The sequence below is a fragment of the Paenibacillus sp. OK003 genome (genome assembly GCF_900109515.1).
GTDB classification, from domain to species: Bacteria; Bacillota; Bacilli; order Paenibacillales; family Paenibacillaceae; genus Paenibacillus; species Paenibacillus marchantiae.
In genome coordinates this window covers 288,358-346,028 of record NZ_FOBD01000007.1, presented here as the reverse complement: position 1 = coordinate 346,028, position 57,671 = coordinate 288,358, and the positions used below count along the sequence as shown (strand labels likewise).

The 57,671-nt window shown below is 45.2% G+C and carries 58 protein-coding genes and 3 pseudogenes (2 of these 61 only partly in view); 20 read left to right on the top strand and 41 right to left on the bottom strand.

Translation table 11 applies throughout. The features are described 5' to 3' along the window. The 6 genes and pseudogenes from BMW94_RS13490 to BMW94_RS13465 form a co-directional block, all read right to left on the bottom strand. Positions 1–300, bottom strand: a pseudogene (locus BMW94_RS13490) (phosphotransferase) (its annotated part extends 477 nt beyond the left edge of the window); the annotation flags it as partial. Between the two features lie 156 nt (positions 301–456). Continuing rightward, positions 457–990: pseudogene (locus BMW94_RS13485) on the bottom strand (HAD-IIIA family hydrolase); the annotation flags it as partial. A 175-nt stretch (positions 991–1,165) separates the two neighbouring features. Beyond that, a complete protein-coding gene (locus tag BMW94_RS13480) occupies positions 1,166–2,035 on the bottom strand; it encodes a DUF4085 family protein (protein WP_254790229.1) in 870 nt (289 codons plus the stop codon). Between the two features lie 153 nt (positions 2,036–2,188). Beyond that, positions 2,189–2,578, bottom strand: coding sequence for a hypothetical protein (locus tag BMW94_RS13475; RefSeq protein ID WP_090999023.1), 390 nt, complete (start codon positions 2,576–2,578; stop codon positions 2,189–2,191). A 60-nt stretch (positions 2,579–2,638) separates the two neighbouring features. Then, entirely contained in the window at positions 2,639–2,836 is a 198-nt protein-coding gene (locus BMW94_RS13470) for a hypothetical protein (RefSeq protein WP_175480679.1), read from the bottom strand. Next, the gene (locus BMW94_RS13465) at positions 2,833–3,162 is read right to left on the bottom strand and encodes a winged helix-turn-helix transcriptional regulator (RefSeq protein WP_175480685.1); all 330 of its coding nucleotides are present in this window, start codon (positions 3,160–3,162) and stop codon (positions 2,833–2,835) included. Before BMW94_RS13465 ends, BMW94_RS13470 begins: the two co-directional genes overlap by 4 nt. A 327-nt stretch (positions 3,163–3,489) precedes the next feature. Between BMW94_RS13465 and BMW94_RS13460 the strand changes: the two genes are divergently transcribed. Continuing rightward, a complete protein-coding gene (locus BMW94_RS13460) occupies positions 3,490–4,077 on the top strand; it encodes an NAD(P)H oxidoreductase (RefSeq protein WP_090999019.1) in 588 nt (195 codons plus the stop codon). 66 nt (positions 4,078–4,143) lie between these two features. On the opposite strand, the gene BMW94_RS13455 is transcribed toward BMW94_RS13460, so the two are convergent. The 6 genes from BMW94_RS13455 to BMW94_RS13430 form a co-directional block, all read right to left on the bottom strand. Then, positions 4,144–4,785, bottom strand: a complete 642-nt coding sequence (locus BMW94_RS13455; protein ID WP_090999017.1) for a FusB/FusC family EF-G-binding protein — start codon at positions 4,783–4,785, stop codon at positions 4,144–4,146. A gap of 349 nt (positions 4,786–5,134) precedes the next feature. Then, a complete protein-coding gene (locus tag BMW94_RS13450) occupies positions 5,135–6,748 on the bottom strand; it encodes a xylulokinase (RefSeq protein ID WP_090999016.1) in 1,614 nt (537 codons plus the stop codon). A gap of 191 nt (positions 6,749–6,939) precedes the next feature. Then, entirely contained in the window at positions 6,940–7,521 is a 582-nt protein-coding gene (locus BMW94_RS13445) for a hypothetical protein (RefSeq protein WP_090999014.1), read from the bottom strand. Between the two features lie 71 nt (positions 7,522–7,592). Continuing rightward, positions 7,593–8,249: a hypothetical protein gene (locus tag BMW94_RS13440; RefSeq protein WP_090999012.1), complete on the bottom strand. Its 657-nt coding sequence runs from the start codon at positions 8,247–8,249 to the stop codon at positions 7,593–7,595. Positions 8,250–8,444: 195 nt separating this feature from the next. Further along, the gene (locus BMW94_RS13435) at positions 8,445–9,317 is read right to left on the bottom strand and encodes a carbohydrate ABC transporter permease (RefSeq protein WP_090999010.1); all 873 of its coding nucleotides are present in this window, start codon (positions 9,315–9,317) and stop codon (positions 8,445–8,447) included. Positions 9,318–9,333: 16 nt separating this feature from the next. Then, the gene (locus tag BMW94_RS13430) at positions 9,334–10,284 is read right to left on the bottom strand and encodes an ABC transporter permease (RefSeq protein ID WP_090999007.1); all 951 of its coding nucleotides are present in this window, start codon (positions 10,282–10,284) and stop codon (positions 9,334–9,336) included. Between the two features lie 183 nt (positions 10,285–10,467). Here BMW94_RS13430 and BMW94_RS13425 point away from each other — a divergent pair, with 183 nt between their 5' ends. The 3 genes from BMW94_RS13425 (at position 10,468) to BMW94_RS13415 (ending at position 15,942) form a co-directional block, all read left to right on the top strand. Then, on the top strand, positions 10,468–12,276 hold the full coding sequence (locus BMW94_RS13425; RefSeq protein WP_090999005.1) for a sensor histidine kinase: 1,809 nt from the start codon (positions 10,468–10,470) through the stop codon (positions 12,274–12,276). Positions 12,277–12,545: 269 nt separating this feature from the next. Continuing rightward, complete coding sequence (locus BMW94_RS13420) at positions 12,546–14,156, top strand: response regulator transcription factor (protein ID WP_090999003.1); 1,611 nt, start codon at positions 12,546–12,548, stop codon at positions 14,154–14,156. A gap of 103 nt (positions 14,157–14,259) precedes the next feature. After that, positions 14,260–15,942: a type 2 periplasmic-binding domain-containing protein gene (locus BMW94_RS13415; protein ID WP_090999001.1), complete on the top strand. Its 1,683-nt coding sequence runs from the start codon at positions 14,260–14,262 to the stop codon at positions 15,940–15,942. 106 nt (positions 15,943–16,048) lie between these two features. Here the strand turns inward: BMW94_RS13415 and BMW94_RS13410 are convergent, their stop codons facing one another. The 4 genes from BMW94_RS13410 to BMW94_RS13395 all read right to left on the bottom strand — a co-directional run bounded on the left by BMW94_RS13410 (position 16,049) and on the right by BMW94_RS13395 (position 19,663). Then, on the bottom strand, positions 16,049–16,375 hold the full coding sequence (locus tag BMW94_RS13410; protein ID WP_090998999.1) for a hypothetical protein: 327 nt from the start codon (positions 16,373–16,375) through the stop codon (positions 16,049–16,051). 52 nt (positions 16,376–16,427) lie between these two features. Next, positions 16,428–16,598: an aspartyl-phosphate phosphatase Spo0E family protein gene (locus tag BMW94_RS30190; protein ID WP_139209340.1), complete on the bottom strand. Its 171-nt coding sequence runs from the start codon at positions 16,596–16,598 to the stop codon at positions 16,428–16,430. Positions 16,599–18,367: 1,769 nt separating this feature from the next. Then, on the bottom strand, positions 18,368–19,297 hold the full coding sequence (locus BMW94_RS13400) for a GIY-YIG nuclease family protein (RefSeq protein WP_254790228.1): 930 nt from the start codon (positions 19,295–19,297) through the stop codon (positions 18,368–18,370). Between the two features lie 162 nt (positions 19,298–19,459). Continuing rightward, positions 19,460–19,663: a helix-turn-helix domain-containing protein gene (locus BMW94_RS13395; protein ID WP_090998994.1), complete on the bottom strand. Its 204-nt coding sequence runs from the start codon at positions 19,661–19,663 to the stop codon at positions 19,460–19,462. A gap of 171 nt (positions 19,664–19,834) precedes the next feature. Between BMW94_RS13395 and BMW94_RS30935 the strand changes: the two genes are divergently transcribed. After that, complete coding sequence (locus BMW94_RS30935; RefSeq protein ID WP_090998992.1) at positions 19,835–20,122, top strand: hypothetical protein; 288 nt, start codon at positions 19,835–19,837, stop codon at positions 20,120–20,122. Between the two features lie 146 nt (positions 20,123–20,268). Here BMW94_RS30935 and BMW94_RS13385 read toward each other — a convergent pair whose 3' ends face one another. The 12 genes from BMW94_RS13385 to BMW94_RS13330 all read right to left on the bottom strand — a co-directional run bounded on the left by BMW94_RS13385 (position 20,269) and on the right by BMW94_RS13330 (position 33,266). Next, on the bottom strand, positions 20,269–20,766 hold the full coding sequence (locus tag BMW94_RS13385) for a DUF6933 domain-containing protein (protein WP_076249765.1): 498 nt from the start codon (positions 20,764–20,766) through the stop codon (positions 20,269–20,271). A 209-nt stretch (positions 20,767–20,975) separates the two neighbouring features. Continuing rightward, entirely contained in the window at positions 20,976–21,770 is a 795-nt protein-coding gene (locus BMW94_RS13380; RefSeq protein WP_090998990.1) for an alpha/beta fold hydrolase, read from the bottom strand. A gap of 220 nt (positions 21,771–21,990) precedes the next feature. After that, positions 21,991–22,842 (bottom strand): putative phage abortive infection protein, encoded by an 852-nt coding sequence (locus BMW94_RS13375; protein WP_090998988.1) that lies wholly within the window; start codon positions 22,840–22,842, stop codon positions 21,991–21,993. A gap of 269 nt (positions 22,843–23,111) precedes the next feature. Then, the gene (locus tag BMW94_RS13365) at positions 23,112–23,606 is read right to left on the bottom strand and encodes a hypothetical protein (protein WP_090998984.1); all 495 of its coding nucleotides are present in this window, start codon (positions 23,604–23,606) and stop codon (positions 23,112–23,114) included. A 201-nt stretch (positions 23,607–23,807) separates the two neighbouring features. Further along, positions 23,808–24,116 carry a hypothetical protein gene (locus BMW94_RS13360; protein ID WP_090998982.1) on the bottom strand — a complete coding sequence of 103 codons (309 nt, stop codon included), beginning with the start codon at positions 24,114–24,116 and terminating at the stop codon, positions 23,808–23,810. A 185-nt stretch (positions 24,117–24,301) separates the two neighbouring features. Further along, complete coding sequence (locus BMW94_RS13355) at positions 24,302–24,961, bottom strand: hypothetical protein (RefSeq protein ID WP_090998981.1); 660 nt, start codon at positions 24,959–24,961, stop codon at positions 24,302–24,304. A 73-nt stretch (positions 24,962–25,034) separates the two neighbouring features. Beyond that, the gene (locus BMW94_RS13350) at positions 25,035–25,673 is read right to left on the bottom strand and encodes a hypothetical protein (RefSeq protein ID WP_090998979.1); all 639 of its coding nucleotides are present in this window, start codon (positions 25,671–25,673) and stop codon (positions 25,035–25,037) included. 163 nt (positions 25,674–25,836) lie between these two features. Beyond that, complete coding sequence (gene xerA, locus BMW94_RS13345; protein ID WP_254790227.1) at positions 25,837–26,952, bottom strand: site-specific tyrosine recombinase/integron integrase; 1,116 nt, start codon at positions 26,950–26,952, stop codon at positions 25,837–25,839. Positions 26,953–27,031: 79 nt separating this feature from the next. Continuing rightward, positions 27,032–27,199, bottom strand: a complete 168-nt coding sequence (locus BMW94_RS30490) for a hypothetical protein (protein WP_175480678.1) — start codon at positions 27,197–27,199, stop codon at positions 27,032–27,034. 84 nt (positions 27,200–27,283) lie between these two features. Beyond that, a complete protein-coding gene (locus BMW94_RS13340) occupies positions 27,284–29,320 on the bottom strand; it encodes a B12-binding domain-containing radical SAM protein (RefSeq protein WP_090998977.1) in 2,037 nt (678 codons plus the stop codon). 968 nt (positions 29,321–30,288) lie between these two features. Next, positions 30,289–32,169 carry a DNA helicase RecQ gene (recQ, locus tag BMW94_RS13335; RefSeq protein WP_090998975.1) on the bottom strand — a complete coding sequence of 627 codons (1,881 nt, stop codon included), beginning with the start codon at positions 32,167–32,169 and terminating at the stop codon, positions 30,289–30,291. 266 nt (positions 32,170–32,435) lie between these two features. Continuing rightward, entirely contained in the window at positions 32,436–33,266 is an 831-nt protein-coding gene (locus tag BMW94_RS13330; protein WP_090998973.1) for an Rpn family recombination-promoting nuclease/putative transposase, read from the bottom strand. 330 nt (positions 33,267–33,596) lie between these two features. Here BMW94_RS13330 and BMW94_RS13325 point away from each other — a divergent pair, with 330 nt between their 5' ends. Continuing rightward, the gene (locus BMW94_RS13325) at positions 33,597–33,815 is read left to right on the top strand and encodes a hypothetical protein (protein ID WP_090998971.1); all 219 of its coding nucleotides are present in this window, start codon (positions 33,597–33,599) and stop codon (positions 33,813–33,815) included. Positions 33,816–33,943: 128 nt separating this feature from the next. Here the strand turns inward: BMW94_RS13325 and BMW94_RS13320 are convergent, their stop codons facing one another. The 3 genes from BMW94_RS13320 to BMW94_RS13310 all read right to left on the bottom strand — a co-directional run bounded on the left by BMW94_RS13320 (position 33,944) and on the right by BMW94_RS13310 (position 36,028). Beyond that, complete coding sequence (locus BMW94_RS13320) at positions 33,944–35,056, bottom strand: glycosyltransferase family 2 protein (RefSeq protein WP_254790226.1); 1,113 nt, start codon at positions 35,054–35,056, stop codon at positions 33,944–33,946. A gap of 58 nt (positions 35,057–35,114) precedes the next feature. After that, the gene (locus BMW94_RS13315) at positions 35,115–35,432 is read right to left on the bottom strand and encodes a hypothetical protein (RefSeq protein WP_175480677.1); all 318 of its coding nucleotides are present in this window, start codon (positions 35,430–35,432) and stop codon (positions 35,115–35,117) included. 179 nt (positions 35,433–35,611) lie between these two features. Then, complete coding sequence (locus BMW94_RS13310; protein ID WP_090998969.1) at positions 35,612–36,028, bottom strand: hypothetical protein; 417 nt, start codon at positions 36,026–36,028, stop codon at positions 35,612–35,614. A 189-nt stretch (positions 36,029–36,217) separates the two neighbouring features. Here BMW94_RS13310 and BMW94_RS13305 point away from each other — a divergent pair, with 189 nt between their 5' ends. From BMW94_RS13305 to BMW94_RS13255, 12 genes and pseudogenes are all read left to right on the top strand, one after another. Further along, positions 36,218–37,351, top strand: a complete 1,134-nt coding sequence (locus BMW94_RS13305; RefSeq protein WP_090998968.1) for an RluA family pseudouridine synthase — start codon at positions 36,218–36,220, stop codon at positions 37,349–37,351. A gap of 111 nt (positions 37,352–37,462) precedes the next feature. Continuing rightward, a complete protein-coding gene (locus BMW94_RS13300) occupies positions 37,463–38,044 on the top strand; it encodes an SLOG family protein (RefSeq protein WP_175480676.1) in 582 nt (193 codons plus the stop codon). Positions 38,045–38,165: 121 nt separating this feature from the next. After that, the gene (gene speD, locus BMW94_RS13295; RefSeq protein ID WP_090998965.1) at positions 38,166–38,981 is read left to right on the top strand and encodes an adenosylmethionine decarboxylase; all 816 of its coding nucleotides are present in this window, start codon (positions 38,166–38,168) and stop codon (positions 38,979–38,981) included. Between the two features lie 182 nt (positions 38,982–39,163). After that, positions 39,164–39,574 carry a flagellar basal body rod protein FlgB gene (gene flgB / locus BMW94_RS13290; RefSeq protein WP_090998963.1) on the top strand — a complete coding sequence of 137 codons (411 nt, stop codon included), beginning with the start codon at positions 39,164–39,166 and terminating at the stop codon, positions 39,572–39,574. Positions 39,575–39,823: 249 nt separating this feature from the next. Further along, positions 39,824–40,315: pseudogene (locus BMW94_RS30485) on the top strand (GNAT family N-acetyltransferase); the annotation flags it as partial. Positions 40,316–40,516: 201 nt separating this feature from the next. Further along, on the top strand, positions 40,517–40,924 hold the full coding sequence (locus tag BMW94_RS13285) for an NUDIX domain-containing protein (RefSeq protein WP_254790232.1): 408 nt from the start codon (positions 40,517–40,519) through the stop codon (positions 40,922–40,924). 230 nt (positions 40,925–41,154) lie between these two features. Next, complete coding sequence (locus BMW94_RS13280; RefSeq protein ID WP_090998961.1) at positions 41,155–41,670, top strand: sigma-70 family RNA polymerase sigma factor; 516 nt, start codon at positions 41,155–41,157, stop codon at positions 41,668–41,670. Continuing rightward, entirely contained in the window at positions 41,667–42,986 is a 1,320-nt protein-coding gene (locus BMW94_RS13275) for a DUF4179 domain-containing protein (RefSeq protein ID WP_090998959.1), read from the top strand. Before BMW94_RS13280 ends, BMW94_RS13275 begins: the two co-directional genes overlap by 4 nt. Positions 42,987–43,098: 112 nt before the next feature. Further along, positions 43,099–44,142 (top strand): S66 family peptidase, encoded by a 1,044-nt coding sequence (locus BMW94_RS13270; RefSeq protein WP_090998957.1) that lies wholly within the window; start codon positions 43,099–43,101, stop codon positions 44,140–44,142. 64 nt (positions 44,143–44,206) lie between these two features. After that, entirely contained in the window at positions 44,207–44,512 is a 306-nt protein-coding gene (locus BMW94_RS13265) for a hypothetical protein (RefSeq protein WP_076291774.1), read from the top strand. A gap of 299 nt (positions 44,513–44,811) precedes the next feature. Further along, the gene (locus BMW94_RS13260; RefSeq protein WP_064641029.1) at positions 44,812–45,573 is read left to right on the top strand and encodes a threonine/serine exporter family protein; all 762 of its coding nucleotides are present in this window, start codon (positions 44,812–44,814) and stop codon (positions 45,571–45,573) included. A 19-nt stretch (positions 45,574–45,592) separates the two neighbouring features. Next, positions 45,593–46,042: a threonine/serine exporter family protein gene (locus tag BMW94_RS13255; RefSeq protein ID WP_090998955.1), complete on the top strand. Its 450-nt coding sequence runs from the start codon at positions 45,593–45,595 to the stop codon at positions 46,040–46,042. Positions 46,043–46,283: 241 nt separating this feature from the next. Here the strand turns inward: BMW94_RS13255 and BMW94_RS13250 are convergent, their stop codons facing one another. The 8 genes from BMW94_RS13250 to BMW94_RS13210 all read right to left on the bottom strand — a co-directional run bounded on the left by BMW94_RS13250 (position 46,284) and on the right by BMW94_RS13210 (position 54,801). After that, entirely contained in the window at positions 46,284–48,146 is a 1,863-nt protein-coding gene (locus BMW94_RS13250) for a transglycosylase domain-containing protein (protein ID WP_090998953.1), read from the bottom strand. After that, positions 48,140–48,934, bottom strand: coding sequence for a hypothetical protein (locus BMW94_RS13245; RefSeq protein WP_139209339.1), 795 nt, complete (start codon positions 48,932–48,934; stop codon positions 48,140–48,142). The genes BMW94_RS13250 and BMW94_RS13245 overlap by 7 nt, the downstream gene beginning before the upstream one ends. A 169-nt stretch (positions 48,935–49,103) precedes the next feature. Beyond that, on the bottom strand, positions 49,104–50,240 hold the full coding sequence (locus BMW94_RS13240; RefSeq protein WP_090998949.1) for a sensor histidine kinase: 1,137 nt from the start codon (positions 50,238–50,240) through the stop codon (positions 49,104–49,106). A gap of 54 nt (positions 50,241–50,294) precedes the next feature. Continuing rightward, positions 50,295–51,029, bottom strand: a complete 735-nt coding sequence (locus BMW94_RS13235) for a response regulator transcription factor (RefSeq protein WP_175480684.1) — start codon at positions 51,027–51,029, stop codon at positions 50,295–50,297. A 326-nt stretch (positions 51,030–51,355) separates the two neighbouring features. Then, complete coding sequence (locus tag BMW94_RS13225; RefSeq protein WP_254790225.1) at positions 51,356–51,823, bottom strand: DinB family protein; 468 nt, start codon at positions 51,821–51,823, stop codon at positions 51,356–51,358. Positions 51,824–51,998: 175 nt separating this feature from the next. Then, complete coding sequence (locus tag BMW94_RS13220; RefSeq protein WP_175480675.1) at positions 51,999–52,940, bottom strand: DUF1963 domain-containing protein; 942 nt, start codon at positions 52,938–52,940, stop codon at positions 51,999–52,001. A gap of 155 nt (positions 52,941–53,095) precedes the next feature. Continuing rightward, positions 53,096–54,385: an ammonium transporter gene (locus BMW94_RS13215; RefSeq protein WP_090998941.1), complete on the bottom strand. Its 1,290-nt coding sequence runs from the start codon at positions 54,383–54,385 to the stop codon at positions 53,096–53,098. A gap of 2 nt (positions 54,386–54,387) precedes the next feature. Further along, positions 54,388–54,801 carry a hypothetical protein gene (locus tag BMW94_RS13210; protein WP_063564360.1) on the bottom strand — a complete coding sequence of 138 codons (414 nt, stop codon included), beginning with the start codon at positions 54,799–54,801 and terminating at the stop codon, positions 54,388–54,390. Positions 54,802–55,084: 283 nt separating this feature from the next. On the opposite strand from BMW94_RS13210, the gene BMW94_RS13205 reads away from it, so the two are divergent. Further along, the gene (locus BMW94_RS13205) at positions 55,085–55,585 is read left to right on the top strand and encodes a DinB family protein (RefSeq protein WP_090998938.1); all 501 of its coding nucleotides are present in this window, start codon (positions 55,085–55,087) and stop codon (positions 55,583–55,585) included. Between the two features lie 88 nt (positions 55,586–55,673). Here the strand turns inward: BMW94_RS13205 and BMW94_RS13200 are convergent, their stop codons facing one another. Beyond that, positions 55,674–56,177, bottom strand: a complete 504-nt coding sequence (locus tag BMW94_RS13200) for a GNAT family N-acetyltransferase (RefSeq protein WP_090998936.1) — start codon at positions 56,175–56,177, stop codon at positions 55,674–55,676. Positions 56,178–56,276: 99 nt separating this feature from the next. After that, positions 56,277–57,437 carry a M23 family metallopeptidase gene (locus BMW94_RS13195; RefSeq protein ID WP_254790224.1) on the bottom strand — a complete coding sequence of 387 codons (1,161 nt, stop codon included), beginning with the start codon at positions 57,435–57,437 and terminating at the stop codon, positions 56,277–56,279. Positions 57,438–57,655: 218 nt separating this feature from the next. Between BMW94_RS13195 and BMW94_RS13190 the strand changes: the two genes are divergently transcribed. Continuing rightward, on the top strand, positions 57,656–57,671 hold the 5' portion of the coding sequence (locus BMW94_RS13190; RefSeq protein WP_090998934.1) for a response regulator transcription factor. It continues 752 nt past the right edge of the window; the window shows 16 of its 768 coding nt (coding positions 1–16); it begins with the start codon at positions 57,656–57,658; its stop codon lies off the right edge, out of view.

Below are 57,671 nucleotides of genomic sequence, written 5' to 3'. Positions count from 1 at the left end.
TCTGCCCCATGATTTCGTATCTGAAGAACGCACATATGTATTGAACAGCTCTGTCACCAGACGAGATAACCAGTCTCTTTTTGGTCCCCTGTTGAAATGGGTCGTGCCTTCCATATACGTATAAATAAAATAAGTGTTATCCTGATCAGTCAACAAAACTTCAGGCAGTAACGAAGAATTCTTATACGTATTCAAAAACTGCTGGGCAATGTGAATCTGTTCGGGTTCATCTGATTTCAGAATATAGTGCTTATTCAGACTCGTAGTCAACCGATAAACACGTCCAGCTGTGGTACCTGACAAACTTTGAATTTCAGAGATTTCTTCGTTGATATGATGCATCTTGAATAAGTTATTAATCTCATTTAGCGTTGGGTTGATTAGCATATGGTTCTCCTTATATACATGGGATATTGATTCATTTGGTAGACATAAGTTAAGTTTTAGATTCAATTCCCTTCCATGAATGATCCATTGTACGGCATCCCAAATATCTTCTGCGATATAATCAGGCTCGGTCTCCGTCCATTTGTCTCTGAATTTGGTTAATGAAGATTCCCCCCAGCCGGTTCTCACCATGATCTTGGTCGCTCCTACGGCATGGGCAGCAAGCATGTCTGTATCTCCTACATCTCCAATAACTATGCATTTGGATAAATCCAGACCGTGTTCCTCTGAGGCCTGTAATAACATTCCGGGCTTCGGCTTTCTGCAGCTGCATTCTTGCTCATGCGGACATATATAGGAGTGATCGAATCCGTACTCGCGAAATTGCTCTTCAAAATCCTGAACACTTGCTTCTCCACGTGAGATTCGATATTGATTCGTAAAAGCCAGCACCATAATTCCTGCTCGTTTCAAACGCATAATTGCTTCTTGAGCATTAGGGTATAACATGAAATCTCTAGGATGAATAAAATGACCTGTACCACCGATGGTTCCATCTCTGTCTATAAAAACAGCTTGTACGTTCCCAGTTGGTTTCATCATGGTCTGTTCCTTTCTTAGAAAAATTTCAAGTCGTGTCGTTCATCTATACTTTCTCGTCAATAATATGTTTGCTGTCAACTTTCTGCTTATGATGTTGCTGTTTTTTAATTTCAGTTTAAGGTACTGGTGGTCCATTCTATCTCTATTTCCTCCATCTTCATCCTCTCGGGCTCTCTCATTCTTCCTCTACAAGAATGTCAGCACAGCGAACAATCAGTTCAGGCATATTTTCTCCATAAAATAGAACATGAAGCTCATATCCGTTATCCATCCGGTACAATTCCTGATACAGCCAGTAAGTGCCTACAATCTCTCCCTCTTGCTTGATGATTTCGGGTGCAGTCAGTGTAAGTTTATTCATATTAGTAAAGCCCCCAAGGGTATCAAAACGAATGACAACTTCCTCCCCTGTCAGCAGTTCCGTCACTGTACAATCATGAAACTGAACCCGACTACGAAGTTCATCCGAAATATCCTGCGCTAAAATGGCCTCCCTGTATTCTTTCGATACGCGGTTCATCTCTTTCATATTTTCCGCACTTCTCTTTTTCAGCTGACGCAATACTTCTCGCGTGCAATATCCAAGCGTAAACACACGAATGTCTGCGATTTGCTCCACAATTTCCTTTGGCAAATGCTGTGACTGATACTGAAAGTTCCACTCCATTGATTCTTTGTAATCCTCTCTGCATTTCTTCTGGTCAAAAGGTGGGCGGACATCATACTCCGCAATAAGCTTCTCAATATGCGCTCTCTCTTCCGGAGGCATGTGGTAAACGATCTGATCCTCTTCTGTCACTTCTTCCTGTCCGAAAGCTTTTTCTACGCGAGTGAGCACCTGACCATCATCCTCTAGCATGAAACGTGGGTCCAAGTTATATAGCTCTCGCTCCTGCTTCACATGCGCTTTTTCTTTTCTTTTATACAGCCTGAAAAATAGATTCTCATCTAATTCGTAAGCTCCTCTATGTACTCTTAAACCAAAATGAAGATGTGTCTGCTGACAAAGCTCATACCATTCTTTCGTTAGATATCTCAACTGCATCTCTCCTGCTAATTTTTAGAAATTTAAATCTACTTTGCTATTAAAGCATAGACCTTTTTAATTTGTAACAAAATTTAGCTGCACCTGGAATTCGTGTGCTTTTAAAATAAGCTGTTAATTGTTTAGGATGGTATACTCAACAGGCGTACTGGTCTACGCTAAGGTTTGAAAGAACTTATGTTTTACATCTTTATGATTCCTTGCTGCCCATGCATATAACTCCTCTAGTCCTGCGGTCTCCTGATTTCTTTGAAAATAAAAACATAGATCCATCGGCACTAAGCGTTTATCATAGAGTTTGATGCCAATCCGTCTGTAATTCATATAAATGCATTCAATCTCGGATGCATCGTATTTCCGATGTTTTGTAGAGAGCACATGATCGCTTTCCAGCGTAATACTGGGTTTAGTGAAAAATAAACGCCAGATCAGAAAAACGATATAACCCAGAATATAGGTCAATATAACGATCAGGGAGTACTTCAGAATACCATTTTCATCGTAAATAACATTTCTGAAAAGCATAGCTTCAATGGCCAACATACATAATAGGCTCAACCATGCTCTTGGATAAATCGTCTTGTACGTGATGAGTTCCACCTCCTAGTCATTCTCTCCATTAATCCGAAGCCACTTGGAAGGGGCTTTTCTGGCAAAATGCTTTTCCACGAACTCTAAAATGTCATCGATTCCAGGCAATGCGGCGTTTTCTTTAGCTTCTTCAAACGTCATCCATTGGTACTCGATATGTTCATGATTTAACCGGACAGGCTGGCTTTCATCCACGTATCCTACAATCAATTTCTCGTCCCCTTCTCTTCAGAATCGAAGTCCTCTAGAACCTTAAATTTATCTCCGTGCACCTTCTCCAGATGCTCCTCTCCCCAATAGCACAAATAGTCCAAAGCGGGTTTGAGTCCCCAACCGTAACTCGTTAACTCATATTCCACTTTTGGAGGAACCTCCGAATACACCTTTCGCTGCACGATCTCGTCCTTTTCCAAGCCTCTGAGCTGCGTTGTCAGCACTTTCTGCGTGATGTCTGGTATCAACCGACGCAGCTCCGACGTGCGTTTTCGTCCTGTCATCAAATGATAAATAATCAAAGGCTTCCACTTGCCTCCCATTACTTCCAAGGCCGCCTCCACGCCGACTTTATATTTCTTTGGAGCGCTCGTTTTTCCTTGTTCCTTCAACTTTTATTCCTCCTTCATCAAGTTGTGGCTGAGGTAAAATCATAACCCTCTTCCTTCTCTTCGTTTCGTTATTTGAACTTTATTTGAACTCCATTTCGAGGCAGTAATTCAGGGTACTTTGATGTTCCTATGACACTTCATTCTTCCTATAGAACATCAAAGTGCGTACTTCAAGATGTTTTCATACCTGTTTATAATAGCATCAGCCAGCGATTTATGGCTACAAGACAGCAATGCAGAAAGGTAGTGAAAGTTAAGATGAACGTACTCGTTGTAGTATCCCACTCGAGAAAAGACTCCCTCACCTTTCAGGTTACCAATCGTTTTGTGCAGGGGCTTGCCGAAGCGTGTCACGGTTATGAGATATTAGACTTGCATGAAATTGGTTTCGATCCTGTCCTGCGAGCAGCAGATGAACCGGATTACACACAAAAACGTCAATTGTTCTCCCCTGAGATTGAAACGGAGATGGAGCGATTAAAGAAGCACGATGCTGTGGCTTTTGTATTCCCTCTCTGGTGGTGGCATCTGCCAGCCATGTTGAAAGGTTATGTGGATCGTGTCATGAACAACGGATTTGCCTATGGCGCGAACAAACTGCATCATCAGCAGATCTTGTGGCTTGCCTTAGCAGGCGTGACGGAAGAACAGATGAAGAAACGCAACTATGATGAATCGATCACGAATCTGCTCAATGTGGGTATTGCCGATTACTGCGGCGTGTCCCAATCGAGGGTTGAATTTTTATATGAAACGTTGGATGCCCAACCAGAGCATTACGAGTTGCTCCTGAACCAGGCATATCAGCTGGGATTGAATTATGCCAACGATATTCCTAATGTATAATGAAACCTGTGCACCAACACGGCAAAAAGGTCGCTCCGAGGAGCGACCCTGCCTTTGTGTCTTGTTTTATTTAACTGTCGAGAGAAGAAACTTCTCCAGCATGGTAATATCGGTGATGCTATGGTTACAAGCATGGCTATCCATACATACGTACTGGCCCATGGAAGAAAAGTTGTCCGCCGAATGAGCCTTGGTCTTCACGTTGAAGAATCCAAGCTCCTGATGGCGATGGCAGAACATACAGTATCCCTTCTTGTTCGTCGCCGTAATCCGTCCCTCAATACCGAGGAACCTGCCTTCGTACGGGTACACGATGAACAAGCGGCTCGTCGCAATGTCGGTCCATCTCAGATAGGTTGTACGTGCGTAATCGATTAATTCCAGATCGGGCACTTTGAGCTTCTTGGCCTTCGGAAACAGCTTTTGAATCTGCTTCACGGATACTTGCGGATATGGAATCCGATGTGATTCGAGCCGGTTCAGATACGTCTGCAGGTCATGTGTCGTATCATACGTGGATAACTGCTCCAACAATTGCTTCTGTTCCGAAGTCAGTTCATTGAAGATGCCCACCGCATTCGTGCCGACCGTATAACGGACGGTTTCCAATACTTTAGGGTCCACGACCGAGCGTAGCGTTTTGAGCAGGAAATCAGCTTGTTTTTGAATATAATTGAATTGGTGATTCTGGATAAATGGTGTTTGCATGGCGTTCAGCCCCTTATTTTGATTGGACAAACAAATAAGGTGCAAAGCCTGCGGGTTGAACCATTATGTTGATGTTGATTCCAGGGCGAACAATCTCATTTTTGTCGCGCCCTACACAAAGTCCGCCCCTATTCAGGCTTTGCGTAAGGCTTTCTAGCGAACGAGCAATCCGGCATCATCCATATTGCCACGTCATAACCCCCAATGCAGTAGATATACGGAAATTATAGCAGGATCGGGGTTATGTGGGCAACGGTCTTCGTTCCAATTTTATCTTTTGAAAAAATATGCTTAAATCTAAGGTTCAGCAATGATATATCCCTTAAGTGTTCTCTAGATTTACCACTTTTCACTTCTTTCCATTTTCCACAAAATGATCTACTGCTGCCTGCTCAATAGCCAGCCCTTCGGTGTAACGCTCCATGAACAAGGCAAATCCATTCACGTCCGCAATATTTGGACTAATCTCTTGTCCTTCTGCATCAATAAGCACCTTAGTCTTAAGGTACTCCGCCAAGCCCTCGTGCTGATGCTTATTAAGCATGTAGGAAGCTAAAATGGCCATTCCCCATGCGCCGCCTTCACTAGCGGTAGACATGACCGAAACAGGAATATTCAGTGCGGATGCGCACATTTTTTGAGCGACTCGTGGGGTTTTGAACAATCCGCCATGCGCCCTGATCCGCTCAATCGTTACGTGCTCCTTCTGTGTCAAAATATCCAGCCCAAGCTTTAATGCAGCAAACGCGGCAAACAGATGGACTCTCATAAAGTTTGCCAGATTGAAGCGGCTCTCTGGAGAACGCACAAACAACGGACGACCTTTTGCCATTCCTGTAATGTTCTCGCCTGAATAGTAGCCATAGCTCAGTAACCCACCGCCATCAGCGTCAGCTTTCAGCGCTTCATTGAACAACACACTGAATAACTGGTTCATATCGGACTTCTGTCCCATCGCCTCATAAAACTCACGGAACAAGCCGACCCAGGCATTAATATCGCTGGAGCAGTTATTCGCAAGAACCATAGCCACAGGATTGCCATCAGGTGTAGTCACGATGTCAATCTCAGGGTATACCGTAGATAGGTTTTTATCTAATACAATCATGGCAAAAATCGACGTACCGACAGAAATGTTACCCGTACGTTTTTGCACACTATTCGTAGCAACCATGCCTGTTCCAGCATCGCCTTCCGGAGGGCACAGTGGAATATTGGATTCCAAGTTACCCGATAGATCTAACAGTCGCGCACCAGCTTCACTAAGATATCCGGCATGTTCACCGGCAGCATACACTTTAGGTAAAATATCTTTAAGATTCCACGGGTAGCCTTTGTCAGCAATTAAATCGTCAAACTTCTTTACCATATCTTCATGATACTCCAGGGCAGCTTCATCGATCGGGAACATACCCGAGGCATCTCCTATACCAATAGAATTACTGCCAGTTAACAGCCGATGAATGTAACCCGACAACGTCGTGATATAATCGATGTTCGTGACATGCTCTTCTCCGTTCAAAATCGCTTGATACAAATGTGCGATGCTCCAGCGCTCTGGAATTTTAAACTGGAATTTCTCCGTTAGCTCCGATGCTGCCGCACCCGTTGTGGCATTACGCCATGTACGGAACGGAACCAATAACTCCCCTGTTAGATCCAGTGCAATATAACCCTGCATCATGGCAGAACATCCGATTGATCCAATTTTTTGCAACGTTACACCATAATTATTCTGAATCTCTTGCTTTAATTGATGATAGGTTTGTTGCAGCCCGTGAATCATTTCATTCATATCGTAGGTCCAATAACCGTCAATCAATTGATTTGCCCACTCATAGTTGCTTGAACAGATCGTATTGAAATGGTGGTCAATGAGTACAGCCTTGATTCGTGTGGACCCAAATTCAATGCCAAGCGAAGTTTCTCCCCTGACTATCGCTTGTTTCATGTTTAGATCCATGATCGTATTCCTCCTCTCTGAATTTGGAATTAGCTCGATTCGTGAATATTACATCCCCGTCATCGGAGTACATTGAAATGAAACCTACCATATAATCACTTTTGGCAAACTGCAAATGTTTCACCTTAACAATAAATTGTCCTCATTCGATGGATAGAGTTGTGGACCAGTTTGTTCATATTGCTTTGTTCTTAATATCGTTCTGTAAACCTACTCATCCACCAATCCCTCTTCATTAAATATTCAACTTTGATTGGCATAATAATGTATTCTTCCGTTACTTCAATCAGCTCATTGGGACCGTTATAGATTAAATCCACATTTAAGTGAAACGGTTTAATTTTTCTACCCACTTCATCTTCAAATTCTTGAACATAACGTATAAGGTCAGGTATCCCTTCCCAATAATTCATTGCAGCTTGCCCGCCCGCAGGCATGTACCACCACTGCCTAAAGGATGGCCATAAATGAACCAATACCTCCCTTAATTCATGTTGTTCAACTAACTCAAAGTCGGGCAGTCCTAGCACAAATGATACATGATGATTATTTTTATGCGCCTTCTGTTGAATGCTGCGATCCCAGAACCATTTCCATTGTATTTCAAGTTTTTGATGAAGTTCATCTGATTCTACCCTTTGCCGGGATGGCCATAGATTATTCTCATTGATGTCCTCTTTAAGAAGGTCATACGTACTCGCTACATAGATCAAAAAGTTCAATTCAATATCACTGGATATACAAACAGACCATGAGTTATAGTTTTGAATCATTGACATTTCACCTTTCACCCAAAATGCATAAATTTAACGTTGATCAAGCGATTTGAGAGATATTCTTCTTCCTATCTTACTGCACTCGTAAAACTCGCTTTAAAAATAAGATCATATACATATGTGTATGAATTATAATATTCAAGTGCCTGTTTTCTTTCTTCGTAAAACGACTTCAACCTCTCTTTGTCTCCAGTATCGACATAAGCGATTAACTCACGACTTGCTTTTTTGTATGCTTCTACACTTTGTCTCGCAGGTGCAAAATCAAACGAATTATAATCTAGCACGGGAGTAAAGTCCTCCGGTCGGATTCCCGCATTTGATTCAGCTTCCGCTATGAACTCGTGTAATTTCGAGAAATCTACCGGCTCTTCCAGCAGCACATTGCCCAAAATGTGAACCACTTCCTGATCCATCTTGTTGAATCGAGTTGTAAAGACATGATTAAGCACATGCATCTCCATCAAATTTCTGGTGTACAGAAAATAGCTATTGACCAGATGAAGCGTTGAGTTTTTATACTCTACCGAGAATCTCGCACCTCGAAGGATATTAGCCGGGATATATACTCGGCCGTCTATCATTTTCGCTTCGGCACCTGCCTGTGTTTTGAGTTCCTTTTCATTAAAAATCACGCTGATTTTCTTAGGTGCACTTGAAACGGTATGAGCCATGGAGCAGCTTAATAACGCTACAGCAAGTGTAAACATCATCATCTTTTTCACTATGTACAACTCCTCAATATGATTAGTCAGGATAAACTTGCATTTTATTTTTTTATCGTACCATTTTATTCAAATAAATGTAATATACTACATAAGTGCAACGTTCTTCTTCCATACACCAAAAAGAAGCCACCTCCCTGGCCTTCCCCAGTTCAGTGACTCCTTTTTCACACCTATTCGTACCGCTACTCGACTCTACTCCTTCACAGCCCCAACCACGATCCCAGTCACGAAATAACGTTGCAGGAACGGATACACAAGCAGGATCGGCAGCGCACTGATAAAGATCTGCGAAGCCCGAATCGTCCGCTGGGACAGATTCGCAACAGCTGCCGGATCGAGCTTCGACATGTCGGCTTGCACGATAATCGTCTGCATGAATGTTGCCAGTGGCAGCTTTTCCGCATCACGGATGTAGATAATCCCATCAAAATATGAGTTCCAATGTCCAACCATCATGAAGAGAGAAACGGTTGCAATAACAGGTACGGAGACGGGCAGATAGATTTTGATAAACGTCTGAAAATGCCCTGCCCCATCGATAAATGCAGCTTCCTCCAGATCCTTGGGAACGGTGCGGAAGAAATTCAGCAGCAGAATAATGTTGAACACCGCAACCAATCCCGGCAGGATCAAGGCCAGCAATGTATTCATCAGTCCCAGCTTCAGAATGAGGATATATCCCGGAATGAGGCCACCGCTGAACAGCATCGTGATGACAAAATACCACAGATAGATGTTACGTGCACGGAACACCCGCGTCTCTTTGGAAAGCGCATAGGCTGCAATCGTATTAACGATTAACGCAAGCCCTGTTCCCAGCACCGTCCGCTCTACGGACACCCACAGGGAGGACAGGAAATTGGTATTGGCGAATGTTTTCGCATATGCCTCCAGTGTAAATCCAATCGGCCAGAACGTGACCAGTCCAGCATTGGCAGGTGCAGTTGAGCTAAGCGATACCATGAGTAAGTGATACAAAGGCAGCAAGCAGAGCAGCGAAAGGATGGTCAGTAACACATTGTTGATTATGCTGAATATGCGGTAAGGCATCGTTTTATGATACATTCGTTCGTCATCCTTTCTAGAAAATTCGATATCCGGCGAATCGGTAAGCCAGTCGGTACGAGATCACAATCAGGATCAGGCTGATGACCGATTTGAACAGATTTACGGCGGTAGCGAAACTGAACTGCCCACTGAGCAGACCTTCTCTATACACAAACGTATCGATAATATCTCCTTGCTGGTAAATCAATGGACTATATAAGTTAAAGATCTGGTCAAAGTTGGCGTTAAGCACATTACCCAGTGCAAGGGTTGCGATTACGATCCCAATGGGAATAAGTGCCGGGATGGTAATATACATCGTTTGCTTCCAGCGTCCTGCCCCATCCACTTCAGCCGCTTCATAGAGTGCAGGGTTAATGCCGGATAGTGCCGCGAGGAAGATAATCGTATTGAAGCCAAACTCTTTCCAGACATCACTCGCAATAATCGTGAAGCGGAACCAGCTACCATCCCCCAGGAAGAAGATCGGCTTGATGCCAAATACGGAAACCAGGAACTGATTGACAATACCCGTCTGGGCCAGAATGTCGATCAGAATGCCTGACAGCGTAACCCAAGACAAAAAGTGCGGCAGATATACGAGCGTTTGAATCGTTCTTTTCAGCGCCATCTTCCGTACCTCGTTGAGCAATAAGGCGAAGACAAACGGAATGATTAGGTTCATGATGATCTTGGAACAGGCAAAAAACAGCGTATTCCACGTAATTTGCAGGAAATAATCATTTTCCCACATGTATCTGAAATGCTTCAGTCCTACCCATTCGGAATTGAAAAATCCCAGTGCAGGTTTATAATCCTGAAATGCCATCAAAATCCCGGACATCGGAATGTATGAAAATATAAAGACCATAATGGCCGCTGGCAACACCATGAAGTGCAGAATCCATGGCTGTTTGTAGCGTTTTTTTGTTTTTCTGTTCGGCTTGCTCCCAATGTCCGCCTGAGGTACCCGGTTAGCTTCCATATTAGCCTCCATAGCGCGCTCCTGTTCCCAAAAAAAAGTTTTTGTGTGTAATGGGGTTCTCTGTTATAAATAGTATCAGGCATTTCTCAGGTCTGACTATATAACATTGTTAGGCTTGATAGTGTTTTGTTAGGAACATCATCTGAAGAGGTTGTTTACACACGAATTTGAAGGAGACTTTTTATGAATATATGGAAGCGCTTTATATCATTGGGAAGAACGTCCAGATCCCGGTTTAGTCTATTTGCCAAAATAAACTGTTTAATTGTGGTCTTGTTCATCCCCATTATTATCATGTATACCTACTCGAACAACGTCACTTATGATGTTGTAAGCAAAGAGCTCCAGGTCTCCAATACGAAGCAGCTCACGTTTCTGTCCAGTCAGATCGATTCCCGTATCAATCAGATGATGGATTTCAGTCTTATTCTCTCCAGAGATCCCAATGTCAGAGCATTCAATGGCTTGAACATATGGAATGATCGTTATGACAAGATGCAGACCCGTTATGTCATTCAGGAAAAACTGATGCTTCAATCCGGTGTTACCGATATATGGCCTACCCGATATGCTGTGCATTCACAGCAGAACCAAGATGTCATTGCCAACTATAATAGAACATCCGGGTATGATGAGGCTTACCTGAAAAGAAATATGAGCGGACAATGGACCTACGGTGATGGTGCTGAGTCCAGAGAGGATATGAAATCCTTTTACTGGTTCTTTACGGATTCCTTGGCCCAGCCAGGCATGTTGACAGGAAGCAATCTTGTGATTGAAGCCAGCTTCAGTTATGAGAACATTCAGAACATGCTCGATACGTATAAGGCAGGTGGACAAGGTGATCCCTTCTTTTATCACAAAGGAAATTCACCCATTCTGAACCGCAGTGCAGACAAGCAGCTGTCTGAAGAACTCATTCGTTATCTGGATGAACACTCGTCAGAGGATACCACACAGGATGTCGTCAAGTTGAACGGGAAAAAGTATCTGGTTAGCTCGGTGAAATCCTCTTATCTGGATTGGCATTTGGTCGATGTCGTACCACTCTATCAGATTCTACAGCCGATCTCGCTCAGTCGGAACTTATTCTATCTCTTTATGATTCTGTTGTTTGTGGTGGGCATTTCCGCTTCGATCCTGTTATATCGAAACATTCAATATCCGATCAAAAAGCTGATCCAGGGCTTACGCCGCGTGCAGCGCGGAGATTATTCCGTACGTCTGCATAGCAAGGATCAGAATGAATTCTCGTTTTTGTTCCATCGATTCAATGATATGTCCCATCAGATTCAAGACCTGATCGAGAACGTGTTCCAGGAAAAGATCAGAGCCAAGGAAGCTACGCTGAAACAGCTACAGGCGCAGATCAATCCGCATTTTCTATATAATTGTCTTGGCTATATCATCAACATGGCCCAGATGAAGGACGAGCAAGCCGTCGTCTCCATGGCGCATAACCTCAGTGCCTACTATCGCTATACGACACGAGTGGAGCGGGAGACGTCTTCCCTGAAGGAAGAGATCAATCTGCTCATCAACTATTTGGATATCCAGAAGCTGCGCAATGGCAGAATTGAATATCACATCGATATCCCTGAGGATATGCTTGCCCTGTCTGTACCGCGATTAATGCTTCAACCCATTGTGGAGAATTCCGTCATTCATGGCGTGGCGAAGTCGTATTCATCCGGCGAAATCCGAATTACGGGCGAGAGCTCGAACGGGTTCTGCAAAATTTACATCGATGACGACGGACCAGGCTTGAGCCCGGATCAGTTGGAGGCGTTGAATCTGAAAATGCAGCAGCCGCTGCAGGAGGAAATGGGCTGTGGCCTGTGGAACACGAATCAGCGAATCATGCACCTATTCGGCAATCAATCCTACCTTCTATTCGGCCCATCCCCACTTGGCGGATTCCGAACCGAAATGATCTGGGAGATCCCCAAAGAGGATACTGATTCCGATAAAGGAAATATCGATAATAATTGATATCGATACTAACGATAATTTGACGATTTGATTTTGAACAAGATCACGTACACGATAACGCAGAGGACAGAAAAAACCTGAAGAAACGAAGTGTTCGCCTGAAAGCTTTCTGAAAGAAAGCTACATCGGAAGCATAAGCTATCACCAGATTTACACATTATAAAATTCATTCAATAAATCTGGGGATAACAGCGATCGGAAGGTTATTCTGTCATCGGAGTGGCAAGTGTACAGATGTCTGCGTTCAACCACTAAGGAGACAATACAACATGCAAATGATCATTGTAGACGATGAAGCCCACTGGGTAGATAACCTGTCCATGACCAAACCCTGGCATACGCTGGGGATCGAACAAGTGCACAAAGCATACTCAGCACACGAAGCACTTCAACTGATCGATACCCACCCTATAGATATTGTAATCTCGGATATTCAAATGCCCGAAATGACAGGTATTGAACTGATCGAACGGATCAGAGTCCGTGACAAAAAAATAAAGTGTATTCTTTTATCGGGACATTCTGAATTTGATTACGCCAAAAAAGCCATCCAGTTCGAGGCCGTCGATTACTTGCTGAAGCCACCCACGGACGATGAGTTAATGGGCGCCGTTCAGAAGGCCATCGATCAATTAAATACCGAATGGGAACTCGTCAGTTCACTAAAACGAACTCAGTTTACCCTGCGGGAGAATCTGCCGCATTTGCGGGGTCGACTGCTGCTTGAGGCTTTGCAGGGACATCGAATTGCCTCCAGCGAATGGGCACGGAAACTTGCGAATTACGATCTGCCCTTCCACGCCGGGGATTGCGCATTAATGCTTGTACGTATGGAAGAAGAATTCGGACAATATGACAACAACGATCAAACCTTGCTTGAATATGCGGTCATCAATATGGCGGAAGAGATTATGGGTGAGTTTATGGAAGTGTGGGGCGTGAAGGAGGAGCATGGATATCTGGTGTTTCTGCTTCAACTGAAAGTGAACAACACCGACATTGGCAAAGAAACCATACTGGAGAAGCTTTCGGTACAACTTCAGTCCAAAGTTAAGCAGTTCCTGAAAGGTTCCCTCTCCATCGTCATCACCGAATGGTTCGCGTTTCCCGATCAGCTATATGATCGTTTTCGGCAAGCCTCTGCTTATTTCCGGCAAATTGTCGGCGACGAGCGTGAATTCGTCATGCGGGTCAGCGACGTGGAGACTCCGTCGGCACAAGGCCCGCTGGATGTCCTGTATACCCCACCCACTTTCATTCATCTGTTAGAGAGTGGTCAATGGGATGCGGCAGAAGAAAAAATACTAGCCGTCTGTGCGGAGCTGGATGAGAAATGGTCGGAGTCGTGGGAGCATTGTATGGAGGCTGGATTTCTAATTACGGCTTCGTTCACCAATCTCGCACACCGAAACAGGCTGACTTTGGCCAACTTAATGGGTGACGATATCGAGTGGTTACAGAGTGGAGAAGCTTTCACCACCATCAGTAAACTGCGCAAATGGTCGCTTAGTGTACTTGGCAAACTCAAGGAAGGCACGTCCAACGAGATCAAAGATATCCGTTCCGAGTATGTGAAGAAGATTCAGGATTTTACGGATAAAAACCTGCATCTGGATGTTTCTTTGCGTGTACTGGCTGACCATGTCAATCTGCATCCAACCCATTTGTCCAAGATCTATAAGATTGAAACGGGCGAAGGCATCAGTGATTATATCTCTCGCCTACGCATGGATCGGGCCTGCCACAAGCTGGTTACGACCACCAAAAAAGTATATGAAATCAGCATGGAGATTGGCTATATGGACCCGGCTTATTTTATTAAAGTGTTCAAGCGCCAGTTTGGCGTCACGCCGCAAGAGTACCGAGACCAGAATAAATAACATAATAGAGTCCTATCGAAACTAACAAACTCATATAGATGCCCTCCCGCCCAAATTGGTACAGTTACACTGTAAAGATCATACATCGTAGGGGGATTGAACAATGATCAAATTCAAAACATGGTGGTCACTGCTCATGGTTATCGCGCTCATCACGATCACTGCGTGCGGCAGTGGCGATACAGCCAGTGACAATGGTTCCAAAGATGATACACCGGCAACCGTCGGTTCAGCTGAAGCAGAAGCTGCTTTTGCCAAAGGAAAATACGATCCACCCATCGAATTCAGTTCGGTATTGATGCCGAAGAAATACGTGCAAGGGGATACCAAAGAAAATAACGTGCACGATCGCTGGATGCTGGAAACGCTGGGTATGAAGCATAAAGATACCTGGTATCCGGCCAATGACGATCAATACAGACAAAAGCTTCAACTGGCTATCGCCTCTGGCGAGAAGCTGCCTGATTTCGTATCCGTACCGACCAATGCGGTATTGACCAATCAGCTGATCGACTCCGGTCAATTCATCGCCATCGATGAGTTGTTCGACAAGTACGCGAGTCAGACCCTGAAAGATCACGCAGCAGCACATCCTGAGCTGTGGTATCCGTTCACCAAGGACGGCAAGAAATACAACATGCCGATCATGGAGTATACGGATAACGACGATACGTTGCTCTGGCTCCGCGAGGACTGGATGGAGAAGCTGAACCTGGAAGCTCCGAAAACCATCGCAGATCTTGAGAATATCATGGACAAATTCAAGAACGAAAACCCGGACGGTCTGTCTCCAGACAAAGTATTCCCGCTGGCGATTTCGCTTAAAAATAACACCAACACCTGGATGGGGCAGCTCGATTGGTTGTTCGGGGCATACGGCACAATCGAGGAGCAATGGAACAAAGACGCAAACGGCAATCTGGAGTACGGCTCCGTTAACCCCGGTGCCAAACAAGCCCTTGCCAAGCTGGCTGAGTGGATGAACAAAGGTTATATCCACGCTGACTCCGCTCTGTGGGATGAAGGTAAATCGGCTGAGAGCTGGACGAAAGGCCAAGCAGGCATTCTGCCAGGCGCAAACTGGGTTCCAGACTGGCCTGCACCTGACCTGCTGAAGAATGTACCTGGCTCAAAATACAAAGCCTACCCTGTTCCGGCTGGCCCAGACGGCAAGATCGGTACGAAGTGGCAGAACTCTGGTGTCAACGCAAGTATCATGATCAACAAGGATGCGAAACATCCAGAAGCCATCTTCCTGTACTACAACTACCTGCTCGATAACCTGGCTAACCCGGCTGCAGGCAGTGAGTATGAATACGGCTTCGCCAAAGGTTACGACTGGGATATCATTGACGGACAACCGACCAGTGACAAAGAGAAGATCAAAGACTTCTCCAACGAATTCCCGTTCCTGACTGGCCCAGCACGTATCCCGGATCTGTACATGAAAACACTCGTGAAACTGGCGAACGGCGAGAAGCCTGAAACACCATACGAGAAACAAATCGCCGAATTCCGTAAACCGGAAAACTGGTATGCAGGTAAAGTCGTTATGTCCCAGATCGACATCCGTAAACAAAACTATTTCACTGGCGCAGCCACACCAACCATGGTATCCAAGTGGAACCTGCTCCGCCAGTCCGAGATGGAAACCTTCAACAAAATCATCTACGGCCAACTGCCGGTTGATGCCTTTGACCAATTCGTCGCCAACTGGAAATCCAACGGCGGAGATCAGATCACGCAAGAAGTGAATGATTGGTTTAAGTCTGTGAGTGGGAAGTAAGGATTGGGATTTTGGAAAACTAGAGCGTAAAAAAAACAGCCGAAGCGATAAGTTATACGCTTCGGCTGTTTTTATTTAAATAGGGATTAAGGACGCTCCCCCTGACTTATGGGTTCGCGTCAGTGGTTTGATGAGCCTTTGTATACCTCTCCTCCAGCATCGACTGTCCCAGCAAGGAAACTGTGAGCTGGATGCCGTCCTTCAGTCCTTGCATATACAATCGCTCATTCTCTATGCCTTTGCTGACAATGTAACGATTCTCCCACTCGGTATATTCAGGTGTCTGCTCAACATTCTTGCCTGCAAACCAAGCTTCAAACGCTTCGTCCTTTTCCTCATGTACACGACTCAATTCAGGGTCATGCTCGATTCGGGCAGATACTTCATCTAGCCTTGCCTGAATCGCTTGTTGCAACCACGGTGGAAGTTCCATATCTTCTCCTCCCCTACACGTTATGTACCTCACTCATTATCGTACAACTCGGTTATGTCTCGCCTTTCATTTCACTCACTCGTTCCACCAGTTCATCTACCCTTCGACTCTGTTCCTGAACCTCGGGATTGTCCCACAACGGAATCGCTTGCTTCAAGGATGTCTCACCAAGCTGATTAAGCTTGCGCCGTTCCTCTTCCAATACGTCAAGCAATCGGCTCATACATGCACCTCTCTGATGGGTCTAAACTGCGTCATGTCTTGTTAAGACTAGACGTGAGCAGTCATTTTAATGCAATTATTAAGCACAGTGTGTAGACTTATAGTTCCGTCTATTCGAAATTGTAAGATAAAATATAATGCTTTTAATGCGGGAATCGGATTAAAAGAAAAAACACTGATATAAACCCTACGTTGTCAAATGATAATATTTTCATGAGTTGTAAATATCAAAAAAGTAAACAATCTAACAAAGAGAATTCCTAAGCGGATTACAAGCAACATTCGATTTGGATATCTAAACCTTTCTCAATTAAAGTATAACTGATAGAGCATAGTTTGTGGTTTGAGTCATACGGCTACTAAAAACAATGTGAGGTTCCGATTCATCCAAATGTTCATCAAACATTTCACCTTTGATCTTATGATATTTCTGTTTTTTTTAGCTTTTTTTTCTTTAGATCTTTAAACGTAATTCTTTCTGTAATATAAATTATGACTTCCCTCATAAAGGTGCCCCTACTATGATTTCGTAGATTTCTGATAACTTTCTTTTGCATTCACGAACCCTCACTGGCTTAAGTGCGAAACGCGGGTCGTCAGACTTAGCCAGTGCAGGGTTGTCACCTGAAATAACATATATATAAAATTTTTCCAGATACCGAGCAGCACTAGCCCCGATGCGTGAATGTGTTGTTATCTGTGGTATCGAACTTCGTCAATTTGCTAACTATTTCTCTATTCCGAGAAACTAACTCTAACGAGAAACACGAAGATACTGATCCTATTAAATATGGAAGTGTAAACCATCTAACTGCATTTTCAATGAATTCCCTTACTTCTTCTGCAGTTATCCTAGTGTTAGACATTGAATTCAACTTCGGCGTTATCAAGTCTGACAAGAAATCGGACACGAAGAAACAGTATGATATTGTAGAAAATAAGGCTAGAAGGAAATAAATAGCCACCTTTGCTTCATTAAATCGTTCTTCAGGTGTCCAAAAAACCACAAGATTTATAAGTACTATACTTAGAATAATTACCATCCAGCCTAAAGTTCCATTCGCGATAAAAAGTTTCTCGTCAAAAATCTCAAAAAGCATCATCCCAATAAAACTATATAGAACAGCAGAAATTATCGGAGTAAAAAGCATAAGTAACATTAAATAAAACCAGTTTGTTACTTTATCCAAATATAAGTATCTTGCGCTAAAGTAAATGAACACAAAAAAGAATACTATAAATATATTAAGTAGAAACGGAACAGTATGAATTAATCCCATTGAAATAAACAAAGATATAAATGTCATTGAAAATGACCAATCTGAAATTTGTTTAAAGTATTCCTTAGATCCTCTGTCCAATTTTCTTATCTCAAACAAAACAATAATGTTAATTGTTAATACAACAACTATAAAAGCCCATAAAAAAAAGTTAACTAATTCATTTGTATACCTAAACGCAGTAATAGTGAGTATGGATAGTACAATCCCGTAAGAGGCGTAGACAGATTCATAGTTTTTGTTTAGTATTTTTCCTTTCGTCCACAGGTAAATTGTTACAACAAAACTCTTCAATAAACTAAATAAGAACAATAGTATTGATTTAAAAGTTTCCATTTCTCTCTCTCCAATCGCTATTTCAGATAACATTCCTGTATTTATGAACCCCAGGGGGGGCCGTCTGCTGAAATTCCTCTCCGAAATCTCCGAAATCCACCTAGCAGACCAAGGCTAAGAAGGAGACTCTGCTTAAATGTTATGAGATGTCGAATTAATCTTCATTGCTATTACTTTCGAATTTCTTTTCCTGATTCTGCTTAAATGTCCTTCCATTAATATCTATCCACTCCACAGGGCCCGCTGCTTGACGCCCCAGTACTACAGCAGTGGCTGCACTAATACTTGAAAAAATCGCATTCTCATTAAATATATAGAATTCTCCGCCATCTATTAGAACTCCGGTTTCTATCAACTTATTTCGTTGCTTGATCCATCCTTCAGAGATTGAACTTGATGTTTGTTTACAGCTTTGAGATCCAGACAGAACTACATATCCTTTTTCAGTTTCAATTAATTTAGCAGAAGCTTTTTTGCTTTTCAGCGTATATACAATGTCGCTATTAACTGGTAGCGGCGCAACCACAGTCTCATTTGATTGTTTGAGAATAGAGGGAACCAAGAACATAAAATTAACTACTGGAAAAATCAACTTCATCTGTTCTAAAAAGTACTCCATGTCCGAAATATCAGCTTCAGGGAGAGTCGTTAGTTCCGGCTGATTCGAATTATCAATTTCGGCTGTTTTCGCATCTTTAGATAAAGAGATAATTCGAGATTCTAAATACTTTATATGAGACTTAGTAAGCATTTCGTCTTTGCTTATAAAAGCTACAATTTCAATAAAGTCCTTATCTGAATCAGCTAAATGTTTCTTTAATCTCTTTTTAAGATTTTCCGATTCCCCTATGTATATGCGTTCATTATAGTTGTCGCTGTTAGGTAAGGATTTTAGAATATACACTCCAGGTCTATTAAACTCAGAGCGCTCTATAATTTGGGGCAGAGAAGAGCGTTGTGAATATACAGCCTTTCCTGACCAATTACCGATTTCAATTGTTCTGGGCCCTGTTTCTGAGCCATCAACAAGAAATATAGTTAGTTTCTTTCCCACTTTTGTTTCTCCTTTAATTTGTTTTCTCATAACCTTCCTGTATTCATGAACCCCGGAGGGGTTGTCTGCTGAAATGCTTCCCTGAAATTCTTCTCGCAGACCAAGGCTCCAACGGAGCCGCTGCTTGAATACTATGTTATACGACGGAATCTCATCTTTGAATTAAGCAACATTCTCTTATACTCTATTCTTTCATCGGTCTGTTATATGTTCCAAAAGATCTCCAGGCTGGCATCCCAATGCCGTACATAATTTATCGATGACTTCTAACGATACGTATTCATTCGTATTGAGCTTTGCCATCGTTGCCGATGAAATCCCCGTCATTTTCAATAAATCCTGCTTCTTAATCTCCCTGTCAATCAATAATTTTTGAAATGGTTTATAACTTATCATCTGGTACTCCTTCGTATCCGAATTGAATTTTTCTTTAATTATATGAAAATATATTTCTCTAATCAAAAATATCTTTGATATATCTTGACTATAATTTTCATTATGATAAAATAAAATTCAATAAGTTGAATTTTTGTTCGTAAAATAAAACATAACGGACGGTGATCATTTATGCACAATTCTTTAGAAGTCTTACTTGATTCGTTAATTCGTAATCGAATTGAAGCTCTATATAACAATCTTCTCAAGAACAACACCATCTATAATCAATTCTCATCTGATCGAAATCTTTACTTCAAACAGTTACATGAACTTCTACCTCAGGATATGCATAAAACTCTATTTCTTTACGATGATGCAGACCTCTCAGTTCAAACAATCCTAGACCGTGAAATCTACTTGCAAGGTTTTAAAGATGCGCTTCAATTACATAATGAATTAAATATAACTTCTAATTGAGAGCCAAATGGCTCTCTTTTCATTTGATTCTGTCGTATAACATTCCTGTATTCACGACCCAGCATATGCTGGGTGTCCGGCGAATGCCGGACCAAGGACGTATGTCCGCAGCGTGAATATTATGTTAGACGAAGTAGACTGTAGGCTCACATACTAAGAGCCTCCCTCATAAATTGGTTTGGAAATTTTTTTAGCTTTACTAAGGGAGTCGCGTTGTTCATTTTATTTAATTCGATGATGTTCATTTCTTGTATGGGTAAATAGTCTTCAATCATGAATTCAGTCATTTTAACCATGTCTATCATTGATCCAATGACGCTTCTATCATACGTTTTGATGAACTTAATGCTGTTTGCATGACTGATATAGTTGTTAATTAAAGGTTCAGAGATTCCTTCTGCTTTTAAATTTTCTATCAGTGCATGGAGAAATATCTCTTTAAAGTTTTTATAGTGCTCTTTTCTTATTCCAAACAAAATAAAGCAATACCTTGTCTTATTATTCATAATAATTAAATTATTCTTTTTAGCCATTCGAAATACATTGGCATGCCACTTGTAGAGTTCGTCCTCTAATTCGTTGTCTGGTTCTTCGACAAAAGAACTAGCATCAAATAGCTTCTTGGTACATGAGATTGTTATCATATATATATATGTCCTTTCACAGTCTATTTCGTCTAACGTTTGGCATTCCTGACGTTCAAGCAGCTTAAGTGAGCAAAGGGAACGGGTCGTCAGACTTAGCTGGTTGAATGTATCGCCTGAATATCCTTCTATGAAATCCCTCTTGGCGATCAAGGGCGAATGCCCGCAGTAGGAATGCCGTGTTAACTGATGTCAACGGCTTCCTCGAATTATCTCAATCCATTACCAATTTTTACAGGGGTAAGTCCACTCGGTAGTACTTTGTCATTAATCCAAGCATCAACAATCTTGTTAAATAACTCTGGTTGGGCAAGGGATACCCCATGACCCACCTTCTGTATAATAATACCTTTACCATTTGAGGTTTTGTCTAATATGTCTAATGCAGATTTCTTCATTATTTTTTTCTCTTTCTCTCCAACAGTAATTAATATTTTTGAGTTAGACATACTGAATTCTTTGGGTATACTAAAAGACATATTTTCTTCTAAAATCTTAATAAGATTGTTAATATTCATGTTATAAGTTTCCTTATAATACGTCTCAAACTTTTGTTTTTCAATGTATAACTGCTTTGCTTGAATCTTCGAAAAGATTCGATTTTTTGTTAGCCTATAAGTTAACCGGATAGTGGGTTTAATTATTTTATTAGCTAATGGAATAGGTCTAACAAGTGCACTATTTAATATTGAATAATTTACTAGATCTGGGTTCATACTTAGTATTTTAATAGCTACTTGTGCACCTAAAGAAAATCCTATTAGAATAACTTTTTTACCTTGTACTTTAGTTAGAATCAAACTTAATATTTCTTCAGCACAGTCATTAATAGAAAAGTCCGTACTAGAACTCAAGCCATGTCCAAGTAAGTCTGGAACTAAACAATGGTAATCATTAAAATATTCAATTTGTTTATCCCACATCCAACCACTTACTCCTCCCCCATGTAAAAAAACAATAAGAGAAGCTTCTGTATTTCCCGACTCTTTATAATATAACTTCAATGGAATTCACCCTTTAATTCTTCGATTATTCTTACCTTATTATGTCGTTGTGTTGATTTCAGTTAACGTTCCTGTATTCATGAACCCCGAAGGGGTTGTCTGCTGAAATTCCTCTTCGAAATCCCTCTCGCAGACCAAGGCTCCCAAAGGAGCCGCTGCTTGAATATTATGTTAGGTGATGTCTGACTCATCATTGGTAAATCTACAGATTTCTTAATGTTTATTCTTGTTTCATACTTACAAATACATCTCTAAGTGCTTTTGGCACTAATTTCACGCTTAAATTGTTTAGTAATTTATACTTGATAATTAAGGTATGAAAGTTTGAACCTTCATCTGTAAGTGAGTTATACAACAATAAAAGTAATTCATCAGTTGAAAGTTGCGCTCGGATGATCCTTATATATTTTTTTCTTTCCTCAAGTTCACAATCACTGTCATTTTCGAGTTCAGCACTTTCATCTATCAACTTAATAATGTGATATAGATTTCTGAAATAATGACCTAACTCACTTTGATTCTCTTGATAAATATTATTATATTGTTGTTTCAATGACCACAGTTGAGAAACATCTGACCATTTAGAGGAAACTAATGGCCTTGCAATATTAGATATGTATGCTCTACCCCGTATTATTTTGGATGTATACTGACTTTCTGTATAACTTACGCTATGTGATTCTGTCTCGGTGCGTTCAATACTATTAACAATACTGTGATGTAATGAGACCATATGGAAAAAGGTATTTTCAAACCGCTGTCTCGCTAACGTTTTGTTTTGTTCTTTAAACTCTTTCCTTGTTAAATTCATTTCGTCACGTGTAGCTTGAAGTTCTTCCTTTTGAGCAAGAAAGGCTGCTAATAAAATGATAAAACTAGCTAGAGTAATAATTGGCGTCGATGTTCCACCAATCCAATCACCAACAGGACCAAATTCCTTATATGTTCCATATCCTTCTTTGTCTTTAAAGATCCAGCCAATTAATATAGGATTAATGAATCCCCAAACACCAATAATAGAAGCTACGATTATGAGAAGCTGATAAAGTTTATATTTTCTCTTTTCTTCCATGCTTAATTCTCCTTAATTATTTAATTTTTTTAGTCAGATTTCACCTAACGTTCTTGTGTTCACGACGTCCCACCGACTTAAGCCGCGAAGTGGCGGCCGCAATGCGGTTAGTCGGTGCGGATGTGTCCGGCTGATTCCGCTTCCCTGCCACAGCTAATTGCATCCCTGAACCCACATCTAACTCCTGCCGGTCCGAGGGCCGAATGGCCCGAAGCGTGAACATGGTGTTAGCTGGTGTCACTGCCATCTTGATAAACTCCCAGCTACTATTAATAAATCACTAATTTACCCGTTGGCCATTTACCTTCCCAACCACATGGTAAATGTCCTTTAGAATATATGTTAAAGATAATATCCGAATAGAATCCATTAAATTTTCTATTCAATTTTCTTGAATAAATATGTTTCATAATAATCTCAAGTATGTCCCATCTAACACAATCTATAAATGTGCTATCTAGCTGGAATTCATTTGTTGTCTTTTCTAATATTTCATCTAAACAATCGTTTGTGATTGTTTTTGCTTCTTTGATCAATTCATTCCAATCCGAGTATTCTCTTATAAAGTTTTTATGTAGAAACGAAGTAAATTGATTCCTTGCTTCTAACGTAGTTTCTTCCCATTTCTGAGAATTATAATAGTAAGTTGCTTCAGACCATGAACTTGCATATAAAATGTTCTCATTTTCATAATCTCTAGTCCCACAATTGCTAAACCACTGAATTTGGTTTAGAGTATTGATAATTTCTTTATTTATTTCCATGTGATCGCTTCCTTAATTTAGTGGTCTTCGCAGTGATTTCAGCTAACGTTTCTGTATTCATGAACCCTGGAGGGGTTGTCTGCTGAAATCCCTCTTCGAAATTCATCTAGCAGACCAAGGCTCCCAAGGAGCCGCTGCTTGAATATGATGTTATATGACGTGGGCTCTTCAATGAATAGCTTTCAAACATTTGGTTCTTATTTAATATTTTATTTTATTGATTTGTTCATATATATTGACCATTCCATTCTTCTTCATCCACATAAGTCTATTGCATTCAGGACATTCATAAATTCTTTCAGTTAAATTAATAATTCTTTCATCAGAAATAATTAATTCTTTCCATTCTTTTGTTTCACTATATGGTTGTAATTCACTTAAAATACTCCTATTATTTTCTGTTTCCAATAATTCTTCGTAGTCTCTATCTCTTACAGTCAGAAAACCATCGTCAGGTATATTACTTAAGTTATGTATAAAATCTCCGCATGGACAGTACAACCTTGGCATGTAATCAGTTCCTTTTGTTTATTGTTTTATACTCTCTAAGCCCATGTCATATAACGTTTCTGTATTCATGAACCCCAAAGGGGTTATCTGCTGAAATGCCTCTTCGAAATCCATCTAGCAGACCAAGGCTCCACAGGAGCCGCAGCGTGAATATTATGTTATCGGATGTACCCTACTTCTTTGAATTAGCTATAAATCGCTTTTAATAAATCAATAATGAAATATGATAAAGCTGAATTAATTACACTCAAACATAAAATGGATATTGAAATGGAATTATCTTTGATAAATGTCGATGTTACATATTTTAATTTCGGAATTTGAAAATCGTCTTTGACTTGAAATAAGCAGTCGTTTATATCCAATAAAACCTCTAAGTACACAAAAAAGAATGCAGATAAAACTATCCAAGCGTTTTGCTCAATTTGATCCAATGATGAAAATTGAACGATTATCACTACCCATACTGTGAACATTATTTTAATTAGAGATTTGAAGATTACGATGATAAATTTTAGATTCATATACCCTAACGCCATAAACAAACCAATAGCCATTATATTTGTTGTTAATATAGTGTCTAAAAGTTCAGAATATGCTGTTCCCTTAAGGCTTTTTGTCCACAAAAGTAAAGAAAACATATAGGCTAATAGACTTATCACCAGAAAAATAAACATCTTTGGAATGCTAAGGAGTTGCTTTCGAAATTCTGTTTTTCTTTTTAGAGTCTTCCCAACTCTTGTTTCCATTATATATATCCTTTCCATTTGGGAAATTTCCGATAACGTTTCTGTATTCATGAACCCTGGAGGGGTTGTCTGCTGAAATCCCTCTTCGAAATTCATCTAGCAGACCAAGGCTCCCAAGGAGCCGCTGCTTGAATATGATGTTAGCTGAATTTACTGACTTCGATTAAAATTACTTTAGCCCATCCCCTTCGAGTATAAATCCCAAAAATTTATTTCCATAAAGTGAAATTTCGATATCATCTCTATCTTTATCTGAATCACTATCACCAATATCTTCCCATGTTTTTTTTATATTTAGTAATCCATTATTCTCTAGTCTTTTATCTATGTTTCGTATCAAACCATGTACGTCACTTTCTTGGACAAAAGTAATAGTTTCTTCAGTCAATCCTGCTAAATAAAATAGCCTCTTCAAATCCAAGTATCTTAAATTTCTTAACATATCATAAAAGTTAATTATCACTGATTCGTTCCTATTCTCTTCAATAAAAACATTTTCAAAGCCATTAAGTATTAAATTTATTTTTGCATCTTCATGTTCTTCAAACAAATCTGAAAAGATAATTGGGAAAATCCTCTGACTTATATATTCCGATGATAATACAGAATCTGCTGCAAGATGCGATATGAAATTAATTTTTTTGTCATGCTCTTTGAATCTGCGAACTAGTCGATTAATTTTAACTGTCTGAACTAACTTTCCTATGTAAGGTACAAAATCGATTCCATTTTCTAATATTTGTCCAAAGTACGGATTTATCGTCTCTCCTTCTTGAATTACTTCATTGAAAATCCCCTTATCTGTCATTCAATATCACTCCTTGTTCTCTCAGTTATTTCAGCTAACATCTAATTTATGTACTTCGTAAATACCACAGATCCTGTATAATATCTGAACTACGTATATGATAACCGATGCTGTAGTATTTGCGAAGAAGAATTTGGTGAAAAAGGTAGATTTATAGGAGTACTCAATCTCCAAGATCCAAACGATCCAGCGGGCTCTGAATACGCTGAATATTTTTCGTACTAACATGCGTATATCGCTGTGTTGTTCGTGCACTTGTGTGACCAAGTAATTCCTGAATATAGCGCAGGTCTGTTCCGTTTTCCAACAAATGAGTAGCAAAAGAGTGCCTCAAGACATGAATACTCACCTTCTTCACAATGCCTGCCCGTTGTCTAGCTTCTTCGAAAACCTTCTGCACACTCCGCTCCGTAAGATGCCGATCAGAAGATTGCCCTGGAAAGAGCCAACGACTTGGCCTGTATTCAGTGATGTATTTTTGCACCATATCCCACGCTAGGCTCGATAGAATCGTTCTCCGATCCTTTTGCCCCTTCCCCTGTCTCACGATGAGTGTTTGCCTTTCAATATCAAGATCGCTGCACCGCAAACGCACAACTTCACCTACACGAAGTCCAGAAGAATAGGTTAGAAACAATATGGCCTTATGTTTAGGATTGGTTACGGATTTGAGCAATTGAGCGACTTCCTTTTCCGACAATACTTGCGGAAGCTTGGTCTGCTTCTTGGGACGAATAAACTGGATTTCCGTAGGGTGATGGAGTACATGTTTGCAATAGAAGCGGAGCGCGGTAATCGTCTGATTCACGCTTGAATGGGAGATCCCTCGCTCAAGCAAACCTAAACAATACGTCTGAATTTTGGAAGTAGTGACATCGGTATCTTTGAGGGGAAAGCTACTCAGAAAACGTTCGACCTGATTACAATATGCTTTAATCGTTTTGCGGCTGTATCCTCGTAACTTTAATGCCTTCTGTAACGGCTCTTTGCTCCATGGATGGTTTGCCTTACTAGCTTTCCATTGCTGTAAATTCTCATTTTCAACCCACAACTCTGGGGTAATCCGAACGTCATCAGGATCAAATTGATTCATGAACTCCTGAAGAGCAGCTATGGTGTATGGGATGATCCACACTTTTTGTTTGGCTTCCCACGTTCTGCCATTAATCCGACGAATCCGCTCAATATATGCAGGGTTATATGGGATATGAATGCGCAGTAACTCAGCGGAACCTTTTGTTATGGTAATCGCCTTTTCAGTAGTAGCATATTTAGTCATAGGAAACTCTCCTTCGTTTGGATAGGTTATGTTTTTGACCCAAATTCGGAAAACAAAAAGGAAGGCCACTCTTCATCCACTAGGGAATCAGACGACCTTCCGATGCTTTCGGAACATATATGTTTTGATAAAAGGTGAAGCGGAGCGCGGCTTGTGCAGTGGCAAGCCGCGTAAGGGTAAGGTGCTGCGCCCAATGGGGCAGCACTTTATGGGGTTGCACCGCGTCCATAACCGCGGTGCTCACCATTGAAGCACCACTGGCAGCATAGCTGTGGTGCTAGCTCCCACTGCATGCAGCCATCGGCCATGCAGCTCCCCAATGCCGCTGCACCTACATGGCAGCGGCTTCTTCTCCCAGCGGCAGCGTGTAATACTGCGCCTGCTGCCCTTCATGCTGCTGGTACACCACGACCAGCAGCGTCCGGCCTTTCGCGGCAAGCGGGCTGGCGCCAGCTAGCACACGCTCAAGCCGGAACGGAAGCACATCCAATACGGTGTGCTTCTGCAGTTCCTTTTCGCCGAGATCGAGGTCGGCGAAAGCACGGGCACCCATGACCGTCTGTGCGGTCATGGCTGAGGTCATCGGCAACGCACGCGAAGCGTTGCCGTCCACCCCGTCCGCCGCTCCATCCGCGGCGGACCCTGTTGCGTCGCCCGAAGCGAGCGACGCTGCACCATCGCTGCCGATCACACCCGCCGCATCTACGGCAGAGTCTTCCCCGGCAGCAGCCGAACTTCCCGCAGCGGCAACTGCACTCGTGCCGCTGCTTTCCAGCCACGCCGTGCCTGCGGCACCGGCAATACGCGGCAGGCGAACGTCTTCCGGACGTTCAGCCAACGTTTTCATATAACCCGCCCACTGGTCTTTCTGAAGCGGATCTTCCCACCAGATTTTACGCGGTTTGTACTTGTGGCCGAGGAAATAATCCAACTTCATCAAGCCGAGCACAATATCCATATGCGGCGTGTTCCGCGACTCCAGGAAGCTGTGCAGACGGGTGAACAGATCCTCCAGTTGGTGACCGATCTTCTGCCAGCCCTGACCTTCCCAGTAATCCCCGAACGCCTGGAAGAAATCAAATGGCGAATCGAACTCCTGCTCCATCAGATACTTCAACGTATGGTCCATCCGATGTGCGTTCCAGTATTTCTCCAGCACATCCTCCAGCCGCTTCAGGCGCACGATGTCGCTGAACGGCAGCACGTCACTGCCCAGAATCTCATACGGCGCGTGATCCATATACGTGTAGTTATACTTCTCCGCATCCAGACGCAGACCGGTACCACGAAGCATTTTGAGGAATCCAAGCTGAAGCTCTTCCGGCCCCAGTGCAAATACATCGTTAAACGTCTTCCTGAACGTATTGTAATCTTCCTCCGGCAGTCCGGCGATAAGATCCAGATGCTGATCGATTTTACCGCTGGCTTTGACTTTGTTCACGGTACGACTCAGCTTCGAGAAGTTCTGGCGGCGTTTCACCAGTTCATTCGTTGGATCATTCGTGGACTGAACCCCAATCTCGAACCGGAATGTGCCTGGCGGCGCATTCTCTGCCAGATAGTCCAGTACCTCGGGACGCATAATATCCGCCGTAATTTCAAACTGGAACACCGTCCCCTGATGATTCTCAATCAGGAATTTGAACATTTCGAGCGCATAATCCCGCTTGATGTTGAACGTCCGGTCCACAAACTTGATCAGCTTCGCACCCTTCTCAATCAGGTACAGAATGTCCGACTTTGTCCGCTCAATATCGTAATACCGCACGCCCACCTCAATACTGGACAGACAGAACTGACAACTGAACGGACAGCCACGACTGGTCTCAAAATAAACAACCCGTTTCCCAAGCTCCGGGATATCCTCCTCAAATCGGTGCGGTGACGGCAGATCGTTCAGATCCGCTTTTGGCCGTCCTGGCATGAGAATGACCTCTTCCCCTTTGCGATACGCCAGTCCATAGACGAAATGGAACTTCTTGTCCCCTTCCAGCTCCGTCAAAAGCTGATGCAGCGTCTCCTCCCCTTCACCCATCACGATGAAATCGACATTGGGGATGCGGTTCATCCAATATTCCGTGTCGTAGGACACTTCGGGCCCGCCCAGCAAAATTTTTACGTTCGGCATAACCTTTTTCAGATTATCAATGACCTTGATCGTCTCTTCAATGTTCCAGATGTAACACGAGAACCCAATCACGTCCGCCCCGCGTTGATACAGATCAGACACAATGTTCATCACCGGGTCCTTGATCGTATACTCCGCCAGGTCAATATCAAAATCCTTCTCACTGTACGCCTTCAGACACCGCAAGGCCAAAGAGGTATGGATGTACTTTGCATTTAATGTAGAGAGAATAACTTTCATGCTTCACAACCTTTGCCTGGACACCCAGACCATATTTTTTTGGTAAAAAGAAAGCTGCACAGCCATCCTGCCCCGGATGCTGTTCATCTAAACCTCTTTTGATCTAGCCATTCCATGTCTCATGGACATATTCAACTTTTGTCTTTCAAAGAGTGGACACTCTTTTCAAAAAGACATATACACCCCGTCAAACGAAAACCACAAGATACAGTATAAAACACATACAATCAAACTACATGCAGTGCAATCTACTGTCGGCCAATCCTAACGCCCATGCCCACCCTTTGAAAGACAATTCACCTTCTTTTGTCCACAATACAGAGACACTATAATCAACTTCAACCTGTAAAAAACCTCAATCGTGTTCAATCCACAGTTCGTTATCCACATCTTACTGCTTTGAACCTTGAACCTTGAACTTTGCTCCTTAAGGCTTTAGCCCCGCAGCTCTGCTGAACCCTTCCCCGTATCATGGACGACCGCTCGAACTCTTACTAGAGCGTGTCTTCAAACTCTGGCAAGCGATCCGATGTAGGATGTTTGGGTCCAAAACCTCTTGAAGTCCAGGCTCACCGATCCTCGCGAATGGTCCAGACGATTTTCTAAGGAACCAAGGACATCTTATTTGGCCTTCTGACGCTCCTTTTATTTTGTAAGGAACATGAGACACGTTATTTCTCAAAATCACCTGACAAACACGCTGTAAACGGCTGTTTATACCAATATAGCGTGCGTCAGATTCCTTAGATTGCTGCGGGCGCTTTAAACCCCTGAATAAGACGTCACAGGTTCTTTAGCACTCCCTCTACATGTTCTCCCCCTGACACGCAGTTATGCTCCGGCTTTCGGCAGGTTTGCAGATACCTTTAGATACATATCTATCATCTTTTTTCGAACATTTAGCTTGCGCATATGAACTTCAAATATTGGAAAGCGAGAATTCATCAATTCACAATTCAAAATCCACACTAATCATAATCGTAAAAAGCATCATCATCCGTATCCACGTCTTCGCCCGTTTGCTTCTGGAAAAACTCCAGGAACGGCAGCCCGTACTTGCGGTACTTGACCTCACCGACCCCTTTGATATCCAGCATGTCACGTTCTGTCTGTGGACATACCACACTCATCTCGCGCAAGGTTGCATCATTGAAAATAATGTACGACGGCACATGCTCTTTCGCCGCCAGATCACGACGGATCAGACGCAGCTGCTCAAATACCGTCTCGTTAACCGCAGATGGCATTGCATCACGTCCGCGACGTCCGCCGTAGTTCGTACCCGAAGCCGTCGCCGCCGTTTTACGGACCACCCGCTGCATCACTTCACGCTGACCTTTGAGCACTTCCACCGCCAGTGGCTGCAAACGAACAACCGGATACTGCCCCTCGGAGAGCATCAGATAACCTTCGGAAACCATGACGTTGATGATCTCGGCGATCTCACGTTCTGTACGATTGCCCATTACGCCATAGGTTGGCAGGGAGTTGAAGCCGTAATCGAGCACTTTTTTGGCACGGGAGCCTTTGAGCACCGAAGCGACCAGCGATACACCATACCGTTCACGCATGCGGTGAATGCAGCTGAATATTTTTTGCGCATCAATCGTCATGTCTACCAGCTCGCGGTCGTCCGTACAGGAACTGCAAGTACCGCAAGGCGTATCGTCATGCACCTCACCGAAATAGTCCAGCTGTGCACTACGCAAACAGCGCGTCGTATAACAATAATCCACCATCTGTTGCAGCTTCCGGTAATCGTTCTGTTTGCGGTCGCCCTCCATCGGGTTTTGCTCGATCAGGAACTTCTGGGTGATAATATCCTGTGCCCCGAATAACAAAATGCACTGGCTCGGCTCCCCGTCCCGTCCCGCACGACCGGCTTCCTGCACATAGGCTTCCATATTCTTCGGCATGCTGTTATGAATAACGTAACGCACGTTAGACTTATCAATCCCCATCCCGAACGCATTTGTCGCCACCATCACCCGGATATCATCGTACAAAAAAGCTTCCTGGCTCTGGGACCGTTCATCATCCGTCATCCCGGCATGGTAGCGTCCCGCGGGCAATCCCGCCTGCAGCAAACGCTGATGCAGATCGTCCACGTCCTTACGGGTCGCAGCGTATACAATTCCCGGCTCACTAGAATGCTCGCGCGCGTAATTCAGGACAAAGTCCTTTTTGCTCTCGCCGCGCAGCACGCTAAACGCCAGATTATCCCGCCCAAGTCCGGTCACATACGTCTGCGGGTCCTGCAAACGCAGGAGCCGCAGAATATCTCCCATGACTTCGGGCGTCGCTGTAGCCGTAAAGGCCGCAACCACCGGCCGCTCCGGCAAACTGTCCACAAACGGCGCTACCGCCAGGTAGCTTGTCCGAAAATCATGCCCCCACTGCGACACACAGTGGGCCTCATCCACAGCAACGCACGAGATTGGCAAGTAGCCCATCTCCTCGCGGAACCAGTCCAGCTCCAGTCGCTCAGGCGCGACATAGAGCAGCTTCAGCTCACCGCGCTGCGCCGCGCGGATGCGATCATTCACTTCTTTGCCGCTGAGCGTACTATTAATATAGGCGGCTGCAATACCAGCCGTGGTCAAGGCATCAACCTGGTCCTTCATAAGCGAAATCAACGGGGAAACGACAAGCGTCAATCCCGAATATAACAAAGCGGGGATCTGATAACAGATCGATTTCCCGCCCCCGGTTGGCATAATACCAAGCGTATCTTCACGTTCGAGCAGGCTGGCTACGATCTTTTTCTGTCCCTCACGGAAGTCGGGGTAGCCATAATATTTTTGCAGGAGACCCTGCGCTTCTTCTAATGTAGGTGTTTGCACACTCATGTAAAGACTCCTTACTTATCACCGGTGTTCTTCCACCAGCTTGGTCCGATCCGATTCTGACATCCGAAAGCGGCATATACCGCATCCTTGACAACAAAATGGCGTTCTCATGACTTGTCCGTCAAGCAAACGCCGCTCCCTTTAGTTTAACGGCCCAGACCCGAATGAGCAACCGCGTTTTACTGTAAAACGATCTAGGGCAAATTAAAAAACAACCGCCTTCCCTTTTGGGGACAAGACGATTGTTTGGATTTAAAGTGCATTTGCTAATCTTTTAGCGCCTCAACTTCAGATTCAGTTAGACCACTCGTTTTGGCAATGACTGAAACTTCGATACCAAACGATAACATGTCCTTAGCAATCTCAAGAGCTTTTTTACGTTCACCCTTTTCCGTAGCCCACTCAATCATCGAGGCTTCATCGTGCAAATACTTTTGCCGCTCTTCATACAAGCGACGTGCTTCACGATCCTGACTCAGAAACTCCAGCGTATCCATTGCTTTCTTCAACGTAGGTTCATTCATTTGTAGCACCTCCCAATTTGATTTGTCAGCACCTTTCAGGAACAAAAGCCAGTTAATCAGACCACCTTCCATCGGAACGGATTGATCATCCAGCTTGGACAGCTCCATAAAATGAACTTCGAGATCATCACTCAATTCAAGTCCAGTGTGGTCTTCCCTCAGATGAAATACATTATGATAACGCTCATTTTCGATAAACGAGTAATTTAAAATATTAATTGTCACACACTTTTTCAGTTCCTTGTAAGTTTGGCCTTCCTGCAAATGAATGGAATAACGCTTGCTCCAATAATATAGGGTCCGCTTTTCAATATCGTATTTATTAAATAACTGCATCTCAATGTTGATTAATTTACCTTCAGCTGTTTTCGCCCAAATATCAAATATGGACTGTTTATCCAGCGGAGCATCTTTATCGGTATACGGATTAAGGAGTACAATCTCCGTCAGCGGCTGTTCCCCCGATTCTGCAAACGTTCGGTTCAAGAACACTAGCAGTACATCTTTATTTTCTTCACTGCCAAAAATACGCTTGAAAACAAAATCGTTCCGAGGATCGAGTAAATCAGACATCTGACCATCAACTCCGTTTCTTTCTATTATACCATGCTTGGCATGCTTAATTGCAGCATCAACCACCTTTGGGCAAGTTAAACATTCCACATCAAACTACTACATCCTACTGCTTCTTTAAGTCCTGAATTTGCTAACAAGGCTCTCTTCCTCCATTTAACTTAGCTCTCGCTTGATTAAGGATTATTTTAACTTATTTGTTATTAATTAATATACGCAATGTGTTACCATCGATTAATGATTAGCTTACAGAAAAGACATTTGCGTACCTACATATCCATTACCTTATATCGTTTGATCCCACTGCCATTAAAGGAGGGCCGTTCGGACGTGTTTACAGTAAAAACCATATATCGAGCTGAACACCATGGGGCTAACCACCTCGAATGGGAAAATGAAAATACGCTCCGGATCGAAAACCGGAACGAGTACAGCGATGATAGCATTACGCTAAACATCGATGATGAAATATATGACGGCTGGGGCTGGGCATGCCAAAGTCTGCGCATGAATAACCAGTACGTGCGGTGCCTGGCACCCGATAAATAAAAACACAAATAAGCAGCCCCGCTCGCCGACTCTCATGGCAAGCGGGGCTGCTCTTATTCCACCTCTAGAGCGGAGCAACACTACCCTCACTCTCACTCTCACTCTCACTCTTCCCTTCGCCCTTACTATTACTCTCTTTCTTCCGGCCCACCGTTCCCCTTACTCACCACCGCTTCTAGCTTATGCCGATTGGCGAGCAGGCCTGGGTCATTCGGCAGATACTCTCTTGCTTTGCTGTTATGCAGAAGCGCCTGCTCCCCGTTTCCCATGTGAGCGTAACAAAGGGAGAGCCTGGCGTGTGGCAGCCAAGTGCGGCATGCCGCAGCCACAGGGCGCAGACCCGGATCGCGACTGCTGACATCGAGCGCTTGCATATACCAGTAGATGGCGGACACAATCTCCTGCCTCTCCTGGAAGCAGGCAGCGATGGCGCAGCAGAAGTCGGTATGTGGCAAGTCGAATTGAAATGACTGTAACAGTGCCCCCAGCTTCCGGCCCGGCTCGCCAAGCCGTTCGTAACATTCCGCCAGCCGCGCGCAGGCGATGAGCCGATCCTCGCGATAGCCGCTCGGCTCCAGCAGCAGCTTCGCGTACGCCCGAACCGCCGCCGCATAACGCCGGCGGTCATAACATTCGCCTGCATAATAGAACAGCAGGCGTCCCTGGGCTGCGCCCTCTTCGGCGATCCATTTGCGCAGGATGCGCACGTTTCGCGCCGAATGATGGCCCGCTTCGCGGCGGTGCGTGACGGCAATATCTGCCGTAATGACCCCGCCCGGCGGGAAGCCTAACTGCTCGTGCAGCCGGCCATGCCAGCGACAGCTCGCTTCCCGCTCGACGAGGCGCAACCGTCGGTCCGTCACGAGCGGACTTCCCTCCTGCCCCTCGGCCAGCGTATAGCCCAAGATCACAGCCGCCGTCTCACCGCCTGACGGCAGCTGCTGCTTCAACCTTTCCAGCTTCGCCCGTTCCGCGGGCAGCAGCACATCATCCGCATCCAGCCACAGGATATATTCCTGTGTGGCCTGGTCGAATGAATAATTCCGCGCTGCGGCAAAATCATCCTTCCACTCATACGTGTAGACCCGGTCGGTATATTGCGCGGCGATCTCTTTCGTACGGTCGGATGAACCGGTATCTACAATCACGATCTCGTCCGCGATGCCGGCGACCGAGTCGAGACAGCGCGCAAGCGTGCGTTGTTCGTTCTTCACAATCATACACAGACTGATGGTGATCACGGTTTAAGCCCCTTCCTGTCTACGCGTATTGCGGTTTTTTTCTTCTCAGCCTCATCTGCTACCCTTCCCCAGTCTCCTGACGACGCAGACGTTTAACCTGCTCCACCGCATTGTCCAACGCCTTTTTGCGCTGATTCATCTCGCGAAGGTGATTCTGTTCCACGGCGGCAAAATGTATATGATCCAGCTTCATCCACTCCGTCAGTTGGCTTGTAGTAGGCGAGACATGCAGCTGCGTTTCCCGCCGCCTGCGTGCCACGCAACATAGAAGACAGGACGGCGTGGAGCCGCCAATGATTTTCGGTGTATTTTCACCCCGTAATGCACTTCTCCTGTGGCGTGAACGCGGTTGTCCTTGCGGAGCGGACAGCGGCACTTGCGGGCAAAGTCGCCATCGACTTCGGCAAAGCCAACAACATCATTTTGAAAGGCTCCGCCAACTAGTTTGTAAACGTGGATACTACAACAAAAAATCCCGGACTCCTTGGAGCCGGGATTTTTGTCTGCTCATCATAAGATGCCATATGATAACACTCTTCCTGTTGAACCTTCTGTTCACAGGAACCCATTGGTGGCTGCAATACCATAGAACATTTCGGGTCCGGTTCGTACCGATGTGGATACCCCTGAAATAAACGAGGTATACACACTTTCCAGTGCAGGCGGTGCGGACAGATCCTGTGCAGTGAACGAATGAAATTCAGCGCCACCGTTCTGACCTACTGTACCTTCGGCGCGATAGATTACAAAGAACGGATCGTAAACACTGCCCCGTACAAGTTCAACAACGAACGTATCCCCCACTTCTCCGGTAACGCCAACCGTGCCATTCAAGGTGATAATGGGGTTTGGAACACCAAGGGTTTGCAAACCAATGGAGCCAAACGCTTCCGGCGAAGGAGACAGGGACAAACCGGGCTGTCCTACGCTTCCCGAGTTCATCGAACTTCTCATATCGAGAAAAACACCCATGAGTAGCACCTCCAACGCTATGAGATACGTTATTCTATGAATCTTGACTCTCTTTGGACTGGATGGGTAACAGATTCTCTCCACCTATTTTTATTTGCCCCCGGTTAATGGTATATTGGACTGCATAACGAAATGAACGGATCGTATGCACACAAGCGGTACAGGCTGTTCAGAAGGAGATTACTATTTATGAATAAACGCAAACGCCCAACAGGCAATACATCGGCCAAGGGGAAGGCATCCGCAGGTTCGTCCACAGCACGATCTGGTCGGTCCACTTTTACTTCTGCCAAATCAACAGGACCATCCGCATCACGCAATACAGGAGCGGCGAAAAAGCTAGTAGCCGCCAAATCCTCCGCGGCCCCCAAGAAAGCAGGAGCACCCAAACCCAAAGCACCCAAACGCTCAGGAAATTCCTATTATCGCAAGCAAGAACCACCACGCCCTTACAAAGTCACCGAACCGGATGAGCTGCTCAACTTCCTGCTGAAACACTTGAAGTCCGGCCGTAATGCGGTCAAATCCATTCTGGGTCGCGGACAGGTAGCCGTTGATCAGAAAGTGGTGACCAAGTTTAATCTGGAGCTGACGCCAGGGCAGATCGTAACGATCAGCAAAGAAGGCGCTGTTGCCGCTCCTTCCCTGACAGGGATTAACATTTTGCATGAAGACGATGATATCATTGTCATTCGCAAGGAAGCCGGACTGTTATCCATTGCCGCTGACAAAAGTGATGATCTTACCGCTTATCGCCAGCTGACCGAGCATGTTCGCCGTACCGACGCGCTGAACCGAATATTTATTGTCCATCGTTTGGACCGCGACACTTCCGGTGTCATGATGTTCGCGAAGAGTGAAGAAGTGCAGCAGAAGCTGCAGGACAACTGGAAAGAGAATGTACAGGAACGTGTATATGTTGCCCTTGTGGAAGGCGCCGTTGCGAAGGAAGAGGGCACCATTTCCTCATGGTTGAAAGAAACGAAGACGCTCAAAATGTATTCCAGTTCTCGCCCGAATGATGGACAACATGCCATTACACACTACAAACGTCTACAATCGAACCGCGAGTTCTCCTTGCTGGAAGTCCGTCTGGAAACGGGACGCAAAAACCAGATTCGTGTGCATATGGAAGATCTGGGCCACCCCATCGCAGGCGACAAAAAATATGGTGCTCAAACCAAAACACTGGGTCGCCTCGGACTGCATGCACGGGTACTCTCATTCATCCATCCAACGTCGGGTGAGCTGATGAGATTTGAGACCGATATTCCGAAACAGTTCCTCTATCCATTCCGTACGGATGCTCCACCAGCGAACTAACGGGATGATTCAAAGAACAGGCATCGCTGACTCAGCGATTTCAGCCGATTCTGGACAAGCCTCGGTGCCGGAACTGGCCGATGGCCTGACCACGCCTGAAAGGAGAAACCGATGCTGAAAAACGTGTTGATTACCGGTTATCGTGCACATGAACTACAGATTTTCGGACAGAAGCATGAGGGAATTCCTTACATCAAAAAGGCGATCTCCTCCCGTCTTATACCCCTGGTCGAAGACGGGCTGGAGTGGGTGCTGACTCCAGGCCAATACGGTGTAGACCTGTGGGCCTGCGAAGTGGTGCTTGAGCTGAAAAAGACGTTCCCGGATCTGAAGCTGTCGATCATTACCGCTTTTCAGAATCCCGAGGAACAATGGAAGGAAGACAAACAGGAGTATTATCGCTCCATTTTGCAAGGTGTGGACTATTATGGTGCCATTAGTCGTCAGCCGTATATCGGCCCGTGGCAGTTTACTGCGCGGGACGACTTGTTGCTGCGCAAAAGCGACGGTCTCCTGCTTGTATATGATGAAGATGCCGGGGATGGAAGTCCCCGTTTTATTAAGGAAAAAGCGGTCAAAAAACAGCAGAATGAAGATTATACGATCATCAGCATCACCTCGGAGGATATCCAATCGGTTGCTGAAGATGAACGGATGAACGATGTTGGGAATTATGAAGATTCTTCCTTCTGACCTGTGCACGACTGGAGTAGCAAAGAATGACGTACATATGTTTTTTTTGGCGGCAGGTTGGGTATAAGTAGTAGTAAAACTGCGATTACCATGTCGTATGGGACAAAGGGGAACTGCAACCATGACATTAACGCCAGAGCAGCGCATTCAACTGCATGGATTCAACAACCTGACCAAGTCGCTGAGTTTCAATATGTACGATATCTGTTATACAAAAACCAAAGATGAACGCGAAGCTTACATTGAATATATTGATGAACAATATAATGCGGCCCGATTGAGCAAAATCCTGAACAACGTGTCTGACATTATCGGTGCCCATGTGCTGAATGTCGCCCAACAGGACTATGTTCCCCAGGGTGCAAGTGTGACGATGCTTGTGTCGGAAGGACCCATTGTGGAGATCCCCGAAGAATCCTTCGATGAATCTCCAGGCCCCCTGCCCGATAATGTCGTCATGCAGCTCGACAAAAGCCATATTACCGTTCATACGTACCCCGAATTCCACCCGAGCGAAGGCATCAGTACGTTCCGGGCAGATATTGACGTCTCTACCTGTGGTGAAATCTCGCCGCTAAAGGCACTGAACTATCTGATCCACTCGTTCGATACGGATATCATGACGATGGATTACCGGGTACGTGGCTTTACACGGGATACGAGCGGACGCAAGCTGTTTATTGATCATGAGATCGGTTCGATCCAGAATTATATTCCGGATGAGATCAAAAGCAGCTTCGACATGATTGACGTGAACGTCTATCAGGAGAACATTTTTCACACCAAGTGCAAACTGAAAGAATTCGATCTCGATAACTATCTGTTTGGTTATACCAAAGATAAACTGAGCAAGGCCGAGCAACAGGAAATTACGGAGTGGTTGAAGCTGGAGATGGATGAGATTTATTATGGCAAAAACATCAGTCGTCCAACTTAATGGCTAATTCGTGAAGACTGATTCATACGGGCTGGGACAAGGATAAGATGTCATGAAGGCAGGATTTCGTAATGAAGACCTGCGCCATGCGCTTGTCCTTTTCTTTTGCCTAACTTGACAGGCAGCAGCTCATTTTTTTATGATGAAAGCAATTGCATTTTCCATTGAAGGAGACTGAGCCGTTGATTGAAACGAACACTTCCAGACGCAATGAATCTCTGTTACAAGCGCTGAACGCGCAGCACAAGGTTACCACTGAAAATATTGCCAATGCGGACACACCCCATTACAAAAAGAAATCGGTGGAGTTTGAGGAAGAGCTCAGACGTATCATTGAGAATGGCAAAACAGATCAGCTCGCCATGAAGCGGACGCATGAGAAACACTTTCCGGTCAGTAATCCCAATGACTCTATCGTAAACTACCGGATTGTCGAGAACAACGAAACTTCCATGAATAATAACAACAATAACGTTGATATGGACAAGGAAATGGCGAATCTTTCGGAGAATCAGCTTATGTATAACTACATGGTTGATCGGGTCAGCGGGCACTACAAGAAAATGAAAAACCTGTTGCAGGATATGAAATAATGAATGGTAGAGCAGCCCTTTGGCTGCTTTTTGTTTTGTCTATATTCGGAAATATCCAGATGATCTATGTTGAATGATATGGATCTATATGGATCTATATGGATCTATATTTAGCGCATTTAGCGTCGCTTTTCTTTTCCTCATCAGGAGGATATGCTTCCCTGCTTGTGCCCTTTTTCGGTATCCTTTCTGATTCGTAGTATAATGAGATAAAATGTATGATTCCATATCCAATAAAAGAGGTGCAACATGGCTCCACGTCATTTAAATGCTTTTCAAGGCTCCAAAGTCCGGCTGGCCGCTCCTTGTCCAGAAGACTGCATGCGGCTCGCCCACTTCACTGACAGTTATGATTACTTGCGTAATCTGGATACCGATATTGCTGTTCCGCTAACGCCGGATGAGACGGGGTCATCCGCAGTTCGCAGAGACAACGGCTTTGAATTTGCACTGCGTACACTGGAGGACAATCGGTTCATCGGATTCACGGCCCTCTACCGAATTGAGTGGAATAACCGCTCTGCGCGCCTGGCCATTGGCATTGGTGATGATAAAGATCGGGGTAAAGGATACGGCAGTGATGCTCTCGCTCTGATTATTCGTTATGGATTCCATGAATTGAATCTGAACCGAATTGCGCTGGAAGTGATTGAATACAATGAAGCTGCGAGACGTGCCTATCTAAAAGCCGGATTTCGGGAGGAAGGGCGCCAGCGCTCTGCCGTTCTACGGGATGGGACGCATTATGATCTGATCTCGATGAGTATTCTTGCAGAAGAATGGTCAACGCAAACCAAACTTCCGCTCGCGTTTCACTCGACTCTTGCCCAAGGAGCCAAACAGACGGAAGATCACTCAGACTCACGACTGGTCGCTTCCGAAGAATCTGCGTTGTCCTTACTTAACGTCAAAGGTACAGAGAACTCTCCTGTTCAACCTCGGATTGGCGTGGGAGCGATCATCCTTAACGAACGTAATGAAGTCCTTTTGGTTTGGCGGAATCGTCAGCCTGAACAGCACACCTGGAGTATCCCTGGGGGCAAAGTCGACCCGTACGAATCCGTTGAAACGACGGTCGTTCGGGAGATTAAGGAAGAAGTCAATCTGGATATTGTCATCGACAAGCTGCTCTGCACCGCAGAGACGATCCGACCTGAACAACAGGAACACTGGATTTCCGTCCTCTACTCAACTCGGGTTATTGGCGGCATTGCTCGTAATCTCGAAGAAGGCGGAGCGATTGGTGAGATCGGTTGGTTCCCGCTGGATGATCTGCCATCGCCGCTCGCTAGTTTCGCGGTGCCTGGTCTGGAAGCTGCGAAGAAACTCCATCTTTATTCTGAAGATTGAGATCGGGAGAAACGAATCTCATTACGGTCAGACAAGTCATATGAAGCAAAACAGCCGCCGAACTCCTCTCTCTAACATAAGGGGGAGATTGGCGGTTGTTTTCAGTTTATAAGCAAATTTCTTCTTTATGGTAGTCTCACGTGTATACATAACTTTTTTTCCAAAATCAAGAACCGTTTAGCCCTTTCCACGGTCTAATACGCACCAACATCCATGAAAGGAGGAGCCATGTGACCCCTGCTCAACTGACCATCGCCGCACAAAAAGGGGATGCCGAGGCTTTTGCAGCCTTAATGGAGATGCAACAGAGCCAACTGTACCGGATCGCTTATGCCTATCTGCACAACGAGGGCGATGCGCTGGAAGCGATACAGGAATGCACCTACAGAGCTTATCGAAAGCTCAAGAAGTTAAAAGAACCCTCCTATTTCGCCACTTGGCTAATCCGCATTCTGCTGAACTACTGTGTGGACGAACGCAAACGCAAGAGCCGGTTCAGCCACGTTACCGAAATTCATGAACCTAGCAGCTGGGACCAGCCCGCAGACCCTGATCTGGCCGCAGCCGTATCTTCACTGGATCGGGATTGCCAACCCATTATTATTCTAAGCTATTTCGAAGGTTTCTCCTTAACAGAAGTCGCTGATATTCTCGAAATCCCGACCGGAACCGTAAAATCCCGATTGCACCGGGCACTTAGGCAGCTCCGGGACCAACTTGAAACGAAAGGAGATGTAACATTATGAGCGATGAGATGAAGTCATTTGAAGCCCTTGAGCTGCGTCTGAATGATCGCAAAATAGAATACGACGCCATGTCCATACCGGATGCCGAAGCATATCAGGCTGTACAGGCTGGAATCCGTCAGGCTACGCGCAAGCGCAAGTCCCGGCTGCGCTGGGTTATGAGCTCCATATCTGCAGCCGCGATCCTCCTCGTGTTTACGGGATGTATCCGCGTCTCCCCCGCCTTTGCGTCCTTTGTAGAGCAATTGCCCGGCATGGAAGGCATTGTGAGCATGATTCGCCAGGATAAGGGGTTAATGATGGCCATTGATCAGTCCCTCTTGCAGAAGGTTGGTGTGACCGATGAGCATAATGGTGCTTCCTTGACCGTGGACAGCATCATTACAGATGAGTCACGCATGGTTATTTTTTACACGATGAAAGGCATGAAAGATCCGGAGAAAGGTGGATATGACATCGATTTGCTTGATGAGCATGGTAAAAAGCTGCCTGTTGCGTTTAGCTATTCCACTCCTAGGCCAGTTTCAGAAAGTGGCATTTATGAGGATAAAATCGATGTCTCATTCACAGAATCCTTACCGCCACAAGAGCTGACCGTTGTATTTAAGGAACGAGGTAAGGAACCGAATAATAAGTGGAAGGTCACCTTCCCAGTGGATCGCAGCTTAACGAAAGGCATGAAAAAAATCATTCCCGTAAATCAAACAATGACCGTGGACGGGCAGCGTATTCATGTAAAACAGGCCGTTCTGTATCCCACTCGCCTTGTACTTGATATCGAATATGATCGGAACAACACCAAAAAAATCTTCGGAATTCGTGATTTGCAGTTGGTAGATGAGCAAGGCCGAGCATGGAGAACGGATTCCTCCTCTATCGGAGGCTCTGGAAGTTCTGTCTTTTTCGAGAGCATGTACTTCTCCACTCCGAAAAAACTGACGCTGCAGGGGTCTGGACTTTCAGCGGTGGATAAGGATGAACTGGTTATCAGCATCGATCCATCCTCAGGTGTGATACAAGGTGGCCCCTCAAGTTTGAAATTGCTGCAAAGCACGGTCCAGGGCAAAAATCTCATCCTCGAGTTTTCAATTGCAGACGCTCAAAATGCTACTTCAGGGCTATCATTTACCAATATCGAGGACAGTAAAGGAAACCCTTTCGACATTAATGAAGTAGGTTGGAGCCCTTCCGTCTTTGAAGCAAGAGTTGTCATTAAAAATGGAGCCGCAGCCAAAGGAAATCTGACAATGGAAATATACTCTTACCCTGATCAAATTCGTGCACCGTTCTCTATTGAAATCCCTGTGACTCCCTAAAGGAAATGTAACAGCCATAATCGCAAGCCACATGAAGTAGCCATGTACTATAATGAAAATATCAACCATCTAGAATTAAATCGATATGTTCACAAGAAAGGGTGTTTCCAAAATGAATAAGCGTTCGATCCGTTACCCGCAACCACTCGCTCCGGGAAATACCATTGGCGTGGCTGCACCATCCAGCGGTGTAAGTGAATCCTTGCATCATTACCTTGAAGAGAGCAGGCACAACATGGAGCGCCTTGGTTTTGGTGTTCAGGAAAGCCCGTTTCTACGGCATAACGCCAAATGTGTAAGCTCATCCAAAGAAGATCGCGCTGCCGAGATGAATGCATTTTTCCGCGACCCTGAGATTCAGGCTATTATTCCTCCGTGGGGTGGAGAGTTCCTTATGGATATTCTGCCCCTGCTCGATTGGGAAGCTTTGAAAACCTTGCCGCCCAAATGGGTCATGGGATATTCGGATATCAGCACCTTTTTATTCGCATACACCCTGATCACCGGAACAGCTTCGGCACATGGTACGAACTACGTGGACCTGAGATCTAACGAGCTCGATCCGGTGACCGCCCGCTGGATTGATGTATTACAGACGGGCCAGGGAGGGCAGATCACCCAATCTTCATCCACTCACTATCAATCAGAATGGAAACCGGAGTTGTCGCGGTTCAATCTGGATACTCCTTCTCACTGGAAACAGCTGGGGCAGCCCGAAGGCGCAGACTCGCAGGTTACATTCTCAGGTCGGTTGATCGGCGGCTGCATGGATACAATCACCTGTCTGATTGGCACGCCTTATGCACCAGTTGAAGCGTATCTCGATCAGTATTGTGCAGAAGAAGGAACGATCTGGTATCTGGAAAGCTGTGAGATGAATGCGGGTGATATCTACCGTCATCTGTGGCAGATGAGACAGGCAGGCTGGTTTGCAGGCGTAAAAGGCTTCATGTTCGGCCGACCTGCTGGTTATTCCGATACAGGAGATTTCAACTTCATCGATGCCCTGTCTTCGGCTCTCGGAGATATGGATGTTCCCGTACTGTATGATGTGGATCTTGGCCACATCCCGCCACAATTAACTTTTGTGAATGGAGCGCTGGGTAACGTGGCTTATGAGAATGGGCATGGAAGACTTGAGATGGCATTTGTGTGATCACCTTTTGTAGGCAGATGCATACCTTGAAGTAAGAAATGATTTTGAGGAAGGGTTGTGCATCATGTCTGAATCCACATCCACACCATCCGCACGGGTCGTATACCAAGCCAATCAACCAATGCTCCAATCCGTGCAAAGTGTGCGGAATATGCTTCATCATACAGCCCGGCAGCATGTCGGCAAGAAGGTGCAAGTCCAGAATATCGATGGTCAGGTATGGGAAGGTGTCATTATCAGCGCGGATCGGGGAATATTGTATCTCCAGGTTACGCCGATGCATGGATATCCCGAGCCACGTGCCTTGTTTGGACCAACCATTCTGCCACTCGTGCTGTATGAGCTGTTGGTCATTACCCTGTTGATGTAGTTGTTTTTTGTCTCTATGGAGCCTAACCCAAGAAGCTTCACTCCCTTTGACCATCAGGCCCGGGAGCGAAGCCTTTTTGGGTTTTAGAAGTTGTCGGGTTATCAATTTGGTGTGAATGTATGGCATTAATCTCTGCAACCTGGATGACTTCCTGTGGTTCGTGCGGTATGTTTCCTTGCTAACGTGTGAAATATGATACAATGGTGTCGGCACCAAGCCTTATCTCATATGAACGGAGCTTGATCCGGTTGGAATATATCCCTCATGATCCTCCACCCGTGCCTCAGTCTGAGACGGAGCTGGTTGGGACAAATCATACTGAACAATCCCGCGTGATTGCAATCTGTCTATTGGCAGGCAAAATCATGCTGCAAAGCGGCGGTGAGACCTATCGTGTGGAAGATACGATGAAACGCATGGCTGCCGCGCTGGGCCTGCCCCATTCGCACAGTTATGTTGTGCCCACAGGTATCTTCTTCTCGGTTGATGCAACCGAGCCTGCCAAGCTGATACGGATCTCTGAACGAACCACGGATTTGCACAAGGTATCCGAAGTGAATGCCGTTTCCAGGCGTATTGGACAAGGTGAATTGTCCGTTGAGGATGCCTATGCATTGTTACAACAAATTGAGGGACAGCCCTCCTCCTATTCTGCGGTTGTGCGGCTTACAGCGGCGGCATTATCCAGTGGGTGCTTTACCATTATGTTTGGTGGAGGCTGGGTCGACTTTCTCCCTGCGGTACTCTGCGGTGGTATTGGCTATGCAGCGGTCATTGCCTTCCATCGACTGGTACTCGTAAAGTTTTTTGCCGAGCTGACAGCTTCATTTGTGATTGGTCTGCTCGCCTTTTTGCTTGTCTATATGGGCGCGGGTCATGAACGGGACAAAATCATTATTGGCTCAGTCATGCCCCTGGTACCTGGACTGCTGATTACCAATGCTGTGCGTGACCTGATGGCCGGGCATCTCGTGTCCGGGTTATCCAAAGGAGCCGAGGCGTTTCTGACGGCTTTTGCGATTGGTACAGGCATTGCTGTTGTTTTTTCACTTTTTACGTAAGATGGAGGAGTTGCAGGTTATGCTTCATTTTATTGAACAAGCCCTGACCAGCTTTGTCGCCTCGGCCGCATTCGGTATTATTTTCAACGCTCCTCGGCGCATGCTGCTTCACGGTGGATTTGTCGGCATGATCGGCTGGCTCATCTATATTGTGCTCGAATATGCTGCGGATGCTGTTCCTGCTACACTGGCAGCGACCATCGCGGTAGGTGTCATCAGCCAGCTGTTCTCCCGCATGTTTCGCGCGCCCGTCATTATCTTTAGCGTGGCAGGCATCATTCCGCTCGTCCCCGGTGGACTGGCTTACAATGCGATGCGTAATTTTGTGCAAAATGACTACGGTGCAGCCATGGAGATGGCTGCCAAGGCGCTCATGTTATCCGGTGCCATCGCGATCGGACTTGTATTGTCCGAGGTGCTGAACCAAATGATTCGTCGTATACCCGAATCACTGCGAGCAAAATCCTAACACAGTAAATGAATATATTATCACTAAACTAAACGATAAAGACCCGTTAGAGACAGGGTAAACGCTGTCTCTAACGGGTCTTCTATATTTCCAGCCAATGTTGATCCTTAATCATCAAATATGCAGTGTTTTGTTTTCATCGTTGTATCCATTTGTATGATAACTGTACAATCCATAAAACCGAACTACCCATGTCTGTTGAAAAATCCCTGAGTAATAGAATACAGTTAACCATTCTTTTTTATGGCAAAACACGCTTCATCACCGATGCAAATAAATCCGCCGCAACACCACTTCCAGATCTCATATAATGCTCTGCATCCGTACGATCAAATCCCATCCAGACTGCAGCCGTCCACTTGCTGGTATATCCTACAAACCACAGATCCCTGTTCGCATCCTTGCTTACACCAGGTAATGCAGCCTGCGTTGTTCCTGTCTTCCCCGCTACCTTATGCTGACTCAGCTGTGCCCTTCTACCTGTTCCTTGACTGACCACATCTTGGAGCATGCCGGTCATGGCCGTTGCCGTGCTGGTGGAAATCACCTGCTTGTTGTCTGGCTTAAAAGCATAGATTGTCCGGCCGCGTGAATCCGTAATTTCACGAATTAGATGTGCCGTATTGAACTTGCCGTTATTGGCAAACACGGAATATGCCTGGGCCATTTTTAGTGGAGACACCCCTTTATGCAAACCACCCAAAGCGATCGACAGATTGAGATCCTCCTTGCCCAGTTCAATGCCCAATCGACCTGCAAATTGATGTGCGCGTCCCAGTCCTGTCTCATGCAGCAGCCATACGGCCGGAGCATTAATGGAGTTTTCAATGGCTTGCGACATCGTAACTGTACCTCTGTAACGCCCGCCCAAGTTGCCTGGTTGATAACTCCCATATTTCATGCGTTGATCAGGCAGCATGCTCTCTGGCTTAAACCGACCAGATTCCAATGCAGGTCCGTATGCAATAATAGGCTTAAATGCAGAACCAGGTTGTCTTGCATCCGTGGTTGCCCGGTTAATGCCTCCTTTTACAGGGTCACGTCCACCCATCATCGCTTTGACTTCACCGTTATGCTGGTCCAGTATGACCATACTCGCCTGCACTTGCTCATCCTCACGATCATCGGTGAACCGGGAAGATTCACGGAATGCGTGCTCCATCGCCAGCTGCGCTTGATCATCCAATCCCGTACGAATGGTCCAGCCTGCGGATTGAATCTCTGCTCCACTCTTGCCTGTCAGACGGGAAGCCTCCTCGATTACCGCATCCAAGGCAGACACGTAGGCAGGCGCTGTTGAGCCTGAAGTCGATGCAGATGTTGAATTTGGCGGGGTATAGTCCACACTTCGTGCTGCCTCCATCTGTTTCTTGGTAATAATTCCTTGCTCATGCATGATGCCGAGAACTACAGAACGCCTCTCTTTGGACAGGTCTTCCCGATCCACCGGATTGTATATGGAAGGTCCCTTCGGAATTCCGGCCAGCGTAGCCATTTGCCAGATCTCCAGCTGATGTAAATCCTTGATCCCGAAGTAGCGCCACGCCGCGGCTTTAACCCCATATTGCTGGCGTCCCATATAAATATGATTCAAATACAGCTCCAATAGCTCTTCCTTGGTAAATCTCTTTTCCATCGCCATGGCAATCGACATTTCATTCACCTTGCGAACCAGCGTTTTATCTCCGTTCAAGTACAGATTTCTGGCCAGTTGCTGTGTAATCGAGCTGCCTCCCTGACTCAGGTTCATATGTAAAACATCCTGCACAACCGCCCTGCCAATCCCGATAAAATCCAGTCCATCATGATTATAGAAACGTCGATCTTCTGTAGCCAGAAACGCCTGCTTTAACAGATCGGGCATATCCTTCAAATCGGCATACTCCGCATATCCCTTGGTTTGTACTTGTAATCTCGAAATTTCTGATCCATCCGCATTGGTAATGATGGTAGAAGAGGCCACCGAAATGGCCTCAGGATGATTGCGAAGTACACCTTCGCCGTAAGTAACAATATAGATGTAGCCGACCGCTAGCAAAATAACGATGACTACAGAGGCATCAAATATGTGATAAATTCTGCGCCTTATGCTAAATCTCAACATTCAGGTTCCCTACATGTATGTGGATTGGAGCCTGAATGTTCCTGTGGCTTCATTTCCATAGAATCCAGGGCAACCTCCAGCCTTAACGTCTGTTCATGCGCCACCCTGACCCAATGCTGAATCTCCGCTTCATCCCGGCAGCGTCCTTCCATGATCGTATCCAGCGAAGAACGAACACCGTAGAGAGTCAGTTTAATCGGCAGATCGGCACTTATACGACCAGATTGTGATCCAACCAACTCTTCTTGAATACGTTGCTGATGGCTTCTCTCACTTTCTGATACCATTTGTTGCCGGCTGCTTTCATCACCATACATATACATAGTAGGACTGAACCATTCTTCGCCTCTAGGCTCTCCATTTACCCACTCATGGTCTGAACTGTTTAACCGCTCTGCTTGTATACGTAACGCAATGTCATTCAGATCAGCAGCAATCTGTCGCAGCTCTCCTCCGTTCAACACTTCTATCTGTGCTGGAATTTGGCCATTGGCCAGTTCATGAGTTCCACGACCAATCAACTTGAGGTCATCTGCAATCTTCTGGGATCGAATCCAAAAAAACAACGCAAACATACCCCCACCGATGAATATAACCAATGGCGTTGTACCGATATGGTTTATCATCCAGTACATAGTGCGAGTTATTCCTGTTGTCTCCGATAGGATATGATGGTGGGCAAAACGTAACATGTGATAAACGACAAATAGGAGCGCTGCGCTAAGTAAGGCGCTTGCTCCGCAAATATATATGTATCTTAGTCTGACTGTACGTAAAAATAATCTCATATTCGGCATCCTCCTCAATTTTACAGTTCATCAGTACGATTGAGGTTTAGAATACCGAATATTTCTTAATGTGGAAGTGGGTAACTTCTTATCATTTTCTTAATTCAGCATTTTGCATACATGTTGAATCAAGCAAGCTCTCTTACAATTAGAAGAGAATTCTGCCAGGTTACCGTTCCTCTGCATCTCTGTTTATCGGAGGAGCAGTCACAGGAAAACGGGTGACAAAATCGGTTCGGCCCTGATCACTGTAGGCAATGATACTCCCGCGATGTAATTCAATCATGGATTTGGCAATAGCCAGCCCCAGTCCGGTGCCGCCTGTATCACGAGAGCGAGACTTGTCCACCCGGTAGAATCGATCGAATAAATGTGGCAAATCCTGCGCCGGAATCGGTTCACCATAATTGCTGATGCGCACCACAGCTTCTTCACCTTCAAGAGACAACGCAATCTCCATCACTTTACCCTGTGCCCCATAACGGATCGCGTTACTGAACAGGTTCTCATACGCACGAACAAGCTCTCCAGGAGCGGCCTGAATCCATAAAGGTTCTTGTCCACCAATGATCTTGTATGTCATGCCCGCTTCTTCCAGCATCGGAGCGAACTCCTCCGCAAGCTGCATCAGGAATGGATTCAGGTTCAAGGAAGTCAATGACAAGGGTAAGCTACCACCACTGACACGGGTATATTCAAACAAATCGTCGATTAGCTTCCTTAATGTTAGGGATTTCTCGTACGCAATACTCACGTAATAGCGCATCTCAATTTCATCCTGGTACCGATCCTTCTCTATGTATTCCAAAAATCCGAGAATAGAGGTCAGCGGCGTCCTCAAATCATGAGAAATGCCTGTAATCAAGTCATTTTTGGCAGCGACCGCACTACGCTCCTCCTGCAATGACAGCTGCAATTGTTCAGCCATCTGATTAACACTGGCAGCCACAACGCCGAATTCATCCGATGTCTTCACCTCGATCCGATGAGACAGCTCCCCTTTGGCTACTTCCTGAATTCCCGCCGTAATCTCGTCCAAAACCAGCATCACCCTGCGCGTGAACAGGAAAAAGAACAGCACAAAGCCAAGTATGCCAACCATAATCATTAATGGCACCGACCCAATATGGTTCACCAGCCACCTGATGCCCCTTGCAGGAATCGAATAATTAGGATAGGTCTGAGCCGCCAGAATGGAGTGTACAACTTTGCTGCCCCCATATAAAATAGCCGCCGTCAAAATGCCACTCAGCAGAAATGCGTAGATAAATTTCCACCGGACTGTGTTAATTAATTTTGAATTCATCTCGGAACTCCTTGCTCACGCTCTGTATCCAATGAACCTCATAGACGCACGTGCTTATTGTGGTTTGATCATCTTATAACCAACACCCCATACCGTCTGTATGAACTTGGGATGTTTGCTGTCGAGTTCGATTTTCTCACGAATCTTGCGGATATGCACCATGACGGTGTTGTTGGACTCCATAAACTCTTCTTTCCAGACCTGTCTGTAGATCTGCTCCATACTCAGCACAGAGCCTTGATGGCGCGCCAGCAGCTCCAGAACGGCAAATTCACGGGGAGTCAAGCGAACAGGCTGCTCATCCACCCAGACCTCATGCGTATCGGTGTTGATGACCAGATCGTCAATCACCCATTCATGCTCCTTGCTTTCCCGGCCTTCATTGAAGGTATGGTACCTGCGAAGCTGTGACTTTGCCCGTGCCACAAGTTCAAGCGGGTTAAACGGCTTAGTCACATAATCATCAGCACCGATGCTCAGCCCTGTGATTTTATCCATATCCATGCTTTTGGCGGACAGCATAATGATCGGCATTTTCTGCTCTTCCCGAATTTTCATACATGCTTCAATTCCGTCCATATTCGGCATCATGACATCCAGAATGATCAGATCAATTGGCTCTTTCTTCAATTGCTCAAGCGCCTCGATCCCATCACTGGCTGTCAGAACCCGGTATCCTTCATTGCCAAAATAAATCTCCATCAGTTTAATAATATCCTGCTCATCATCCACAAGCAGAATGGTTGCTGGCTGTGCCACGGCATTATTCCTTTCCATTCCATGAATCATTTGTAGATCAAAGTATACCATTAGGAAATGAATCTGCGAAAATCATCGCCCTCGGAAAGAAGCAAAAACGTTGGATTTCCGGTAAACTCAGTACCCTCCATAATGGAAACGATTATGGAAACCCGATGCAGCTTCTGAATAGGTTCATCTATCTCTCTCATCAGTGGTATTGTTTTCTTCCACTTCCCAATCTCTATTATTAACATATAGTATCGTCGATCTAATCCTTGCTTAACCGTTGCTTGTTGCCGATAACATGCTCTATGTATTCTATTAAATCTTGCTCTATATTTAGGCAGAACCTCACATTATGGACCTGGATCTATCTATTCAAACAACGCTGCTTTGGGCTCTATACCCGTCAGTGTCAGCATCGTATGCAGTTGACCCCTGTGGTGATACACATGTCCCATGATCTCAAGCAGCCACTCCAGACGACTGTACGAAGCTCCCCAATAGGAGTCAGTCACCTGTAATAATTCCTCCGTATTAAACTGTCTGTATCGATGGTAGAGGTACATCTGATTCGCAATCAGCGCTTCCCTAATCTCACTCAGTGAATTTGGCTGATTTTCCTCGTAAAACAAAGCCATTTCTTCTTCGGAAGCTCCCTCCGAAATATGTACATCTGCACGACAAATGACGGATAGATGAGAAAGCAATTCTCCAACCGGCCGTTTGCCTTCAATCGGAGTCAAAGCCAAGTCCTGCTCCGACAGTTGGTCACATAAATGGACTAATGATGTCACTGCCATATCAATATGTTTAAATGCAGACTGAATCAACCGAAACACTCCCTTTTTATCCCATTATATAGAACATATGATCGCTAATCAACTATAAAATCCCCCTTTATATATAAACCAGCTTTGCTCAAAAACCAACAATGACAAACAAAAAAAAGTCCCTCCTCCCTCATATAGACGGAATTTGGGACATTTTGTTGCTCTAATGATAACAAACACGAACTCAACTTGAATATAACGAACAATACGTTTGATCGAACCGTCCCGCGAGCAAGTCAGCCTTGCGAATGAAAAATTGCAGTTCCCCACAATCCCACCATTGAAAACCGATAGCATCATGCGTATCAATTTTTAATAGAAGCAAGGTATCCGCAAGCTCTTGTTGTGTCCGTTTCTCATCCCCGCCATAATGTTCAGTCAGCTTCCTCTCACACGCCTGCTCGTCATAAGCATACTCTTCACCAAGTACGATCTGTAACAGCGCCTGGTGTTCTGCATCCGGATGCTGACCGTCAGGGTATCCAAACATGCCACCCCAGTTCTGCGTACTCGGATGATTCCAGCTGGACTCAAATTCAAGGTATCGGTCATACAGACCTCCCTCTTCGACGGCTACCGTTCCACCAGACAACGGGGCGGCGATTGCATTCAGAGCCAGAGAATCAATGTATGCGTATGTAGGAAACTCGAGATTAGGCAGCACTGTTACCGAATGTGCTACAAAATCGTCCTTACCCAGCGCGGTTTCGCCATCAGGCTCTCGCCTTATCAGGTTATGAGCGTCCGGCTCGTAGATCACACGATGCTCAATATGATAAGCAGGTTCATCCACACCAATGAAGAAGTATAACATGCCCCGTTCGGGCAAACTCCCGCGCCCATCATTAGGCGTATATGGCGTCAAATCCACGAGATTCAACTGGGCCAGGAACGTCATGGGCACCCCATCCTGTGTCAAAGGCCATTTCATGTTCCCCGGCAGATCCGGATTTCCACCTACACGTGAATTTCCTGTTCTGCGATACTCATCGATTGTCGATACATCAAGGCGAATTCCCCAACGGCTTGAAGATAACAGCAGATCGGCAGCATTACCCAATCCATACTCCTCAAGAGTTTTCCGGGCTTTTCTGGTCAGACGTTCACATTGTTCAGGTTTAATCATACAGATCCTCCCCTTCTGACAATACATCTATGGTGAGACATATTCAGGTTCACACCTGTATATTCTTCCGCTGAGTCTTCTTTCCCTGCTTCTTGCAAAAAAAGAGACTGACATCCGGTGTCAGTCTGCTTCCTTATTATCCAGTCGGTTCATTCTTAACGATCCCGATTCGGTGAATCATTCTGGAAAGCACGAATATGCTCCTCGCCATCCAAAAATTCATGGGACTGGTGTGCAGCCATTACCCCATGATAACTAATATCCAGACCCAAATCTTCCTCTTCTTCCGTGGAACGGACAGGAACGATCTTGCCAATCAGCTTCAGACCAATCCAGGTCATGACAAATCCCCAGACGACCAAAGCCGTGAGGCCGAGCGCCTGAACACCCAGCAGCCTCCAGCCACCTCCCATGAACAAGCCACCATCGGTTGCAAACAAACCCACGGCAATCGTTCCCCACATCCCGGATACAGCATGAACAGGGAACGCACCCACCGGGTCGTCAATCTGCCTGCGGTCCAGCCAATTCGTTGCAGCCATCATGAGCAATCCGGATACCGCCCCGATGAATATCGCAGCTACATCACCGACAAAAGCACAGCCCGCCGTAATACCGACCAGACCGGCCAGCGAGCCATTAATGACCGATGGTGCGTCTGAACGATTGAACCGGAACAAGGTATAAAGCAGTGTAACCGCACCGCCCGAAGCAGCAGATAACATCGTAACGATGGCAATGTGACCGATCCTTACATCAGTTGCGCTGAGCGTACTTCCTGCATTGAAGCCAAACCAGCCGAACCACAGCAGAAATGCGCCTACAGATGCCAGCGGCAGATTGCTCGGAAGCGCAATGGCACTCACGCCAAGCGGTGTGTATTTGCCTTTACGCGGCCCAATAATAATCGCTGCAGCCAGTGCAGAGAACCCGCCCAACGCGTGAATGACTGCGGAACCGGCGAAATCCTGCATCCCCAGCTTGCTGAGCCAACCGCCGCCCCATGCCCAATGTCCACCAATCGGATAAATAATGGCCGTCATCAATATGATGTACAGCAGATAGGCACGAAAGTTAATCCGCTCTGCCACAGCGCCTGATACGATGGAAATGACGGCAATGGTAAACGCAGCCTGGAACAGCCAGAATGTTTCCAATGATACGGGTACGTCCAGGTGAGACAAATCCCCTTTGAGGAAAAATCCGGTTATGCCTACAAAACCTCCAGCATCAGAGCCATACATTAAGCCAAATCCGATGGCATAGAAAAGCAACGTTCCAATCGTAATATCAGCGAAAACCTTCATAATAATATTCACGCTATTTTTATAACGTACAAAGCCAGCCTCCAGCAGAGCGAATCCGCCCTCCATCAACAAAATCATCGCTGCACTCAGTACGACCCAGACCGTATCCATCCCGGAGCTTAACGTCTCCAAAGTCATGCTTATACATCCTCCGTTTCCCTAAGCTGTCTAATCTCCCGGATCGTTTCGGGCGTAAGCTCGATTTCGTCCCGTTCGATGCTGTCTGGATGCTTGATTCGTTCAGCAATGCGGTCGAGTTCTCGTATCCGCCGCCGGATTTGTTCCATTTTGCGAAAACGTTCCTTCACCTGGACCATATATTCCACCGCCTGGTGATGAGATGCAGGGCGGCCTGCGAACCATTTGCGTACAGTCGACAAGGATTGATAAGCCACTTCTTCCGCACGTTTTTTTTGTTCGAATTGTTCAATTTTATGTTTAAGCGTTTCGATCTCATTTTCTTTTTTGACCTTGAGCTGTTGGATAAGGTACAATAAATCGGACGATGATATTTGCAATGCTGTATGGTGATACACCTCGTCAATTACTAACATATCATGTCAGGACTCCTTACATATCGAGTTACTTGTTATCGATTATAGAGTCCAGCACTACTTAGCGTCAATCCTTTTTTGGCGATGGTATGATTTCATATGACCCATTTATAAAAAACAGCTTCATTCTTATGTACATAAATTCAACTAACATCGTATATTAAACACATCTTCGCATTCATCTTTCAGATCCTCTATGATGTATATTAAGCATCCACATTTTAGGCACTGCACTTACACAAGCTGACATCATAGAACTCATATAAAAGGAGAGGATCGCACGATGTTCACTCGTAATGACGACATTCGGAGCCAAATCTGGGAAGCCGTCTCTGGACTCAATGAAGAACAATTGAACCTCCAACCCACACCTGACCACTGGAGCATTATGCAAGTTCTCCGTCACCTGAATCTGATGGAAAACATCATTGTGAAGCAAGCCCGCACCGCGCTAGAGAAGGAACAGACCGTTTCTGTGGACAAAAAACCATATGAGCTTACATTGGATCGCAGCCGCTCTGTTAGCGCCCCATCTCATCTCCAGCCTCCCGCGGAACCGGAAACGCTGGCGAATGTTCGCCACGATCTGGAAGGCTCACATCAAGCGTTGATGCATGTCGCACAAGATCATGGGGCTGAACTGCTGCGGAGCAAGTCCTTTCTTCACCCGGTTTTCGGTGAGATGGATCTGGCTCAGTGGGTCGATTTTGCAAGCTATCATGAAGAGCGTCATCTGGCACAGATTCAGGATATTAAACAAAGGCTTGGCGTATCGCACACCTAAGTCATCCCATATTTGTTCTATGTAAGCAAAAATAACCTCCAATCCACGCATTGTGGATCTGGAGGTTTTCATTTATTGTGAAACATCGTTATAACTTTTTGCCTAAAATCGCCAAATCCCGGTTGACACCATCCAGTACAGCTACTTCAGGGTAGTAACCCCACTGTTCAAAGCCATGCTTGCGCAATAACCCCAGACTCGGTTCATTATGTCCAAACACAAAGCCCAGAATCGTCTTGATTCCAAGCGCAGGACACGCCTCAAAAATCGTATTCAGCAAACGTCCACCAGCCCCAATTCCCCGGCACTGCTGATCCACATACACACTGACTTCCACCGTCCCATTGTACGCAGGCCGTCCATAAAATGAACTCAGGCTCGCCCAGGCTACAACCTCTCCCTCATGCCTCATGACCCAAAGTGGGCGGTGATCGGATGAATGCTCCTCAAACCACGGAATTCGTCGCTCTACGGTCACCGGCTCCAAATCCGCCGTTGCCATTCGGCTCTCAATCGTGGAATTATAGATCTCCACAATCCTTGGCAAATCCTCACGACGCGCATACTCAATCTGTACACTATCCAACTCCATGTCTACTCCTCCATCCTCCAGATCAATTCTATCTTATGACGATATTATAACGGAGGAAGGAAGTCGACGTCATCCACAACATTCAACTCAACTCCACAATTACTCAGGCAAACCTTGAATCGTGTTACCCCGGGTTAGCTGCTGACTTTGATCCGCCCAACGAATGTTAACAGAACGGGAAGTGAATAGATCCGGGCCGTCCGATACCTGGAAGTGCAGATGAGCTTCGCTGGAATTACCTGAGTTACCCAGCTCTCCAATGAGGTCTCCCTGCATGACTTTATCCCCTTTTTTTACCGCTACACTGCCTTCCTTGATATGCCCCGTGACGCTGTATTCTCCATTTCCATGGTCAATGACCACGTTATTACCCGCTGGCTCTTCCGGGTTCATAACACCTGGTATGTTGTCTGGAATATCGTTCTTGATCTCAACTACAGTTCCGTCCGCAGCTGCATAGAGCGGCTCACCAAAAGCGTAGTAGTTTTCGTTCACCTTGCCATCTCCGTTGTAACTGAAAGCTTCTTTGGTGCGAATGATATCTAGCGCATAGCGCTGTGTTTTATGCTCGTAATGATAGTTTGACATCACATCATTGCCTCCCCAGAACACATACCATTCACCCTTCATAGGGAATTGAAATTCGGTTTTGGTGAACGTTTGATCTGTATCCTTATGCAGTTCCAGTGGTTGGATTAACAGACCTTCAATCTGATTGGCTTCGGTAAAATAAGCTTGAATGCCTTTGGTTCCTGTTTGATCCTTCCAGGCGAACTCAGTTAAATCGTTCACTTTGGCATCCACCACTAGATCAAAGGAAGTTACGCCCTCAAGAAATTGGTCCGCAGACGTTTTAAACTGTTCAAGCGTTAGTGCTTCCTTCAACTCGGGACTCATCTGACTGTAAATGGCATCCTTGGAACCGTTCATTAACGTATCAATGAAATTGTCGGGTGTAATGATGGCGCTCACCTCTGTACCTGAATTCCCTGCCTGACGGGTACTCTCACTCGCTTCATTGGTATTTGTCGTCTGTTCCTTGGACTGCTGCTCCGCCTGATCGGATGTAATCGAGTTACTGTTACCGCAGGCAGACAACATCACGCAGGCGCCAAGGGTAATGGCAATCAGCCTCCAGCCTTTTCTACGATGCAATTTCTCAGGTGCCTCATAATCGGATTCCAGCGTATTTTCCCCGCAATTCGAACGCTGCTCCTCTATTTCGTTTCTCTCATGCTGCCTGTTCATTCTCCACCTCATGCTCAACATCCTTTCTGGTGTTCGTTATACTTTCCAGTTAAGTGTACAGAATGAATCTTATCCTTCGTCTAACCCATCCTTACATGTAGTTAAACTGTTACGTCTGCTATGGCTTCATAATTAAGATTCCGTTAAGATAGCTCACACACTACATTGCCCTTTCGGATGGTATGATTAGCAATAAACAAATAGGAAGTCCTAGGAGGTCATTTCATATCATGGATCACGTCTCCA

What these genes read in the sequence shown, in the direction of transcription:
- BMW94_RS13480 (WP_254790229.1), bottom strand. Translation starts at nt 2,035, where the DNA reads ATGCAGTTGAGATATCTAACGAAAGAATGGTATGAGCTTTGTCAGCAG.
- BMW94_RS13475 (WP_090999023.1), bottom strand. Translation starts at nt 2,578, where the DNA reads ATGTTGGCCATTGAAGCTATGCTTTTCAGAAATGTTATTTACGATGAA.
- BMW94_RS13465 (WP_175480685.1), bottom strand. Translation starts at nt 3,162, where the DNA reads ATGGGAGGCAAGTGGAAGCCTTTGATTATTTATCATTTGATGACAGGA.
- BMW94_RS13460 (WP_090999019.1), top strand. Translation starts at nt 3,490, where the DNA reads ATGAACGTACTCGTTGTAGTATCCCACTCGAGAAAAGACTCCCTCACC.
- BMW94_RS13455 (WP_090999017.1), bottom strand. Translation starts at nt 4,785, where the DNA reads ATGCAAACACCATTTATCCAGAATCACCAATTCAATTATATTCAAAAA.
- BMW94_RS13450 (WP_090999016.1), bottom strand. Translation starts at nt 6,748, where the DNA reads ATGGATCTAAACATGAAACAAGCGATAGTCAGGGGAGAAACTTCGCTT.
- BMW94_RS13445 (WP_090999014.1), bottom strand. Translation starts at nt 7,521, where the DNA reads ATGATTCAAAACTATAACTCATGGTCTGTTTGTATATCCAGTGATATT.
- BMW94_RS13435 (WP_090999010.1), bottom strand. Translation starts at nt 9,317, where the DNA reads ATGTATCATAAAACGATGCCTTACCGCATATTCAGCATAATCAACAAT.
- BMW94_RS13430 (WP_090999007.1), bottom strand. Translation starts at nt 10,284, where the DNA reads ATGGAAGCTAACCGGGTACCTCAGGCGGACATTGGGAGCAAGCCGAAC.
- BMW94_RS13425 (WP_090999005.1), top strand. Translation starts at nt 10,468, where the DNA reads ATGAATATATGGAAGCGCTTTATATCATTGGGAAGAACGTCCAGATCC.
- BMW94_RS13420 (WP_090999003.1), top strand. Translation starts at nt 12,546, where the DNA reads ATGCAAATGATCATTGTAGACGATGAAGCCCACTGGGTAGATAACCTG.
- BMW94_RS13415 (WP_090999001.1), top strand. Translation starts at nt 14,260, where the DNA reads ATGATCAAATTCAAAACATGGTGGTCACTGCTCATGGTTATCGCGCTC.
- BMW94_RS13410 (WP_090998999.1), bottom strand. Translation starts at nt 16,375, where the DNA reads ATGGAACTTCCACCGTGGTTGCAACAAGCGATTCAGGCAAGGCTAGAT.
- BMW94_RS30190 (WP_139209340.1), bottom strand. Translation starts at nt 16,598, where the DNA reads ATGAGCCGATTGCTTGACGTATTGGAAGAGGAACGGCGCAAGCTTAAT.
- BMW94_RS13400 (WP_254790228.1), bottom strand. Translation starts at nt 19,297, where the DNA reads ATGAGAAAACAAATTAAAGGAGAAACAAAAGTGGGAAAGAAACTAACT.
- BMW94_RS13395 (WP_090998994.1), bottom strand. Translation starts at nt 19,663, where the DNA reads ATGATAAGTTATAAACCATTTCAAAAATTATTGATTGACAGGGAGATT.
- BMW94_RS30935 (WP_090998992.1), top strand. Translation starts at nt 19,835, where the DNA reads ATGCACAATTCTTTAGAAGTCTTACTTGATTCGTTAATTCGTAATCGA.
- BMW94_RS13385 (WP_076249765.1), bottom strand. Translation starts at nt 20,766, where the DNA reads ATGATAACAATCTCATGTACCAAGAAGCTATTTGATGCTAGTTCTTTT.
- BMW94_RS13375 (WP_090998988.1), bottom strand. Translation starts at nt 22,842, where the DNA reads ATGGAAGAAAAGAGAAAATATAAACTTTATCAGCTTCTCATAATCGTA.
- BMW94_RS13365 (WP_090998984.1), bottom strand. Translation starts at nt 23,606, where the DNA reads ATGGAAATAAATAAAGAAATTATCAATACTCTAAACCAAATTCAGTGG.
- BMW94_RS13360 (WP_090998982.1), bottom strand. Translation starts at nt 24,116, where the DNA reads ATGCCAAGGTTGTACTGTCCATGCGGAGATTTTATACATAACTTAAGT.
- BMW94_RS13355 (WP_090998981.1), bottom strand. Translation starts at nt 24,961, where the DNA reads ATGAATTTCGAAGAGGGATTTCAGCAGACAACCCCTCCAGGGTTCATG.
- BMW94_RS13350 (WP_090998979.1), bottom strand. Translation starts at nt 25,673, where the DNA reads ATGACAGATAAGGGGATTTTCAATGAAGTAATTCAAGAAGGAGAGACG.
- xerA (WP_254790227.1), bottom strand. Translation starts at nt 26,952, where the DNA reads ATGACTAAATATGCTACTACTGAAAAGGCGATTACCATAACAAAAGGT.
- BMW94_RS30490 (WP_175480678.1), bottom strand. Translation starts at nt 27,199, where the DNA reads ATGGTGAGCACCGCGGTTATGGACGCGGTGCAACCCCATAAAGTGCTG.
- BMW94_RS13340 (WP_090998977.1), bottom strand. Translation starts at nt 29,320, where the DNA reads ATGAAAGTTATTCTCTCTACATTAAATGCAAAGTACATCCATACCTCT.
- recQ (WP_090998975.1), bottom strand. Translation starts at nt 32,169, where the DNA reads ATGAGTGTGCAAACACCTACATTAGAAGAAGCGCAGGGTCTCCTGCAA.
- BMW94_RS13330 (WP_090998973.1), bottom strand. Translation starts at nt 33,266, where the DNA reads ATGTCTGATTTACTCGATCCTCGGAACGATTTTGTTTTCAAGCGTATT.
- BMW94_RS13310 (WP_090998969.1), bottom strand. Translation starts at nt 36,028, where the DNA reads ATGGGTGTTTTTCTCGATATGAGAAGTTCGATGAACTCGGGAAGCGTA.
- BMW94_RS13305 (WP_090998968.1), top strand. Translation starts at nt 36,218, where the DNA reads ATGAATAAACGCAAACGCCCAACAGGCAATACATCGGCCAAGGGGAAG.
- BMW94_RS13300 (WP_175480676.1), top strand. Translation starts at nt 37,463, where the DNA reads ATGCTGAAAAACGTGTTGATTACCGGTTATCGTGCACATGAACTACAG.
- speD (WP_090998965.1), top strand. Translation starts at nt 38,166, where the DNA reads ATGACATTAACGCCAGAGCAGCGCATTCAACTGCATGGATTCAACAAC.
- BMW94_RS13275 (WP_090998959.1), top strand. Translation starts at nt 41,667, where the DNA reads ATGAGCGATGAGATGAAGTCATTTGAAGCCCTTGAGCTGCGTCTGAAT.
- BMW94_RS13270 (WP_090998957.1), top strand. Translation starts at nt 43,099, where the DNA reads ATGAATAAGCGTTCGATCCGTTACCCGCAACCACTCGCTCCGGGAAAT.
- BMW94_RS13265 (WP_076291774.1), top strand. Translation starts at nt 44,207, where the DNA reads ATGTCTGAATCCACATCCACACCATCCGCACGGGTCGTATACCAAGCC.
- BMW94_RS13255 (WP_090998955.1), top strand. Translation starts at nt 45,593, where the DNA reads ATGCTTCATTTTATTGAACAAGCCCTGACCAGCTTTGTCGCCTCGGCC.
- BMW94_RS13250 (WP_090998953.1), bottom strand. Translation starts at nt 48,146, where the DNA reads ATGTTGAGATTTAGCATAAGGCGCAGAATTTATCACATATTTGATGCC.
- BMW94_RS13245 (WP_139209339.1), bottom strand. Translation starts at nt 48,934, where the DNA reads ATGAGATTATTTTTACGTACAGTCAGACTAAGATACATATATATTTGC.
- BMW94_RS13240 (WP_090998949.1), bottom strand. Translation starts at nt 50,240, where the DNA reads ATGAATTCAAAATTAATTAACACAGTCCGGTGGAAATTTATCTACGCA.
- BMW94_RS13235 (WP_175480684.1), bottom strand. Translation starts at nt 51,029, where the DNA reads ATGATTCATGGAATGGAAAGGAATAATGCCGTGGCACAGCCAGCAACC.
- BMW94_RS13220 (WP_175480675.1), bottom strand. Translation starts at nt 52,940, where the DNA reads ATGATTAAACCTGAACAATGTGAACGTCTGACCAGAAAAGCCCGGAAA.
- BMW94_RS13215 (WP_090998941.1), bottom strand. Translation starts at nt 54,385, where the DNA reads ATGACTTTGGAGACGTTAAGCTCCGGGATGGATACGGTCTGGGTCGTA.
- BMW94_RS13210 (WP_063564360.1), bottom strand. Translation starts at nt 54,801, where the DNA reads ATGTTAGTAATTGACGAGGTGTATCACCATACAGCATTGCAAATATCA.
- BMW94_RS13205 (WP_090998938.1), top strand. Translation starts at nt 55,085, where the DNA reads ATGTTCACTCGTAATGACGACATTCGGAGCCAAATCTGGGAAGCCGTC.
- BMW94_RS13200 (WP_090998936.1), bottom strand. Translation starts at nt 56,177, where the DNA reads ATGGAGTTGGATAGTGTACAGATTGAGTATGCGCGTCGTGAGGATTTG.
- BMW94_RS13195 (WP_254790224.1), bottom strand. Translation starts at nt 57,437, where the DNA reads ATGAGGTGGAGAATGAACAGGCAGCATGAGAGAAACGAAATAGAGGAG.